At 69.6% G+C, this 57,479-nt stretch carries 52 protein-coding genes and 9 tRNA genes (1 of these 61 running past the window's edge); 36 read left to right on the top strand and 25 right to left on the bottom strand.

What is annotated here, in order from left to right; genetic code table 11:
- From Plo01_RS08770 to trxA, 7 genes are all read left to right on the top strand, one after another.
- On the top strand, positions 1-1,914 hold the 3' portion of the coding sequence (locus Plo01_RS08770) for a DUF6049 family protein (RefSeq protein WP_203890014.1). The gene continues 309 nt to the left of window position 1, outside the view; 1,914 of the gene's 2,223 nt are visible here — the last part of the coding sequence; its start codon lies beyond the left edge, outside the window; it ends in the stop codon at positions 1,912-1,914.
- A 75-nt stretch (positions 1,915-1,989) separates the two neighbouring features.
- Complete coding sequence (murJ, locus tag Plo01_RS08765; RefSeq protein WP_203890013.1) at positions 1,990-3,597, top strand: murein biosynthesis integral membrane protein MurJ; 1,608 nt, start codon at positions 1,990-1,992, stop codon at positions 3,595-3,597.
- Between the two features lie 195 nt (positions 3,598-3,792).
- Positions 3,793-5,334: a protein kinase family protein gene (locus Plo01_RS08760; RefSeq protein WP_203890012.1), complete on the top strand. Its 1,542-nt coding sequence runs from the start codon at positions 3,793-3,795 to the stop codon at positions 5,332-5,334.
- 126 nt (positions 5,335-5,460) lie between these two features.
- Positions 5,461-6,108, top strand: coding sequence for an RNA polymerase sigma factor SigM (sigM, locus tag Plo01_RS08755; RefSeq protein ID WP_203890011.1), 648 nt, complete (start codon positions 5,461-5,463; stop codon positions 6,106-6,108).
- A complete protein-coding gene (locus Plo01_RS08750; RefSeq protein WP_203890010.1) occupies positions 6,098-6,997 on the top strand; it encodes an anti-sigma factor family protein in 900 nt (299 codons plus the stop codon). Before sigM ends, Plo01_RS08750 begins: the two co-directional genes overlap by 11 nt.
- Before the next feature lie 175 nt (positions 6,998-7,172).
- Entirely contained in the window at positions 7,173-8,108 is a 936-nt protein-coding gene (gene trxB / locus Plo01_RS08745) for a thioredoxin-disulfide reductase (protein ID WP_203890009.1), read from the top strand.
- A gap of 49 nt (positions 8,109-8,157) precedes the next feature.
- Complete coding sequence (gene trxA / locus Plo01_RS08740; RefSeq protein ID WP_203890008.1) at positions 8,158-8,481, top strand: thioredoxin; 324 nt, start codon at positions 8,158-8,160, stop codon at positions 8,479-8,481.
- A 303-nt stretch (positions 8,482-8,784) separates the two neighbouring features.
- Here the strand turns inward: trxA and Plo01_RS08735 are convergent, their stop codons facing one another.
- On the bottom strand, positions 8,785-9,405 hold the full coding sequence (locus tag Plo01_RS08735; protein ID WP_203890007.1) for a GNAT family N-acetyltransferase: 621 nt from the start codon (positions 9,403-9,405) through the stop codon (positions 8,785-8,787).
- A 284-nt stretch (positions 9,406-9,689) separates the two neighbouring features.
- Between Plo01_RS08735 and Plo01_RS08730 the strand changes: the two genes are divergently transcribed.
- The 3 genes from Plo01_RS08730 to Plo01_RS08720 all read left to right on the top strand — a co-directional run bounded on the left by Plo01_RS08730 (position 9,690) and on the right by Plo01_RS08720 (position 13,398).
- Positions 9,690-10,922 (top strand): aminotransferase-like domain-containing protein, encoded by a 1,233-nt coding sequence (locus tag Plo01_RS08730; protein WP_239316084.1) that lies wholly within the window; start codon positions 9,690-9,692, stop codon positions 10,920-10,922.
- A gap of 269 nt (positions 10,923-11,191) precedes the next feature.
- The gene (locus Plo01_RS08725) at positions 11,192-12,148 is read left to right on the top strand and encodes a D-alanine--D-alanine ligase family protein (RefSeq protein WP_203890005.1); all 957 of its coding nucleotides are present in this window, start codon (positions 11,192-11,194) and stop codon (positions 12,146-12,148) included.
- 197 nt (positions 12,149-12,345) lie between these two features.
- Positions 12,346-13,398 carry a threonine aldolase family protein gene (locus Plo01_RS08720; protein WP_203890004.1) on the top strand — a complete coding sequence of 351 codons (1,053 nt, stop codon included), beginning with the start codon at positions 12,346-12,348 and terminating at the stop codon, positions 13,396-13,398.
- Positions 13,399-13,502: 104 nt separating this feature from the next.
- Here the strand turns inward: Plo01_RS08720 and Plo01_RS08715 are convergent, their stop codons facing one another.
- Complete coding sequence (locus Plo01_RS08715; RefSeq protein WP_203890003.1) at positions 13,503-14,459, bottom strand: ornithine cyclodeaminase family protein; 957 nt, start codon at positions 14,457-14,459, stop codon at positions 13,503-13,505.
- Entirely contained in the window at positions 14,456-15,475 is a 1,020-nt protein-coding gene (locus Plo01_RS08710; protein WP_203890002.1) for a proline racemase family protein, read from the bottom strand. The genes Plo01_RS08715 and Plo01_RS08710 overlap by 4 nt, the downstream gene beginning before the upstream one ends.
- 220 nt (positions 15,476-15,695) lie before the next feature.
- On the opposite strand from Plo01_RS08710, the gene Plo01_RS08705 reads away from it, so the two are divergent.
- Positions 15,696-16,172 carry a hypothetical protein gene (locus Plo01_RS08705; protein ID WP_203890001.1) on the top strand — a complete coding sequence of 159 codons (477 nt, stop codon included), beginning with the start codon at positions 15,696-15,698 and terminating at the stop codon, positions 16,170-16,172.
- A 73-nt stretch (positions 16,173-16,245) separates the two neighbouring features.
- Here Plo01_RS08705 and Plo01_RS08700 read toward each other — a convergent pair whose 3' ends face one another.
- The 9 genes from Plo01_RS08700 to rpmH all read right to left on the bottom strand — a co-directional run bounded on the left by Plo01_RS08700 (position 16,246) and on the right by rpmH (position 23,042).
- Entirely contained in the window at positions 16,246-16,830 is a 585-nt protein-coding gene (locus Plo01_RS08700) for a dihydrofolate reductase family protein (RefSeq protein ID WP_203890000.1), read from the bottom strand.
- A gap of 335 nt (positions 16,831-17,165) precedes the next feature.
- Positions 17,166-18,176: a ParB/RepB/Spo0J family partition protein gene (locus Plo01_RS08695; RefSeq protein WP_203889999.1), complete on the bottom strand. Its 1,011-nt coding sequence runs from the start codon at positions 18,174-18,176 to the stop codon at positions 17,166-17,168.
- A 91-nt stretch (positions 18,177-18,267) separates the two neighbouring features.
- Complete coding sequence (locus Plo01_RS08690; RefSeq protein ID WP_239316035.1) at positions 18,268-19,203, bottom strand: ParA family protein; 936 nt, start codon at positions 19,201-19,203, stop codon at positions 18,268-18,270.
- Positions 19,204-19,466: 263 nt separating this feature from the next.
- On the bottom strand, positions 19,467-20,180 hold the full coding sequence (rsmG, locus tag Plo01_RS08685; protein WP_203889998.1) for a 16S rRNA (guanine(527)-N(7))-methyltransferase RsmG: 714 nt from the start codon (positions 20,178-20,180) through the stop codon (positions 19,467-19,469).
- 450 nt (positions 20,181-20,630) lie between these two features.
- On the bottom strand, positions 20,631-21,131 hold the full coding sequence (locus tag Plo01_RS08680) for a Jag family protein (protein ID WP_373871672.1): 501 nt from the start codon (positions 21,129-21,131) through the stop codon (positions 20,631-20,633).
- A gap of 35 nt (positions 21,132-21,166) precedes the next feature.
- The gene (gene yidC, locus Plo01_RS08675; protein WP_203889997.1) at positions 21,167-22,123 is read right to left on the bottom strand and encodes a membrane protein insertase YidC; all 957 of its coding nucleotides are present in this window, start codon (positions 22,121-22,123) and stop codon (positions 21,167-21,169) included.
- Positions 22,124-22,127: 4 nt separating this feature from the next.
- The gene (gene yidD / locus Plo01_RS08670) at positions 22,128-22,406 is read right to left on the bottom strand and encodes a membrane protein insertion efficiency factor YidD (RefSeq protein WP_203889996.1); all 279 of its coding nucleotides are present in this window, start codon (positions 22,404-22,406) and stop codon (positions 22,128-22,130) included.
- Positions 22,403-22,789 carry a ribonuclease P protein component gene (rnpA, locus tag Plo01_RS08665; protein ID WP_203889995.1) on the bottom strand — a complete coding sequence of 129 codons (387 nt, stop codon included), beginning with the start codon at positions 22,787-22,789 and terminating at the stop codon, positions 22,403-22,405. The genes yidD and rnpA overlap by 4 nt, the downstream gene beginning before the upstream one ends.
- A gap of 115 nt (positions 22,790-22,904) precedes the next feature.
- Positions 22,905-23,042, bottom strand: coding sequence for a 50S ribosomal protein L34 (gene rpmH / locus Plo01_RS08660; protein WP_010849920.1), 138 nt, complete (start codon positions 23,040-23,042; stop codon positions 22,905-22,907).
- A gap of 538 nt (positions 23,043-23,580) precedes the next feature.
- On the opposite strand from rpmH, the gene dnaA reads away from it, so the two are divergent.
- From dnaA to Plo01_RS08605, 11 genes are all read left to right on the top strand, one after another.
- The gene (gene dnaA, locus Plo01_RS08655; RefSeq protein ID WP_203890221.1) at positions 23,581-25,371 is read left to right on the top strand and encodes a chromosomal replication initiator protein DnaA; all 1,791 of its coding nucleotides are present in this window, start codon (positions 23,581-23,583) and stop codon (positions 25,369-25,371) included.
- A gap of 590 nt (positions 25,372-25,961) precedes the next feature.
- A complete protein-coding gene (gene dnaN, locus Plo01_RS08650; RefSeq protein ID WP_203889994.1) occupies positions 25,962-27,101 on the top strand; it encodes a DNA polymerase III subunit beta in 1,140 nt (379 codons plus the stop codon).
- A gap of 95 nt (positions 27,102-27,196) precedes the next feature.
- Entirely contained in the window at positions 27,197-27,937 is a 741-nt protein-coding gene (locus tag Plo01_RS08645) for a 3-keto-5-aminohexanoate cleavage protein (RefSeq protein WP_203889993.1), read from the top strand.
- Between the two features lie 25 nt (positions 27,938-27,962).
- Positions 27,963-28,907 carry a phosphogluconate dehydrogenase (NAD(+)-dependent, decarboxylating) gene (gnd, locus tag Plo01_RS08640; RefSeq protein WP_203889992.1) on the top strand — a complete coding sequence of 315 codons (945 nt, stop codon included), beginning with the start codon at positions 27,963-27,965 and terminating at the stop codon, positions 28,905-28,907.
- Positions 28,908-29,166: 259 nt separating this feature from the next.
- Complete coding sequence (locus Plo01_RS08635; protein WP_203889991.1) at positions 29,167-30,672, top strand: DNA replication/repair protein RecF; 1,506 nt, start codon at positions 29,167-29,169, stop codon at positions 30,670-30,672.
- A 58-nt stretch (positions 30,673-30,730) separates the two neighbouring features.
- The gene (locus Plo01_RS08630) at positions 30,731-31,315 is read left to right on the top strand and encodes a DciA family protein (protein WP_239316033.1); all 585 of its coding nucleotides are present in this window, start codon (positions 30,731-30,733) and stop codon (positions 31,313-31,315) included.
- A 605-nt stretch (positions 31,316-31,920) separates the two neighbouring features.
- Complete coding sequence (gene gyrB, locus Plo01_RS08625) at positions 31,921-33,864, top strand: DNA topoisomerase (ATP-hydrolyzing) subunit B (RefSeq protein WP_203889990.1); 1,944 nt, start codon at positions 31,921-31,923, stop codon at positions 33,862-33,864.
- A gap of 48 nt (positions 33,865-33,912) precedes the next feature.
- Positions 33,913-36,399: a DNA gyrase subunit A gene (gyrA, locus tag Plo01_RS08620; RefSeq protein ID WP_203889989.1), complete on the top strand. Its 2,487-nt coding sequence runs from the start codon at positions 33,913-33,915 to the stop codon at positions 36,397-36,399.
- 72 nt (positions 36,400-36,471) lie between these two features.
- Positions 36,472-37,188 (top strand): DUF3566 domain-containing protein, encoded by a 717-nt coding sequence (locus Plo01_RS08615; protein ID WP_203889988.1) that lies wholly within the window; start codon positions 36,472-36,474, stop codon positions 37,186-37,188.
- Positions 37,189-37,337: 149 nt separating this feature from the next.
- A tRNA-Ile gene (locus Plo01_RS08610) sits at positions 37,338-37,411 on the top strand.
- Between the two features lie 182 nt (positions 37,412-37,593).
- Complete coding sequence (locus Plo01_RS08605; RefSeq protein WP_203889987.1) at positions 37,594-39,462, top strand: acyltransferase family protein; 1,869 nt, start codon at positions 37,594-37,596, stop codon at positions 39,460-39,462.
- Between the two features lie 19 nt (positions 39,463-39,481).
- On the opposite strand, the gene Plo01_RS08600 is transcribed toward Plo01_RS08605, so the two are convergent.
- Positions 39,482-39,685: a hypothetical protein gene (locus Plo01_RS08600; protein WP_203889986.1), complete on the bottom strand. Its 204-nt coding sequence runs from the start codon at positions 39,683-39,685 to the stop codon at positions 39,482-39,484.
- 305 nt (positions 39,686-39,990) lie between these two features.
- Between Plo01_RS08600 and Plo01_RS08595 the strand changes: the two genes are divergently transcribed.
- Positions 39,991-40,911: an AEC family transporter gene (locus Plo01_RS08595; protein ID WP_203889985.1), complete on the top strand. Its 921-nt coding sequence runs from the start codon at positions 39,991-39,993 to the stop codon at positions 40,909-40,911.
- Positions 40,912-40,948: 37 nt separating this feature from the next.
- Here Plo01_RS08595 and Plo01_RS08590 read toward each other — a convergent pair.
- The 8 genes from Plo01_RS08590 to Plo01_RS08555 all read right to left on the bottom strand — a co-directional run bounded on the left by Plo01_RS08590 (position 40,949) and on the right by Plo01_RS08555 (position 43,248).
- Positions 40,949-41,024 (bottom strand) — tRNA-Glu (locus Plo01_RS08590).
- A gap of 5 nt (positions 41,025-41,029) precedes the next feature.
- A tRNA-Ser gene (locus tag Plo01_RS08585) sits at positions 41,030-41,118 on the bottom strand.
- 47 nt (positions 41,119-41,165) lie between these two features.
- Positions 41,166-41,239: transfer RNA gene (locus Plo01_RS08580), tRNA-Leu, on the bottom strand.
- A 1-nt stretch (position 41,240) separates the two neighbouring features.
- A tRNA-Gly gene (locus Plo01_RS08575) sits at positions 41,241-41,312 on the bottom strand.
- Positions 41,313-41,320: 8 nt separating this feature from the next.
- Positions 41,321-41,395: transfer RNA gene (locus Plo01_RS08570), tRNA-Gln, on the bottom strand.
- Positions 41,396-41,566: 171 nt separating this feature from the next.
- Positions 41,567-41,638, bottom strand: a tRNA-Gly gene (locus Plo01_RS08565).
- Positions 41,639-41,662: 24 nt separating this feature from the next.
- A tRNA-Ala gene (locus Plo01_RS08560) sits at positions 41,663-41,733 on the bottom strand.
- A gap of 651 nt (positions 41,734-42,384) precedes the next feature.
- The gene (locus Plo01_RS08555) at positions 42,385-43,248 is read right to left on the bottom strand and encodes an SDR family oxidoreductase (protein ID WP_203889984.1); all 864 of its coding nucleotides are present in this window, start codon (positions 43,246-43,248) and stop codon (positions 42,385-42,387) included.
- 88 nt (positions 43,249-43,336) lie between these two features.
- On the opposite strand from Plo01_RS08555, the gene Plo01_RS08550 reads away from it, so the two are divergent.
- The 9 genes from Plo01_RS08550 (at position 43,337) to Plo01_RS08515 (ending at position 50,889) form a co-directional block, all read left to right on the top strand.
- The gene (locus Plo01_RS08550; RefSeq protein WP_203889983.1) at positions 43,337-44,293 is read left to right on the top strand and encodes a helix-turn-helix transcriptional regulator; all 957 of its coding nucleotides are present in this window, start codon (positions 43,337-43,339) and stop codon (positions 44,291-44,293) included.
- Positions 44,294-44,430: 137 nt separating this feature from the next.
- Complete coding sequence (locus tag Plo01_RS08545; RefSeq protein WP_203889982.1) at positions 44,431-45,723, top strand: MFS transporter; 1,293 nt, start codon at positions 44,431-44,433, stop codon at positions 45,721-45,723.
- 256 nt (positions 45,724-45,979) lie between these two features.
- Complete coding sequence (locus Plo01_RS08540; protein WP_203889981.1) at positions 45,980-46,873, top strand: sulfotransferase family protein; 894 nt, start codon at positions 45,980-45,982, stop codon at positions 46,871-46,873.
- Positions 46,870-48,027: a glycosyltransferase family 4 protein gene (locus Plo01_RS08535; protein ID WP_203889980.1), complete on the top strand. Its 1,158-nt coding sequence runs from the start codon at positions 46,870-46,872 to the stop codon at positions 48,025-48,027. Before Plo01_RS08540 ends, Plo01_RS08535 begins: the two co-directional genes overlap by 4 nt.
- A 67-nt stretch (positions 48,028-48,094) precedes the next feature.
- On the top strand, positions 48,095-48,379 hold the full coding sequence (locus tag Plo01_RS08530) for a GNAT family N-acetyltransferase (protein ID WP_203889979.1): 285 nt from the start codon (positions 48,095-48,097) through the stop codon (positions 48,377-48,379).
- A 59-nt stretch (positions 48,380-48,438) separates the two neighbouring features.
- On the top strand, positions 48,439-49,542 hold the full coding sequence (locus Plo01_RS08525) for a pentapeptide repeat-containing protein (protein ID WP_203889978.1): 1,104 nt from the start codon (positions 48,439-48,441) through the stop codon (positions 49,540-49,542).
- 262 nt (positions 49,543-49,804) lie between these two features.
- Positions 49,805-49,924 (top strand): DLW-39 family protein, encoded by a 120-nt coding sequence (locus Plo01_RS40110; RefSeq protein WP_239316032.1) that lies wholly within the window; start codon positions 49,805-49,807, stop codon positions 49,922-49,924.
- Positions 49,925-49,977: 53 nt separating this feature from the next.
- The gene (locus Plo01_RS08520) at positions 49,978-50,694 is read left to right on the top strand and encodes an HAD-IA family hydrolase (protein WP_239316031.1); all 717 of its coding nucleotides are present in this window, start codon (positions 49,978-49,980) and stop codon (positions 50,692-50,694) included.
- Positions 50,695-50,816: 122 nt separating this feature from the next.
- A tRNA-Ala gene (locus Plo01_RS08515) sits at positions 50,817-50,889 on the top strand.
- 61 nt (positions 50,890-50,950) lie between these two features.
- Here the strand turns inward: Plo01_RS08515 and Plo01_RS08510 are convergent.
- Positions 50,951-51,664, bottom strand: a complete 714-nt coding sequence (locus Plo01_RS08510; RefSeq protein ID WP_203889976.1) for a tyrosine-type recombinase/integrase — start codon at positions 51,662-51,664, stop codon at positions 50,951-50,953.
- 80 nt (positions 51,665-51,744) lie between these two features.
- On the opposite strand from Plo01_RS08510, the gene Plo01_RS08505 reads away from it, so the two are divergent.
- On the top strand, positions 51,745-52,107 hold the full coding sequence (locus Plo01_RS08505; protein WP_203889975.1) for a hypothetical protein: 363 nt from the start codon (positions 51,745-51,747) through the stop codon (positions 52,105-52,107).
- Between the two features lie 1,250 nt (positions 52,108-53,357).
- Here the strand turns inward: Plo01_RS08505 and Plo01_RS08500 are convergent.
- On the bottom strand, positions 53,358-53,705 hold the full coding sequence (locus Plo01_RS08500; protein ID WP_203889974.1) for a hypothetical protein: 348 nt from the start codon (positions 53,703-53,705) through the stop codon (positions 53,358-53,360).
- Between the two features lie 328 nt (positions 53,706-54,033).
- Here Plo01_RS08500 and Plo01_RS08495 point away from each other — a divergent pair, with 328 nt between their 5' ends.
- Both Plo01_RS08495 and Plo01_RS08490 read left to right on the top strand, forming a co-directional pair.
- Positions 54,034-54,300, top strand: coding sequence for a hypothetical protein (locus tag Plo01_RS08495; protein ID WP_203889973.1), 267 nt, complete (start codon positions 54,034-54,036; stop codon positions 54,298-54,300).
- Positions 54,301-54,435: 135 nt separating this feature from the next.
- Positions 54,436-54,792, top strand: coding sequence for a helix-turn-helix domain-containing protein (locus Plo01_RS08490; RefSeq protein WP_203889972.1), 357 nt, complete (start codon positions 54,436-54,438; stop codon positions 54,790-54,792).
- Positions 54,793-54,819: 27 nt separating this feature from the next.
- Here the strand turns inward: Plo01_RS08490 and Plo01_RS08485 are convergent, their stop codons facing one another.
- Both Plo01_RS08485 and Plo01_RS08480 read right to left on the bottom strand, forming a co-directional pair.
- The gene (locus Plo01_RS08485) at positions 54,820-55,410 is read right to left on the bottom strand and encodes a ClpP family protease (protein WP_203889971.1); all 591 of its coding nucleotides are present in this window, start codon (positions 55,408-55,410) and stop codon (positions 54,820-54,822) included.
- A complete protein-coding gene (locus Plo01_RS08480) occupies positions 55,407-56,033 on the bottom strand; it encodes a ClpP family protease (RefSeq protein WP_203889970.1) in 627 nt (208 codons plus the stop codon). Before Plo01_RS08480 ends, Plo01_RS08485 begins: the two co-directional genes overlap by 4 nt.
- A 557-nt stretch (positions 56,034-56,590) precedes the next feature.
- On the opposite strand from Plo01_RS08480, the gene Plo01_RS08475 reads away from it, so the two are divergent.
- On the top strand, positions 56,591-57,316 hold the full coding sequence (locus Plo01_RS08475; protein ID WP_239316030.1) for a peptidoglycan-binding domain-containing protein: 726 nt from the start codon (positions 56,591-56,593) through the stop codon (positions 57,314-57,316).
- Positions 57,317-57,479: the final 163 nt, after the last annotated feature.

Here is a 57,479-nt window from a genome sequence, read left to right as displayed (position 1 = left end):
GGCCAGGAGGGGTACCAGCCGGCCCCGTGGCTGGTGGAGAACTACCAGCAGCCGATCGCGCCGTCGGGCAAGGTCGCGTGGGAGTTCGCCTTCACCCCGCAGAGGCTGGGCATCTCGCGCTTCGGCGTCTACCCGGTGATGATCCAGGTGCGTGACGGCCTCGGCCAGCAGGTCGCCGTCCAGCGCACCTTCATCACCTACCTGCCGCAGGACGTCAAGGCGCCGCGCACGCGGCTCGCCGTGGTGCTGCCGATCGTCGACCAGCCCCGCCGGGCCGACGACGGCACCTTCATCGACGAGGGCCTGCCCGCCGCCATGGCCTCGGGCAAGCGCCTGGGCAACCTGCTGAAGATCGCCCAGGACACCTCCTCGGTCGAGGGCCTCACCTGGGTGGTCGACCCCGCGCTGCTCGACGACGCGCGGGTCGCGGGCGGCGCCCACTGGAGCAGGTCGGAGGGCAGGACCGCGCGCCGGCCCGGAAACCCCGCCGCGACCACGTGGCTCGGCGACCTCAGGACGGCCCTGACCGATCCCCCGGTGGTGGCCACCCCCTACGCCGACCCCGACGTGACCGCCCTGGCCCACAACGGCCTCGACGACGTCACCGCGACGGGCGTCGAGACGGGCGCGAAGGTCGCCGCGGAGATCCTGGGCCGCGAGGTCCGCACCGACATCGCCTGGCCGGTCGGCGGGATGATCGACTACGACGGGCTGGATCTCCTGGCGACCTCCGGGGTCGGCACCGTGCTGCTGAACTCGATGAACCTGCCGCTCGCGACCACCGTGGCCGCCCCGGCCACCCCTGAGGGCGCCGACGCCTCCGCCCCGCCGCCCGTCACCCCGGACGCCGTGGGCTCCCTGTCCAGCGTGAGCGGCCCGGTCCAGGCGCTGGTCGCCGACTCCGTGCTGAGCGACACCCTCGGCGCGGCGGCGACCTCCGCCCCGGGCGCCGCCCTGCTGAACCGGCAGCGCTTCATCGCCGAGACCGCGATGATCAGCGCCGAGAGCGCCGTCGCCCCCGGTGCCGAGACCGCTCCCGGCGCCACGGCCGCCGCCTCCCCCCGGACCGTGCTCGTCGTCCCGCCCCGGCGCTGGTCCCCCGACCCGGCCTACGTGACCGACCTGGTGGAGACGGCCGCGTCCCTGCCCTGGGTGACGCCCGCGACGCTCGACTCGGTGAAGCCGGCCAAGACTCCGGCGGCCCGCGCCGACCTCGCCTACACCGGCCAGGACCGGCAGGGAGAGCTCGACAAGGCCTACATGGGGAGCGTCCGCCGGGTCGACGCGCGGGCCGACCTGACCGCCGCCGTCACCACGGCCTCGGACGTCGCCACGTTCGACCGGGCGCTGCTCCGCCTCTCCTCCTCCGCCTGGCGGGGCCGGACCGACGACGCGGCGCCGTACGTCGAGCGGGTGCGGGAGACGATCGACGCCCGGATCGCCAAGGTCTCGATCACCGGCAACGAGCTCTCCCAGATCCGCACCCTGGCCGGACAGGACGGCGAGGTGCCGATCAGCGTCCGCAACGGCCTGGAGAGCACCGTCAAGGTCCGGGTCAAGGTCACCTCGGAGAGGCCCAAGCTGCTGAAGATCGAGCCCTACGAGGACTCCATGGTCATCTCCAGCGGCCAGACCGAGACCATCCGGGTCCCGATGATCCCCAACGGCAGCGGCCAGACCTCGGTGACGGTCCAGCTCACCACCGACGACGAGCGCAAGTACGGCGAGCGGGTCAAACTGACCGTGCGGACGACCGGCTACACCGGGATCGCCCTGGTGATCGTGGGCGGCGCCCTCGTGGTGATGCTCGCCGCCGTGGTGATGCGGATCCTGCGCCGCCGCGGAGCCCGTCGCGCCGCGGCCGCCAAACCCCCGGCCCGGCAGCCCGCCGTGCCCGCCGGGAACGAGTCCTGAGCCCGGAGCCCCCGAGAACCTTGGAAGTCGTGAAGCAGTGAAACCAGCGAGCGTCCGGCGGGCGGAGAAGAGCGCATGAGCAGGATCCTGCGAGCCAGCGCGATCATGGCGGCGGGAACGATGGTCTCCCGCGTCACGGGGTTCGCCCGCTCGGCGGTGCTCGTGGCGGCGCTGGGCAGCGCCTACATGGGCGACGCCTACACCATCGCCAACGCGATCCCGTTCATCCTGTTCGACTATCTCATCGGCGGGGTGCTGAGCAGCGTCATCGTCCCGATGATCGTCCGGCACCAGAAGCACGACCCCGACGGCGGCCGGGCCTACGAGCAGCGGCTGATGACGATCGGGACGATCGCCCTGACGGTGCTCACCGTGGTCGCCGTGCTGCTCGCCCACCCGCTGATCAGCCTCTACACCGATGACAGCTGGAGTCCCCGGCGCATCGAGGTCGCGGTCGTCCTGACGCAGTTCGTCCTTCCCCAGATCGCCTTCCTCGGCATCGGGGCCATCGCCGGGGCGATCCTCAACACCCGCGACCGGTTCGCCGCGCCGATGTGGGCGCCGGTGCTGAACAACATCGTGATGATCGGCGTCCTGGCCCTCTACTTCGTGACGGCCGGCGCGGCGGGCTCGGACGTCGATCGGGTGAGCGACGCCGACCTCGCCCTGCTCGGACTGGGCACGACCGCCGGGATCGTGGCCCAGTGCCTGGTGCTGATGGTCTCGCTGCACCGGGCGGGCTTCCGCTTCCGCCCCCGGTTCGGCCTGCGGGAGGCCGGGCTGGGCGAGATGGCCAGGGCCGGCTCCTGGACGATCGTCTACGTGACCATCACCCAACTCGGCTTCCTGGTCACCACCAACATCGCCTCCGGCGCGGGCGACGCGGTCGAGGGCGCGGGCAACACGGCCTACGCCCAGGCGTACCAGCTCTTCCAGCTGCCGTACGGGATCATCGCGGTCTCGGTGATCACCGCGATGCTGCCCCGGATGAGCCGGTCGGCCGGGGAGGGCGACCTGGTCTCGATCCGCGAGGAGTTCGCCTCGGGCGTGCGGCTGGTCTCGGTGCTGCTCGTGCCCGCCGGACTGCTGCTGATGGTGCTGGGCCCGGCCGTGACCGTGCTGATCTACTCCTGGGGCAACAACGACCTGGACAACGCCGTCTACATCGGCAACGTGCTCCAGGTCTTCGGACTGGCGCTGGTGCCGTTCTCGATCTATCAGCTCCTCCTGCGCGTCTTCTACGCCTTCGGCGACACCCGCACCCCGGTCTTCATCGGGGCGGGCAACACGGCGGTGAGCATCGCCCTCAGCGTGCTGTTCGCGGCCGTCCTCCCGCCGCGGTACGTGGTGATGGGCCTGGCCTGCGCCTTCACCGCCGCCTACGTGGTGGGCACCGTGGTCGCCTGGAACCTCGCCGCCCGCCGCGCGGGGGGCCTGAACGGGCGGGCGGTGGCGGCCGGGCTGTCGCGGATGTACACGGCCGCCGTCCCGGGCGCCCTGGTCGCGCTGGGCGTGTTGTGGCTCACGCAGGAGCTGGCGGGCCTGGACCCCCTCAGCGCGGCCGTCATGCTCGCCGCCGGGGGCGGGCTCGGCATGGTGCTCTATCTGGTCATCGCTCACCGCATGCGCATCCCGGAGGTGAGCTCGGTCGTTGGAATGGTGACAGGACGGGTACGGCGGTAACCCAGAGATTCCGCCCACTCGTCTAAAGAGGAGAACCCGGGTGGAACCACTGCGGCACTACCATGGTGCGACGCGTGTGGCGACATGCGGCTAACGGAAGCAGGAGGGCGTGGGCGGATCCACCCGGCATCATGCGAGGCGTTCTCTCGTGTCCACGGGGCACGAGACTGACCTGTCTCCCATTTCGGAGGACTCATGAGCACCTCCGCGATCGAGCCCGGAACGAAACTGGCCGAGCGGTTCCGGCTTGAGGATCGCGTCCACGAGTCCGGTGGAGCCACGCTCTGGAAGGCCGTCGACGAGGTGCTCGCCCGCCCCGTCGCCGTCCACACCTTCGCTCCCGACTTCCCGCGCATCAACGAGGTCGTGACGGCCGCCCGCGCGGCCAGCCGCCTCACCGACCCCCGGCTGACCCAGGTCTTCGACGCCACCGAGGACGACGGCCGCTCCTACGTGGTCAGCGAGTGGGTGAGCGGGGAGAGCCTGACCGACCTGGTCGCCACCGGGTCGCTGGAGCCCGAGCGGGCGGCCGGGCTGGTCGCGGAGCTCGCCGAGGCGCTGGCCCACGCCCACGAGGCCGGCATCCCGCACCTGTGCCTGACCCCCGACCACCTGGTGTGGACGGCCGGCGGCACGGTCAAGCTGCTCGGCCTCGGCATCGACGCCGTCCTGGCCGACGTGGCGGACGACAACATGCGGGTCGACGACGCCGCCCGCGCCGACGCCGAAGGGCTCGGCCGCCTGCTGTACGCCGGGCTGACCGGCCACTGGCCGGGCGAGCCGGACAAGTGCGATCTTCCCGTCGCGCCCACGGACGACGGGCGTTTCTGCACACCGCGCCAGGTCACCGCCGGGGTCCCCAACTACCTCGACACGGTCACCTGCCGGGTGATCCTTCCGGACAGCAGGCGCGGCCTGACCCCGCTGACGACTCCCGCGGAGGTCGCCGAGGCCCTGGAGTCCGTGCCGCGGCCCGTCCCGATGCCCATCCCGACCGCGGCGCCGCCGCCTCCCGTGACGGCCTCCCGCTCGGAGGGCCTGGAGCCCGCGCCCCAGCAGCACCGGCCCACCCAGGCGTCCCCGTCCCAGCACTACGTCCCCCAGCAGTACGCCCCTGCGCCCTCCTCCGGCGGCGGAGGGCTGGTCGGCAAGGTCGTCATGGGCCTGGTCGTCCTGCTGGTGATGGCCGCCGTCGGTCTCGGCGCCTGGACGCTGGGCCGCAACATCGGCAACGGCGGGGTTCCGTCGGCGGACGCCACCTCCAAGCCCTCCACCACCGCGCCGGCCACGGCCACCCGCGAGGTGAAGTCCATGTCGGCCTCGGGCTTCGACCCGCTGGGCGACCAGGAGGAGCAGAGCAAGCGCGCGGCCGCCGCGGTGGACGGCAAGCCCTCCACCGACTGGCACTCCGAGTCGTACGACTCCGCCGACTTCGGCCGGTTGAAGACCGGCGTGGGCCTCCTCCTCGACCTGAAGGACAGCGTGCCGGTCAAGGAGGTGACGATCGACTTCGGCGGCACGTCCGGAGCGAACGTGGAGCTGCGGGCGGGCGACTCCAAGAGCCTGGACGGCCTCGGTGTGATCGCGAAATCCTCCGATGTCGGCGGGAAGACGACCTTCACCGTCGACTCCCCGAAGAAGGGGCGCTACCTCCTGGTCTGGTTCCGGGAACTCCCTCCCCACCAGGGGAGATTCCGGGGGCAGGTGAACGAGGTGAAGGTTCTGGCGGTCAAGTGACGCACTCGGCCATACCAGTGCGATTTGCTCTAGTTCACCCGTCTTCTTGCCGATCATGGGAGATTTCGTGGCACCATCTATCCCGTAGTGGTGTTGTCCCCGGACCGGTATAGCAGGACCTTCCTTGTGAATTCCCCACCCGAGACCCCGCCAGCGGCGGATCAGCAGGCGGCGCGGCCCACCGTGTCCGACGCCGACCTGTTGAACCGGCACATCGCCGGGGATCCGCACGCTTTCAGTGAAATAGTCAAGCGTCACCGAGACCGCATGTGGGCGGTCGCCCTGCGCACGCTGGGCGATCCCGACGAGGCGGCCGACGCCGTACAGGACGCCTTCGTGTCCGCCTACCGCAAGGCCGAGAGTTTCCGCGGCGAGGCGGCGGTCACCACGTGGCTGCACCGCATCGTGGTGAACGCCTGCCTGGACCGCATGCGCAGGAAGTCGGTGCGTCCCGTCGCCGACGACGAGCTGATCGAGGCCGCCGAGCGCGACACCCCGGTCCCCGACCAGACGGCCGAGCGCGAGGTCTCCATGGAGGTCTCCTCCGCGCTCAAGCTGCTGCCGGCGGACCAGCGGGCGGCCCTGGTGCTCGTGGACATGATGGGCTACTCCGTCGAGGACGCGGCCCATGTCCTGCAGGTTCCGAGCGGAACCGTGAAGAGTCGGTGCGCGCGCGGTCGCGCCAAGCTTGTCCCAATTCTTTCGCATCTGCGGAACCGATCTGACCTATCTCGCGTCTCATCGGCGAAGGGAGCAGAACTTCGTGACGGGTGATACGCACTACGACCTGGAGATCCTGGCCGAACTGGCCGAGGGTCTCCTTGACGCCGCCACGGCGCTGCAGGTTCGTGAACATCTCGCGATCTGCGATCCCTGTGGTGAGAACCTCGCCGATCTCGCAGCTGTCCGCGAGGTGCTCGCGGCGACGCCCACCCCGGCGATGCCGATGGGGGTCGCGCTCCGGATCGACCGAGCGCTGGCCGCCGAGGCCGAGAGCTTCCGTGGAGGTGGTGTCGGGCTGGTGGAAGCACCGGCGTGGGATGACATGATGCGCGACGCGCCGTGGGAGACGCGGAGCGCGCGGAGCTCGGAGTCGCCGGCCTTCCGCGAGCTCCGTGAGCCGGAGGCCGAGCCGGTCACGCGACTGGGGGTCGTCGGCGACGACGGCGTCGTCGTCCCGGTGACGCCGTCCAGGCGGCGCAGGGCCGGAGCCCGGCGCCGGTGGGCCCTGCCCGCCGCCGCGGCGGGAGTGGCCGCGGCCGTGATCGGCGCGACCGTGGTGACGACCGGCATGCTCTCCGCGTCCGGCGGTCCGGTCCCGAACTACCAGGCCGCCCCGGAACCGGCCGGGCCCGAGACGTACCAGGTCACCGACAGCAACTGGAACTACACCGACCAGGAGCTCCGCGGCTCGCTGATGACGTACATCGCTCCGGCGACCATCGTCAACGGCAGCGGCAACTCCGAGCTCACCCGCTGCGTGCAGCAGGTGTCGACGCAGGCCGGCAAGACCCCGTTCGCCGTCGACCAGGGCTTCTACAACGGCCAGGAGGCCAAGATCGTGCTCTTCTGGCACAACAAGGCCAAGAACCAGGTGCGCGTGCACGTGGTCGGCCCCGAGTGCGAGAACGTGCGCAAGCCCGCCCTGGCGTCCTGGAACTAGGGAGAGCCCCCGGGACGGCGGGCCGAATGACCCGTTCGTCCCGGTCTCAAACCCCGGTAATCCGCGTAGGCCCGGTACGGATCCGTCCGTGCCGGGCCTTCTCGCGCCGAGCGGGAATCAGTGGAGCCTAGGATCTGTTGACGCGACTGCAACGACAGAGGGAAAGGCGCAACGCGTGATGGACGTCCGCAATGTGATCATCATCGGATCGGGTCCCGCCGGTTACACGGCGGCGGTTTACTCCGCACGCGCCGACCTCAACCCGCTGGTCTTCGAGGGGTCGGTCACCGCCGGCGGTGCGCTGATGAACACCACCGAGGTGGAGAACTTCCCCGGCTTCCCCGACGGCATCATGGGCCCCGACCTCATGGACGGGCTGCGCAAGCAGGCCGAGCGGTTCGGCGCCGAGCTGGTCGCCGACGACGTGGTCGAGGTCGACCTGACCGTCACCCCCAAGGTCGTCAAGACCGCCGAGGGCACCTTCCACGCCCAGGCCGTCATCCTGGCCACCGGCTCGGGCTACCGCGAGCTGGGCGTGCCCAACGAGAAGCGCCTGTCCGGCCACGGCGTGTCCTGGTGCGCCACCTGTGACGGCTTCTTCTTCCGCGGCCAGGACATCGTGGTCGTCGGCGGCGGCGACACCGCCATGGAGGAGGCCACCTTCCTGACCCGGTTCGCCAGCTCGGTGACCGTCGTGCACCGCCGGGACGAGCTGCGCGCCAGCAAGATCATGCAGGATCGCGCGTTCGCCAACGAGAAGATCCGTTTCGTCTGGGACAGCGAGGTCGTCGACGTCCTGGGCGAGGAGAAGGTCTCCGGAGTACGGCTGCGCAACCTCAAGACCGGCGAGAAGACCGAGCTCGCCGCCACCGGCCTGTTCATCGCCATCGGCCACGACCCCCGCACGGAGCTGGTCAAGGGTCAGGTGGAGCTGGACGACGAGGGCTACATCAAGGTCGACGCCCCCTCCACGCGCACCAACCTGGACGGCGTCTTCGCCGCCGGCGACGTGGTCGACCACACCTACCGGCAGGCGATCACCGCCGCGGGCACCGGCTGTTCCGCGTCCCTGGACGCCGAGCGCTGGCTGGCCGACCGCGCCGACGCCTGAGAACAACAGCACGACGGGAAAAGACCCAGGAAAGAGGGAGTTAAGAACCGTGGGCGCCATCAAGAACGTGACCGAGGCCAGCTTCGAGAGCGACGTCCTGAAGAGCGACAAGCCCGTGCTCGTCGACTTCTGGGCCGAGTGGTGCGGCCCGTGCCGCCAGGTCGCGCCGGTCCTGGAGGAGATCGCCAAGGAGCAGGGCGAGAAGCTGGAGATCGTCAAGCTCAACGTCGACGAAAACCAGGCAATTGCCCAGAAGTACGGCGTACTCCAGATCCCGACCCTGAACGTCTATAAGAACGGAGAGGTTGTGAAGCAGATCATCGGCGCCAAGCCGAAGGCCATGCTGCTTCGCGAGCTCGAGGGCATCATCTAGGACGCCTCCCGTCGGGGTCGTTCCGGAGGGCCCCCTGCGGCCGGCCGCACCCCACGGCGGCTTCCGGCCGTACCACCCGCTTCCGAGCGGCACACCCACCGGTGAAAGCCCTCTCGCCCCTCGCGAGGGGGCTTTCGCATGCGCTCCGGGCACCGCACACGGACCGCCGGAGACCGCACACGGATATCCGGAGACTGCATACGGGCGGCCGAAGACTGCTCACGGGCGTCCCGGGCACCGCTCAGGGGCGGCCGGACATCGCCCGCGGGCGGCCGGACGCGGCTGGGCGCTCCTGAGAGGGGCTCAGACGGGCCGCAGCGCCCGTTCCGGGCTCATGGAACCCAGCAGCCTCTCCAACGCCACCTCGACGTCCTCACGCCACGAGACGGCGTTCTTGAGCTCCAGGCGGAGGCGGGGGAAGCGCAGGTGCGGCCGTACGGTCTTGAACCCCACGGAGAGCAGATACTCGGCGGGCATCAGGCACGCCCCCGGCTGCTCCCACTTCAGGTCGCCGAACGCCTCGATCGCCCGCACCCCGCGCCGGGTCAGGTCCTTGGCCACGCCCTGCACGAGCATCCGGCCGAGCCCCCCGCCGGAGAACTCCGGGATGATGTGCGCGGTCATCAGCAGCACGGCGTCGGCGCTGACGGGCGAGGTGGGGAAGGCCACCGAGCGCGGCACGTAGAGCGGGGGCGCGTAGAGCACGAACCCGGCGGGCACCCCGTCCACGTATGCGATCTTCCCGCAGCTCCCCCACTCCAGGAGGGTGGCCGAGATCCAGGCCTCTTTCTCCAGCTCCGGATCGCCCGCCTCGATCGCCCGCTCCCCCGTGACGGGGTCGAGCTCCCAGAAGACGCACCGACGGCAGCGGCGCGGCAGGTCGTCAAGGTTGTCGAGAGTGACGTTAGCCAGCCGACGCGACACCTGTTGGCCCCAATCCTGGCAAGACGAGTGCGAAATACACGCGTAAACGACGTCCCCAGCTGGCATCGTAGCCCAGCGAGGGTCTCCGTTTCAGGGTGTACGGTCCCGCACGCGGGTAGCCGGAATCACTGACGTACCCTTGTTTATCTAGTTTGAGCACATGTGCTCTCATACGACCTAGGAGGTGGACCGTGTCCCAGGAGCCGGATCACGGTCGGACCGTCGCGGCCCACGGGTCGCGTATCGACGCCTACGTCGACCGGTACGCCGCGCGAGCTACCGGGATGGTCGCCTCCGAGGTCCGAGCTCTTTTCGCCGTCGCGTCGAGGCCCGAGGTGGTCTCGCTGGCCGGCGGCATGCCGTACGTCACCGCCCTCCCCCTGGACGTGGTGGGAGAGCTGGTCTCCGACCTGGTGGCCCGGCGCGGCCCGGTCGCGCTCCAGTACGGCTCCGGCCAGGGTGACCCGCACCTGCGCGAGCAGATCTGCGACGTCATGCGCCTGGAGGGGATCGAAGGCAACGCCGACGACGTCGTGGTGACGGTCGGCTCGCAGCAGGCCCTCGACCTGATCACCCGCATCTTCATCGACCCCGGCGACGTCATCCTCGCCGAGGGCCCGTCCTACGTGGGCGCGCTGGGCACCTTCGCCGCCTACCAAGCCAAGGTCGTGCACATCGCGATGGACGACGAGGGCATCATCCCCGAGTCCCTCGCGCAGACCGTCTACGCCCTGCAGACCGCGGGCAGCCGGATCAAGTTCCTCTACACGATCCCCACCTTCCAGAACCCCGCGGGCGTGACGCTCAACGCCGAGCGCCGGGGGCAGGTGCTGGAGATCTGCCAGCGCGCGGGCGTGCTGATCGTCGAGGACAATCCGTACGGCCTGCTCGGCTTCGACGGCGATCCCATGCGGGCGCTGCGCGCCGACAACCCCGACGGCGTCGTCTACCTCGGCTCGTTCTCCAAGACGCTGGCCCCCGGTTTCCGGGTCGGCTGGGCCCTCGCCCCGCACGCCGTCCGCGACAAGCTGGTGCTGGCGATGGAGTCCGCGGTCCTGTCGCACTCCACCTTCACCCAGCTCGCCGTCGGCGAATACCTGGCGACCCAGCCGTGGCGCGAGCAGATCAAGACCTTCCGCGAGCTCTACCGCGAGCGGCGGGACACGATGCTCTCCTCGCTGGAGGCGTTGATGCCGGCCGGCTGCACCTGGACGCGCCCCCGCGGCGGGTTCTTCGTCTGGGCGACCCTCCCCGAGGGACTCGACTCCAAGGTGCTCCTGCCGCGCGCGGTCGCCGAGCGGGTGGCGTTCGTCCCGGGCACGGGCTTCTACGCCGACGGCAGCGGGGCCCGCTTCATGCGGCTGTCCTACTGCTACCCGGAGCCCGAGCGCATCCGCGAGGGGGTCCGCCGCCTGGCCGGGGTGGTCGAGCAGGAGCTCCAGCTCCGCGACACGTTCGGCACCGGCGCCTACCCCGACCACATCGGCGTCGACACCCCGGGTCCCGACCTCGCCTGACCCGCCGTCGGGCCGGGCCGCCGCCTCCGGGTCCCGGCCTGGCCTGCCCGGCGACCGGGGCCGGGCTGACGTTCTCGGCGCCGGTACGGCGAGCCGGTGCCGTCGGTGCGGCGAGCCGGTGCGGCGCGCGGCCCGGGGGAACCTCCGTGGTCACCTGCGCCGGAGTACCGTACGGTGACTTCCGGTGTCGTCATGCGACGATCATTCGGGTGTTGGGAAAGCGGCCCGGAGGTCCCGGAGAGGGACCGGGGGCCTGAGGAGGTATTCGGATGAGCGATCTCGGCCACGTACTCGTCCTGGCGGGCGGGCTGTCCTACGAGCGGGAGGTGTCCCTCCGCTCGGGACGCCGGGTGAGCGAGGTGCTGCGCGCCGCGGGCGTCTCCGTCGAGACGCGCGACACCGACGCGTCACTGGTCCCCTCGGTGCTGGCCGACCCGCCGAGCGCGGTCTTCGTCACCCTGCACGGCGGAGCCGGCGAGGACGGCGCCATCCGCTCGGTGCTCGACCTGCTCTCCGTTGCCTACGTGGGGGCCGGATCCGACGCCTGCCGCATCGCCTTCGACAAGCCCACGGCGAAGACGATGGTCCGATCCGTCGGCCTGCGCACCCCCGATTCGGTGACGCTCCCCAAGGAGACCTTCCACGACCTGGGCGCGTCCGCGGTCCTGGGCCGCATCGTGGAACGCCTCGGCCTGCCGCTGTTCGTCAAGCCGTCCCGCGGCGGCTCCGCGCTCGGCGCCTCGATCGTCCGCAGCGCCGAGGACCTCCCCTCGGCCATGGTCGGCTGCTTCGCCTACGGGGACACGGCTCTGATCGAGCGCTACATCGAGGGCGTCGAGGTCGCCGTCTCCGTGGTCGATCTGGGCGAGGGCCCCGTCGCCCTGCCGCCCGTGGAGATCGTCCCCGTGGACGGCGTCTACGACTACGCCGCCCGGTACACCGCGGGCCGCACGGAGTTCTTCGCCCCGGCCCGCCTGTCCCCCGAGGTCTCCGCCGCCTGCGCCGAGATGGCCGTGACCGCGCACACCGCCCTGGGCTTGCGGGACATCTCCCGCACCGACCTCATCGTCGATGCCGAGGGCCGTCCCCACTTCCTCGAAGTCAACGTCGCCCCCGGCATGACCGAGACCTCCCTCCTCCCGATGGCCGCCGAGGCCGCCGGAGAGGACCTCGGCTCCCTGTGCCGCATCCTCCTGGAGCAGGCCGCCGCCCGCGGCTCCGCCTGACCGGCATCCCGCATCCCGCGTCCTCCGTCTCCGTCTCCGCCTCCGCCTCCGGCGCTCGCCGCAGCGCCGGTGCGGCGAGGCCCGGCGGCTCCGCCGTACGGTGGGAGCCGGGCGACCGCGCGGACGCCTCCCTCACCTACCCTCGTACGGCGGAGCCGGGCGACCACGCGGACGCCCCCCTCACCTACGCTGGCCCTGTGCTGACCACCACGCTTTTCCCCAAGAGCTTCGCCAGTGACAACCACGCGGGCGTGCATCCGAAGATCCTCTCCGCTGTCATGGAGGCCAACGTCGGGGACGCCCCGGCCTACGGCTCGGATCCGTGGACCGAGGCGATGCAGGACGCCTTCCGCGCCGAGTTCGGCTCCCAGGCGACGGCGTACGCGATGTTCAACGGCACCGGCGCCAACGTGGTGGGACTGGGCCTGCTCCTGCGCCTCTACGACTCCGTCCTCTGCCCGGCCACGGCCCACATCAACACCCACGAGGGCGGGGCGGCCGAGCGCGTCCTGGGCGCCAAGCTCGTACCGCTCCCCACCGACGACGGGAAGGTCGCGCCCGACGACATCCGCGACCACCTCTCGGTCCTCGGCAACACGCAGTACGCCCAGCCCCGGGTCATCTCCATCTCTCAGGTGACCGAGTGCGGCACCGCCTACACCGCCGACGAGATCTCGGAGCTCGCGGAGTTCGCCCACTCCCGGGGGCTCTTCCTCCACATGGACGGGGCGCGCCTGGCCAACGCGGCGGCCGAGCTCGGCTGCTCGATGCGCACCCTCACCACCGACGCCGGTGTGGACGTGCTCAGCTTCGGCGGCACCAAGAACGGCGCCATGGGAGCCGAGGCGCTCGTCATCCTCAACCCCGAGCTGGACTCCTCGGCGCTGTTCCTCCGCAAGCAGGGCATGCAGCTCGCCTCGAAGATGCGCTACGTCTCCGTCCAGCTGACCGCGCTCCTCGCCGACAACCTCTGGCACGACAACGCCGCCCACGCCAACGCGATGGCCCACCGCATCGCCGACGGCATCAGCGATCTGCCGGGGGTTTCCCTGCGCTGGCCCGTCCAGTCCAACGCGGTCTTCCCCCGGCTCCCGGAGAAGGCCGTCACCGAACTCCAGCAGCGCTACCTCTTCCACATGTGGGACGCCGCGGAGAACGTGGTCCGTCTGGTGACAGCCTTCGACACCACCCCGGAACAGGTGGACACCTTCGTCTCCGACATCCGCACGGCGGTCGCCTCCCACTCATGAAGAGGGCGATGTTTCACGTGAAACATCGCCCCTCCCCTGTGGTGTTCGCCGCATCGGTCGTCCACGACGTACGGCCGAACGTGTCTCAGTGATGGGGCGGGAACTCAGGAATCCTTCTCCAGTCGGGAGACGATCGCCTCGGCGACGACGAGATCCTCCCAGGACATGCCCGAACTCTTGAACAGGACAGGCCGGTCCGCGGCGAGCTCCACCTCGCCGCGGACGGTTGAACGCATCGCGACCAGGTGCTGCGGGGTGACGGCGTTCTCCGCGACGGCCATCACGATGTCGCCGCACTCGCGCAGCGCCGTCTTCACGTCTTCGACGATGACCTGCGCACGCCGGAACAGAGCCGCGTCGATCTCCCGGGCGTCGGGCTCGTGCGAACCCACGGCGATCACCACCGCGTCATCGCGTACGAGCGTCGAGTCGAAGAGAGGGACGCGCGAGTCCGTGGCGCACACCACCACGGCCGCATCGCGAACCGCCTCTGCGGCCTCGTCGCCGCCGGTGCTCACGATCGCGACGTCAGGACGCCGGAGCCGGGCGTACGCCTCCGGATGCCGCACGACGTAGGTCACGCCGGCGATCTCCCGCTTCCCGGCCAGCACCGATCGCAGCGTGTCGGCGTGCCCCGTCCCCTGGGGTCCGGCGCCGAAGACGACGACACCGGCGGGCTCGGTCGTTCGCGTCAGGGCGGGTCCGACCGCCGCGACCGAGACGGCCGGGGTGCGCAACGCGGTCAGCACGGGGCCGTCGAGCAGGGTCTTGGGAGCGAGGGTCACGGCGTCGAACAGCACGTACAGCCCTTGGATCCGGGGCAGGCCGGCGCCGCTGTCGCGCGGGGCGACAGTAGCGATCTTCACTCCGGCGCTCCTGGCGAGTTCGCTGGGCATGAGGAGGAACTGCCCGTGCCGGATGCCGACCTGGCTTCGCACGGGATCGTCGGCGGGGTCGAATCCGTCGCGCAACACCGCCTCGACGGCCTGGACGGCCTCACGCGGTGACAGCAGCGCGGCGATCTGCTCGGGGCCGATGTACGGCAAGGACGCTGGAGTCACCGGAGCACGAACCCCTCTCCCAGAGAATCCTCCGGATCGATCTCGAAGATGTGCCGGCCGGTCCGGAAGGCCATGCCGGTGATCTCGGGGACGACGGCCCGACGGCCGGCCACCGTCAGCTCCCCCGCGATCCGCGCGTGGAACCGGGTTCCCACGATGGAGTCGTGGACGAGCTCCCGCCCGGGCCACAGGACGCCGTCTGCGGCGAGAACGGCCACCCGCGAGCAGGTCCCCGATCCGCACGGCGAACGATCGACCTCACCGTCGGCGAAGACGGTGACGTTGCGCTGATGAAGATTCCCCTCGGCGTCGGTTCCGAGGTCTTCGAACAGGATGGTGCCGTAGACGCCGCTGAGCCGGTCGTCGAGCGGGTGGACGGCGTACGCGGTGTCGTCGAGGAGCCACTTGATCTCACGGCCGACGGCGATCAGCTCGGTGTAGTTCTCCGGAGCGACGCCGAGGCCGATGCCGGAGGCGTCCAGATGTGCGTACGTCGCCCCGCCGAAGCCGATGTCGACGACGACCTCGCCGCGTGAGGTCGTCACCTCGACCTTCCGGTGGAGGGGGTAACTGGGAACGCTGACGAAGTCGACCCCGGTGAACCGCTCCCCGTCGGTGCGGACCCGCGCGGTCACCCGTCCGGACGGCACGTCGATGCGCACCTCCGCGACACCCGACGGGTCGGGTTCCACCAGCCCGCTGTGCACCGCCCACACGCCCAGCGCGATGGTCCCGTGGCCGCACGCCGTGGAGAAGCCGTCCTTGTGCCAGAACAGGACGCCGACATGCGCGCCGTCGTCGTCGGGCTCGACGAGGAACCCGCCGTACATGTCCGCGTGCCCGCGCGGTTCGAAGCACAACAACCGGCGAAGACGGTCGACGTGCGGGTCGCCGATCGCGAACATGCGCTTCTCCGCCACCGTCGCGCCCTCGATGGCGACCGGCGGATCGCTGACGATCCGGAACGGCTCACCGGCGGTGTGGTAGTCCGTGGTCGAGATCTCTCGGATCCTCATGCTGCCCTGCCCGGGAACGGCGCTACGGAGGAGTCGCGGTGCTGTCGGATCACCTCGATCAACGTACCAGCCGAACATGCCACCGGCCTGCCACGCGGCCCAGGGCTCTCCGGTTCCGGGACGGCTGTGCCCGGCCGGGTCGGCAGGCGCGTCAGGACGGCGTCTGAATTCCCGCAATGCTCTTGCGCCGCCGACTATCCGTCAGGGAACCTTGACGACTATGACGCTGAAGTTCGCCGAGCTTCCCGACCATGAGGGCTTCGTCGCACCCGTGCTTCCCAATGGGGAGCCGGCGCCGTCCGCCAGTGCCTTCACCAAGACCTTCGTCGGTTATCAGGCCGCATGTTCCTGCGGGTGGACCGACCGGCGCCGGTTTCCGGCCACTCCGGAGGGCTCCAAAGAGGCGGAGTACCGATGGTGGAGCAGGCATGCCCCACCACTGCTCGCCGCCGCGCCCCCGAGCTGGCTGGTGACCAAGTCGAACCTGCTGTGCGAGCAGATCGTCAGCCTTGCGGCCGAGCGTCCTCTCGCCGCCCTCACTCTGCTGTCGCAGATAGAGAGCTGGCAGCGCACCCTGCTCGATCAGGCCGTCTCCCGGGCCCGGGAGACCGGGGCCTCCTGGGCGGAAGTGGGAGAGGCGATGGGCGTCTCCAAGCAGGCCGCCCACGAGCGGTTCAGGGCCCACGTGAGCACCTGAGCGGCTTCAGGCGAGGCGCACCCCGCTCCGCTCGGGTGCGCCGCCGCCGCACCGGTGCCAGGCTTGATCAGCTTCAGGCGGACCGGTAAGTCGCGATGATCACACCGGTGCCGGTCGTGGTGGACCCCGCCAGATGAAGAGCGGGCAGATCCGGGCCGGAGCCGGGGAACAGCCTGCGGCCCTCTCCCAGGACCAGGGGGTGGATCAGGAGGACGAACTCGTCGACGAGGCCGTACGGGAGCAGCGACCGGACGAGCACCCCGCTGCCGAACACCACCAGATTCTCCGCCACCTCCTCCTTGAGTCCCGCCACGGCGGCTGCGGCGTCGCCCTTGAGGAGGGTGGAGTTCTGCCAGGGCAGCGGCTCGGTCAGCGTGGTCGACGCCACGTACTTCTGCGCGCGGTCGAGCGCCTCGGTGAACGGATTCGGCGCCTGCCTGGGCCAGTAGTCCGCGAAGCGCTCGTATGTCGTACGGCCGGCCAGCAGCGACCAGGAGCTCGACATGGAGGCGCCCATGACCTCCTGCATGACCGGGTCGTGGTTCCTGGTCGCCCATCCCCCGTGCCGGAAGCCGTCGCGCGGATCCTCCTCCGGGTGCCCCGGCGCCTGCATGACGCCGTCAAGCGTCAGATGCTCGATCACGACGACCTTGCCCATGAGATGCCTCCTGCGGTGCCGGTGCCGGTGCCGTACGCCGGGGCCGTCCCCGGCATGTCTCCACCCCCTACACGAACGGCAGACCGCCGGATCGACAGCGCGGAGCCGTCTGTCCGCCTCGATGAGCACGGCTACGGCGGGCACCCCTGAAGCTCCTCAGGAGAGATATCGGGTGGCCCCTCACGGACAGGCTCGATTCTGACGGCACCGGTAGTTCTGGTGGCGCCGACAGAAGAGGCGATGCTCTTCTCACCACGGCGGGGGCCGCGCTCTCCTCAACACGCCGAGGGCCGCGATGTTTCACGTGAAACATCGCGGCCCTCGGCGTACGGCGACTACAGATCCTCTGAGCGCAGCGACTCGGGAGACATCGTGGCGATGATTCGCTCAAGGTCGTCGATGGTCGCGAACTCGACCACGATCCGGCCCTTACGCCGCCCGAAGTCCACCTTCACCCGCGTCTCGAAATGGTCGGACAGCCGGTCCGCCAGCCGACGGAGCGACGGGTCCTCTTCGGGCTTCACCCGGGGGGCGCGGGGCTCGGCGGGAGCAGCCGCAGCGGACGCATCGCCCACGGCCACGATCTCCTCGACCGCCCGCACCGAGAGCAGCTCCGCCACGATCCGGTCGGCCAGGCGCTCCTGCGCCGCCGGGTCGTCCATGGCCAGCAGCGCCCGCGCGTGTCCTGCGGAGAGCACGCCCGCCGCGACGCGCTTCTGGATCTTCGGTGGGAGATTGAGAAGGCGCAGGGTGTTCGTCACATGCGCACGGGAACGACCGACCCGGGTGGCGAGCTGCTCGTGGGTCGCGCCGAAGTCGTCCAGGAGCTGCCGGTAGGCGGCCGCCTCTTCGATCGCGTTCAGCTGCTCGCGCTGGAGGTTCTCGATCAGCGCGTCGAGGAGGAGCTTGTCCTCCGCCGTCTCCCGGACGATCGCGGGGATCACATCGAGCTCGGCCAGCTGGGACGCCCGCCAGCGGCGCTCCCCCATGATGAGCTCGTAGCGGCCCTCGCCCACCGGACGCACCACGACCGGCTGCAGGAGGCCGACCTCCTTGATGGACGCGGCCAGCTCCTCCAGAGCCCCTTCGTCGAAGACCTCACGTGGCTGCCGGGGGTTCGGGGAGATGACCTTGAGCGAGAGCTCGGCGAAGTAGGCTCCGGCGACCGGCTTGAGGTCCGGCCCCGGCTCTCCCCCCGAGATGCTTCCCAGGCCCCTCCGGATCGGGCTCACCGGTTCCGGTGCGATCGCCGTCGTGGTCGCTCCCGACGTCACGGGCTCGGCGGGTGGAGGCGCCGTCGGGATGAGTGCTCCCAGACCTCGGCCCAATCCCCTGGGCTTGCTCACTGCCCCTCCCCCGGCGTCGTGGTTCCGCTCTCAGTAGTGTGCATGACCCCAGCAGTGTTCATGACGAGGCCCGCCACGACGTTCTCACCGTTCACACCGCCGCGCCGCGGTATGCGATCTCACGGGCGGCGTCCATGTAGGCCATCGCGCCGCTGGAGCCCGGGTCGTAGGTCATGACCGACTGGCCGTAGCTCGGGGCCTCGGAGACACGCACGCTCCGGGGGATCAGCGTGCTCAGGACCCGGTCGCCGAAGTGGGACCGTACCTCGTCTGCGACCTGGGAGGCGAGGCGGGTACGGCCGTCGTACATCGTCAGGAGGATGGTGGACAGGTCGAGCGTGGGGTTCAGGTGGGCCTTCACCAGATCCACGTTCCGCAGCAGCTGGCCCAGGCCCTCCAGCGCGTAGTACTCGCACTGGATCGGGATGAGCAGTTCGTTCGCGGCCATCAGGGCGTTGACCGTCAGGAGGCCGAGCGAGGGCGGACAGTCGATGAGGATGTAGTCGAGCTCGATGGCGTCGTAGGCCGCCAGGGCGCGCTGGAGCCGTGCTTCACGGGCGACCATGGAGACCAGCTCGATCTCGGCTCCGGCCAGGTCGATGGTGGCGGGAGCGCAGTAGAGCCCGGGCATCTCCGGGACTTCCTTCACCGCCTCGATGAGCGGCATGTCCTCCACGAGCACCTTGTACATGTCCGGCACGTCGCCGCGGTGCTCGATGGACAGCGCCGTGGAGGCGTTGCCCTGCGGGTCGAGGTCCACCACCAGGACGCGCTGGCCGTGCATGGACAGCGCTGCGGCCAGGTTCACCGATGTGGTGGTCTTGCCCACGCCGCCCTTCTGGTTGGCGACGGTGAAGATGCGAGTCCGAGGCGGTCGCGGCCACTCGCCGTTCCGGCTCCCCGGGGAGTCACCGGACGGGACCGTAGTCGTCTGGGTCGATGTTTCACGTGAAACCACTGAACTGAGTGCCTCTCGTACCAGCGGCGAGTCGCCGGGGTTAAGGGGGGTCTGGGTCACGGTCGTCATCCTTCCGGTCGGTACGGCCATGCTGGCCGGCCCGGCACTGTCAACCGGCCTCACCTCGGTGACCGGTTTCCCTGCCTCGACCGTTCTCGCCGGCTCCGCCGGACTCGCGCTCCCGGAAGGAGCCGGCAGCGGCCAGCCCAGACCGGAGGAGCGTCCAGGCCGCCGGGAGACGGGGCTCCGAGGCCAGCCGAGACCGCTCATCATGCTGACGATCGCACTCTCACGGTCATCCACTGGCCTCTACTCGCTTTGCTCGGTCTGTCTTACTGGCCTCGTGCCCGCTTCGACCGCGAGGCCCGGTCTGTCCGGCGAGAGGCCTGCGACGCTTTCATGGGGGCCCGACCGGCGACCACCCTGACGAGAGTTGCAGGCGGCTCGACCTTACCGTGCCCGACCGAAACAAGCTCGGCTGTCCGCACTCCACTGGAGCGCAATTGCGTGTCGGCGGCCGCGAGTTCCTCCGCCGCGCGCTCCCCCTTCATCGCCAGCAGCTCTCCCCCTTCACGCAGAAGCGGCAGCGCCCACGTCAGCAGCCGGTCCAGGGGCGCCACCGCGCGCGCGGAGGCCACGTCGAACTCGCGCCTGCCCGCGAACTCCTCCGCCCGCCCGCGGAGCACCTCGACGTTCTCGAGTTTCAGCGTCTCCACACACTCTTCCAGGAAGACCGTCCTGCGCAGGAGCGGTTCCAGGAGCGTGACCGAGATGTCCGGCCGGACGATCGCGAGCACCAGGCCGGGCAGGCCCGCGCCGGACCCGATGTCGACCAGCCGTACGTCGGCGGGGATCGCCTCGGCGACCACCGCGCAGTTGAGCAGGTGGCGGTCCCAGATCCGGGGGATCTCACGCGGACCGAGCAGTCCGCGCACGACGCCGGGACCGGCCAGCAACTCCGCGAACGCCTCCGCGCGGGACCAGGCCTCACCGGTGAACACCTCGTGAGCGACCTCGGGCGGCTCGGGCAACTGCTGGTCGGTCACTGAACGATCACTCTTTCCTCAGAATCCACACGCCGACCCAGAGGGTCTGTGGCCGACAGGTCACCGGCTAACACATGTCAGGGTTCCCGCCGCCCAGCCGGGAGCGAGAACCCCTGGGGAATGCACTGACAGCGCGAGCGTACCTGAAGTACGGCAGTCGAACTGGCTAGCGGATAGGGCGGGCACAGGCGGGACGAAGAGCGATCCGGGAAAGCGGGGATATATCGCCGGAAGTGTGGCGCCACGGATCCCGCCGACCACCGGCCACCGCCCAGCCGCCGACCGACCACCACCAACCGGCGACTGCCAACCGCCAACCGCCGGCCGCCACCCGGCCGCCACCCGGCCGCCGGTGAGCGACGGCCGCCCGGAGAAGGCTCCGCATGGAAAAGCCGCCGTTCCCGACGGGTCGGGAACGGCGGCCGGTCCGCTCGCCGTACGGCGTCGCCGCTACGCGGGGAGGACGACCACGAAGCGGCGGGGCTCCTCGCCCTCGGACTCGCTCCGCAGGCCCGCGGCCGCGACGGCGTCGTGCACGATCTTGCGCTCGAAGGGGGTCATCGGACGCAGCGCCTTGGGCTCGCCGGAGCGCTTGACGTCCGCGGCCACCTTGGCGCCGAGCTCCTTGAGCTCGGTCCGGCGGCGCTCGCGGTAGCCGGCGATGTCGAGCATGAGGCGGGAGCGCTCACCCGTCTGGCGGTGGACGGCGAGACGGGTGAGCTCCTGGAGGGCCTCCAGGACCTCGCCGTTGGCGCCCACCAGGTCGACGCCCTTGACGTCGACCACCGACACGACGGCGCGGTCGCCCTCGACGTCCATGTCGATGTCGCCGTCGATGTCGGCGATGTCGAGCAGACCCTCGAGGTAGTCCGCTGCGATCTCACCCTCCTGCTCCAGGGCTGAGAGATCGGGAGCCGTCTTGGTCGCGGTCTCCTGCTGGGCCTCGGACACGTCCAGCCACTCCTTCGTGCTGTCGGGATGGGAATTCAGGGCTTCTTTCCGCCCGGGCGCTTGCTGCGGGGCTGGCGGGCCAGGTGGTCCTGCCGGCGGACGACCTTGGGTCCCGGCGGCTCGGGCGGAGCCTCAGGCTCGGGAGCGGTCTTCTTCAGCTTGCTCATCAGGCCGGGCTTGGGCGCGGGAGTGACCACGTTGCCCTTGGCGTCGACCACCGGCGCGGGGTTGCGGCTGTAGAACCAGTGCTGCTGGCCGAGCGTCCACAGGTTGGTGGTGACCCAGTAGAGGACGAGACCGAGAGGGAAGTTGAGCGAGAAGATCGCGAACAGCGGCGAGATGTACATCAGGATCTTCTGCTGCTGCGCCATCGGGTTGTCCGGCATCTGCGCCATCGAGCGGGTCACGCTCTGCCGGACGGTGAGGAAGGTGGTCAGCGAGCTGACCGCCACGAAGATCCCGATGACGACTTTGGCCAGGACCGCGTCGGCGCCGAGCTCGACGATGTCGGCCGAGCTGGTGAAGAACGTCGCCGGAAGCGGGGCGCCGAAGATGTGCGCCGCCCGGGCGTCGTTCACCAGGTCCTGGGACATGCCGAACTTCGGCTGGCCGGCCGCCATCGCCTGCAGCACGGTGAACATCGAGATGAAGATCGGGAACTGCGCCAGGATCGGCAGACAGCCGCCGAGCGGGTTGGCCCCCGCCCCCTGGTACAGCGCCATGACCTCCTGGTTCATGCGCTGCTTGTCGTTCTTGTAGCGCTTGCGCAGCTCCTGCACCTTGGGCGCGAGCTCCTGCATCTTCTTCGACGAGCGCATCTGCTTGAGGAAGAGCGGGAAGATCAGGATTCGCATCAGCACGGTCAGCGTGATGATGGTCAGCGCCCAGTTGAGCCCGCTGTCTCGCGGGATGAAAGTGCTGTATCCCGCATGAATCCAGGTGATGACTTGCGCAACGGCCGTATAGAGCCAGTTGAGCCAGGACAGCTCCACCGAGCTAGCTCCCTTGCGTTTCGTGGGACCGGACCGGGCGTGGGGGCACCGGGTCTAAACCTCCGGGATGGAATGGGTGGCAACGCCCGATTCTCCGGATCGTCAGCCATATGCCGCGCAGCGCGCCGTGGACGGCGATCGCCTCAAGGCCGTAGGCGCTGCACGAGGGGTGGAAACGGCAACGGGGGCCCAGCAGGGGGCTCACGAACGCCCGGTAGAACCGGATGGGAGCCATCAGGGCCCTGGCTGCCGGGGAGCTCCCGGCGGTCTGCTGCGCCGTCATCGTCGTCCGTCCATGCGAGTCTTGGGGGACTCTCGCCGCCTGAGTAAACGATCCAGCGCGACGTCGAGTTCGGCGGCAAGGCGCTCGCTTCGCGCGGACGCGGCCGGTGGATTGGCGCGTACAACCAGCAGGCTACCCCGCGGAAGCCGATCAAGGCGTTCCCGCATCAGGTGTCTCAGCCGGCGTTTGACCTGATTGCGGATCACCGCGCCGCCGACGGCACGGCTCACGACGAATCCCACCAGGGGCGGGTCGTCCGTCACAGCAGGTTCTGCGGGCACGCGAAGGTGCGCGACCAGGGTGGGACGGCCGGCGCGACCGCCCTTCCTGACCGCGTCGGCGAAATCCTCGCCCCGGCGCATGCGGGATCCGGACGGCAGCACGAGAGGACCTTCCGACCCTGGGCAGGTACGGCTTTCGCCCGCCGACAGCGTGGCCGACGGGCGAAGGGACGCCGCTGCCCGGCCCGGCACGGGGCCGGGCACGGTGGATGACGCGTCAGGCGGAGAGCTCGGCGCGGCCCTTGCGACGACGGGCGGCCAGGATGGCGCGGCCGGCGCGGGTGCGCATACGCAGCCGGAAGCCGTGGGTCTTCGCGCGGCGGCGGTTGTTCGGCTGGAAAGTACGCTTGCTCACGAGTGGCTCCAGGCTTGAGGCTCATCCCCAGCACATGGGGACGCTCGACAGTGGCTGACTTGCCGGATGCGAGGCATGCGAAATAGCCGTCGCGTGGCAAGCCGACCGTCGTACGTTACGGGGAGGACGCGTCCCAGGTCAAACCGGGAACCGCGGCACTCAGGTTATCCACTGTTCCACAGGGCGGTTATCCACCGCGTAACTTTGTCCACAGGATGTGCGCCCAGCCCCCCTCGCACTGCCACTAGGCTGTGGACAACGTCTTGTACACAGCTGTGGACACGGGCTACTGTCGGCGCTTCGAACCATCTCTCCACTGCCGGAACAAGGACTTGGCGGTCAGTACGGGGCTGTGTACAGCCTGTGGATCCGATGTGGATTTCGAGGCCGGTGCCAGTGGCCTCGCGCCCGGCACCGATCTGTGGACAACGAGAGAGTCCGATGCGCTCGGCGGCCATCGGTGTGGATAAGTGCGAAGGCAGCGCGGTGAGCTTGTACGGGGGCCCCGCCGGGAGGAGGAAGCCGAGCCGTGGATGAGATGGATCTCGGCGCGGTCTGGGCACGGGTGCTGGAGAACTCCCTCAATGAGGGTGTTCCGCCGGTTCACCGCGCCTGGCTCGGTATGACCCGGCCCTTCGGGTTGATGAACGACACCATCGTGCTGGCCGCTCCGAGCGATTTCGCCAGGGATGTCCTGGACAACAAGCTCCGTCCCCTGGTGACCCATGCGCTCTCCCAGGAGCTCGGCCGTCCCATCCGGTTCGCGGTGATGGTGGATCCTTCGGCGGCCCGTTCCGAGCAGGGGGGGACCCCCAGGTCGAAGCCTTATCCACAGGCTTCTCCACAGGCTCCGCAGCCGAATTATCCCCAGACCCCGCCGCTTCCCCAGGTGGATTATCCACAGGGCGACGGAGCCCAGCAGGGCTATGGCCAGCAGGGAATTCCCCAATCCCCCGGTGCTTCCGGCATCCCGTCGGGCTATCCCCACCCCGCTCCCGCGGGCCCTCCGTCCACCGAATATCCACAGCGCCAGTCACAGGGCCAGCAGTTCGCCTATCCTTACCCCCGCGCCGAGGAGCCCGGGCAGCCGTACCTCCCGGCGGAGTCCCCCGCGGGTCAGTCCCCGGCCGAGCAGAACCCCGGCTACGGCCGGAGCGGATACACCCCTCAGCCCCCTCCGCCCCGTCCCGAGAACGACGGCTTCGACCGTCCGGCGCCGAGCCCGGCCCCCGCGCCCCCGCAGAACAGGTGGGACTCCCGCCCGAGCGGCGGCGGCCGTACGGCGAAGGAGCCCGGGCGGCTGAATCCGAAGTACACCTTCGAGACGTTCGTCATCGGCTCCAGCAACCGCTTCGCGCACGCCGCCGCGGTCGCGGTGGCCGAGGCGCCGGCCAAGGCGTACAACCCGCTGTTCATCTACGGCGACTCCGGCCTGGGCAAGACGCACCTGCTGCACGCGATCGGCCACTACGCGCAGAGCCTCTACGACGGCGCGCGGGTGAGATACGTCAGCTCGGAGGAGTTCACCAACGACTTCATCAACTCCATCCGCGACCACAAGGCCGACAACTTCCGGGGCCGCTACCGGGCTGTGGACATCCTGCTGGTGGACGACATCCAGTTCCTGGAGGGCAAGGAGCAGACGCAGGAGGAGTTCTTCCACACCTTCAACACGCTGCACAACGCCAACAAGCAGATCGTCATCTCCAGCGACCGGGCGCCCAAGCAGCTGATCACCCTGGAGGACCGGCTGCGCAACCGGTTCGAGTGGGGCCTGATCACCGACGTCCAGCCGCCCGAGCTGGAGACGCGCATCGCGATCCTGCGCAAGAAGGCGATCCAGGAGGGGCTGGCCGCCCCGCCCGAGGTGCTGGAGTACATCGCCAGCCGCATCTCCACCAACATCCGCGAGCTGGAGGGCGCGCTGATCCGGGTGACGGCGTTCGCCAGCCTGAACCGGCAGTCGGTGGACCTGCAGCTGACCGAGGTCGTGCTGAAGGACCTGATCACCGAGGACGCCGACTCGGAGATCACCATCGCGAGCATCATGGCCTCGACGGCGACCTACTTCGGCCTGTCGATCGAGGACCTGTGCGGCACCTCCCGCTCGCGGGTCCTGGTCACCGCCCGGCAGATCGCGATGTATCTGTGCCGGGAGCTCACCGACATGTCGCTGCCGAAGATCGGCCAGCAGTTCGGCGGCCGCGACCACACCACGGTCATGCACGCCGACCGGAAGATCCGGTCGCTCATGGCCGAGCGTCGCTCGATCTACAACCAGGTCAACGAGCTGACGACCAGGATCAAGCAGCAGTCACGCGGCGGATGAGCCTTTTCCTCAGACGATGCACAGCCTGTGGAAAACCTTGTGGATCAATCGCGGGGGCGTGATAAGAGGTCTGTCGGGCCCCGATCATGATCAAAAACGCGATCGGGGAACGTGAAGGGTTTTCAGCAGATGTGGACAAGTCTGGGGAGAACCTGGGGAGAACCTGTTAGTAACTCGTGGACAACTTGTGGACGCCCTGTGCGCACAGTTTTCCCCAGGCACAAAACGGACTCCTACCCCGTGGATAAGCTGTGGAAACATCGTGGATAACCACCGGGAAGCTGGGGACGGCAGACCCAAGATCTGGGGACGGCCTGTGGGTACAGTTCCGTCATCCCCAGGCGCACGGGTTACCCACATCCTTCGCCCACAACCCCGGTGGATGAAAAAACAGCAACTGAACTGCGGAAACAGCGGTCCTCCACAGTTTCCACACCCCCTACTGTGATGACCCCACTTATCTCTCAAGGGAAAACTCAAACCCCATAGAAGGGTTCCGGGGGAGCGCATGTGCGGGACAGTGAACACTTGAACCCAAGGCACCGAAGGCACCGAGCGGACAGCGCTCGACACACAGGAGGCAGATCCACGTGATGTTCCGGGTCGACCGAGACGTACTCGCAGAGGCGGTCGCATGGACGGCACGCAGCCTGCCGGCGCGTCCCTCCGTGCCGGTGCTGGCCGGCATGCGACTGGAGGTCACGGAGAGCGGTCAGCTCAAGCTCTCCGGTTTCGACTACGAGGTCTCCGCGGAGGTGACCCTCGAACCGCAGACGGGTGAGGCGGGCGTGACGCTCGTCTCCGGCAAGCTCCTCGCCGAGATCACCCGGGCGCTCCCCGCACAGCCTGTGGATTTCGTGGTGGAGGGGGCCCGCGCCATCGTCACCTGCGGCAGCGCCCGGTTCACTCTCCCCATCATGCCTGTGGAGGACTATCCCTCCCTGCCGGCGATGCCCCCGGCCGCGGGGAAGGTCGGCAGCGACGTGTTCGCCTCGGCGGTCGGCCAGGTCGCGGTCGCCGCGGGCAAGGACGACACCCTCCCCATGCTCACCGGCGTGCGCATGGAGATCGAGGGCGACACCGTGACCCTCGCCGCCACCGACCGCTACCGCCTGGCCGTACGGGAGCTGAAGTGGCAGCCGGAGCAGGCGGACATCTCGGCGATCGCCATGATCCCCGGCAAGACCCTCGCCGACGCCGCGAAGGCCATGGGCGCGACCGGCGCCGAGGTCGAGATCGCGCTGAGCTCCGTCGGCGGCACCGGTGAGGGGATGATCGGCTTCTCCAGCGCCGGGCGGCGCACCACCACCCGGCTGCTCGACCCCGAGTTCCCCAAGTACCGCTCGCTGCTGCCCACCGAGTTCTCCGCCCGCGCGGACCTGCCCGTGGGCAGCTTCGTCGAGGCGGTCAAGCGCGTGGCCCTGGTCGCCGAGCGCAACACCCCGGTCCGGCTGGCGTTCCGCGACGGCGAGGTCGTCCTGGAGGCCGGCAGCGGCGACGAGGCACAGGCTGTGGAAGTCCTGCCGGTGGACTTCGAGGGCGACGACATCAACATCGCCTTCAACCACCAGTTCCTGCTGGAGGGCCTGGGGGCGATCGACTCCGACGTGGCCCGCCTGCAGATGACCACCTCCACCAAGCCCGCCATCCTCACCGGCGGCAAGCCCGCCGAGGACGGCGGCGCCCCCGACTACCGCTACCTGATCATGCCGATCCGGCTGTCGAACTGAAGACGGGCGTCCCCGGGGCGGTGAGCCGCCGGGGACGCCGACAGAGCCCCCTGAGACCATGATCCCCGTCGGTCCTCGCGGAGACGGGAGCGGACATGATCTTGATCAAGGCGTGCCTCAACGGGAGCAGGGAACCGGGTGAGCATCCCGCGCTCCCTCTGACGCCCCTGGAGCTCGCTGAGGCGGCCCGTGAGGCGCGTGAGGCCGGTGCGGGAGCCGTGCACATCCATCCGCGCGACGAGGCGGGCAGGGAGTCCCTCAGCGCGGCCCGCATCGGGGCCGCCGTCGGCGCGGTACGGCGGGCCGCGCCGGGGCTTCCCGTCGGAGTGAGCACAGGGCTGTGGATAACCGGCGGGGATGTGCAGGCGCGGCGCCGGGAGGTGCGCGGCTGGGCCGTCCTGCCTGCGGAGGAGCGGCCGGACTTCGCCTCGGTCAACCTCTCGGAACCGGACTTCCCCGGCATGTGGGAAGATCTTCGGCGGCTCGGCGTGGGGGTCGAGGCCGGAGTCTGGTCCGTGACGGACGCCGAGGCGCTGGCCGCGACCGGCCTGGAGTGCGTCCGGGTGCTCGTGGAGATCATCGGCGGCGCGGAGGAGACCGCCGTGGCCCGCGCGCACGCCGTGCTCGACCGGCTCGACGAGCTGGCCGTTCCCGGTCCACGGCTGCTTCATGGTGAGCACGCCCCGACATGGGTACTTGTGGATGAGGCCGGACGGCTGGGGCTGGCCACGCGCATCGGGCTGGAGGACGTCCTCCACAGCCCTGTGGGCGGCCCCGTAGCGGGGAACGCCGAGCTGGTGAGGCTCGCGCGGGCCCGGCTGGCACCGGGTGGATGATGGAAACCCTGAAGGGGGTGCTCGAATGCAGATCGGCATGGTCGGGCTGGGCAAGATGGGCGGCAACATGGCCGAGCGCCTGCGCCGCGGCGGCCACGACGTCGTGGGCTACGACCGGGACCCGGCGGTCAGCGACGTCGCGAGCCTGAAGGAACTGGTGGAGCGGCTCGAGGCGCCGCGCGCGGTGTGGGTCATGGTCCCCGCCGGCGCGCCGACCCAGGCGACCGTCGAGGAGCTCGGGCAGCTGCTGTCCGACGGGGACATCGTGATCGACGGCGGCAACTCGCACTATGTGGACGACCAGAAGCACGGCGCGGAGCTCGCCGCCCGTGGCATCGGCTTCGTCGACTGCGGCGTGAGCGGCGGCGTCTGGGGACTGGAGAACGGCTACGCGCTGATGGTCGGCGGCAACGACGCCGACATCCAGCGGCTCATGCCGATCTTCCAGACCCTCAAGCCCGAGGGCGAGGACGGTTTCGTCCACGCGGGCCAGATCGGCGCGGGCCACTTCGCCAAGATGGTCCACAACGGCATCGAGTACGGCATGATGCAGGCCTTCGCCGAGGGCTGGGAGCTGCTCGAGGCCTCCGACGTCGTGACCGACGTGGCCGGGGCGTTCAAGAGCTGGCGGCACGGCACGGTGATCCGCTCCTGGCTGCTGGACCTGATGGTCCGCGCGCTGGAGGAAGACCCCGACCTGTCGGAGCTGCGCGGCTACGCTCAGGACTCGGGCGAGGGCCGGTGGACCGTGCAGGCGGCGGTGGACCACGCGGTCCCGCTGCCGGTCATCACCGCCGCGCTGTACGCCCGGTTCGCCTCGCGCCAGGACGACTCGCCGGCCATGAAGGTCGTGGCGGCCCTGCGCAACCAGTTCGGCGGGCACGCCATCGCCTCCAAGGCGGGAGAGGTGGAGAAGGGCGCCGACTCCCCGGGCGCGGACGTCGTCCCGCCGGTCGAGGCCGCCCAGTAACCCGCGTCGAGACCGCCGGGACCGCCGAGCCGTCCTCGCACGGGGCGGTCCTCGCAGCGGGTCCTCGCCGCGGTCCCCGTACGGTCCGGGCCCGCGCGTCGTCCACAGGCGCGGGCCGTACGGACACGGCCCCTCCACAGGCTGTGCGCACAACCCGCCCCGCGCCGGCTCCCCCGCGCGAGCTCCGGAGACTGTCCACGGGGTGGGGAGGGACGGCTTCGACCGCCCCGGATGCGCGGGAAGGTAATAACGTAACGGGGTGCATGTAGCCCATCTCTCGCTCACCGACTTCCGGTCATACGACACCGTCGACCTCGGCCTGGAGCCGGGCGTCACGGCCTTCGTGGGGCCCAACGGGCAGGGCAAGACCAATCTGGTCGAGGCGCTGGGCTACGTGGCGACGCAGTCGAGCCACCGCGTCGCCACCGACGCCCCGCTGGTACGGCACGGCGCGTCGCGGGCCATCGTGCGCTCGGTGGTCGTGCGCGACGACCGCCGGGCCCTGGTCGAGCTGGAGATCAACCCCGGCAGGGCCAACCGGGCCAGGCTGAACCGCTCGCCGATGTCCCGGCCGCGTGACGTCATCGGGCTCCTGCGCACCGTGCTGTTCGCCCCCGAGGACCTCGCCCTGGTCAAGGGCGACCCCTCCGAGCGGCGCCGCTTCCTGGACGACCTGCTGGTGGCCAGGGCCCCCAGGTTCGCCGGGGTCCGCGCCGACTACGACCGGGTGCTCAAGCAGCGCGGCGCCCTGCTGCGCACGGCCGCCCAGGCCCGGCGGGGAAGCCGGAGCGGGCGGCGGGCGGAGAACGACGCGGGGTTCGCCGCGGCCGGAGCCGGAGACGTGCTGAGCACGCTGGAGGTGTGGGACGCCCACCTGGCCAGGCAGGGCGCGGAGTTGCTGGCGGCCCGGCTGGAGCTGGTCGAGGCGCTGCGCCCGCTGGTCGCCGCGGCCTACGCCTCGCTCGCGCCCGGCTCGGCCCCGGCGAGCCTCGAATACCGCGGCACGTTGTCCACAGGCGGGGACGGCGTCTCCCCGGAGGGCGTCTCCCCGGACGACGTCCCTCCGGCTCCTGGTTCCACAGCCGGTGTTTCCACAGCCGGTGGACAGGCGACGGAGGAGCAGCCCGCCCGCGGCCCGGTCGGCGAGAGCGCGAACGGGCGCGACGCCGGCGCCCGGAGCGTCATGGCGGAGCACGGAACCGCGGGGCGGGGCACGACCGCGCGGCCCGCGGCGGCTCAGGGCACGGCGGCTCACAAGGCGCATCCCGCGGCGGACCGGGACACGCAATCCGCGGCCGGTCAGAGCGCGCATCCCGCGGTGGGCCAGGACGCGCATCCCGCGGCCGGTCAGAGCGTGGTCGACCGCGGCGCGATCGAGCAGGCGCTGCGGGCGGCCCTGCTGGAGGTCAGGAGCGCCGAGCTGGAGCGAGGCGTCACCCTCGTCGGCCCGCACCGCGACGACCTCTTCCTCGGCCTGGGGGAGCTGCCCGCCCGGGGCTACGCCAGCCACGGCGAGTCGTGGTCGTTCGCCCTGGCGCTCCGGCTGGCCGCCTACGAGCTGCTCCGGGCCGACGGCGGCGATCCGGTGCTGATCCTCGACGACGTCTTCGCGGAGCTGGACACCCAGCGCCGCCGCCGCCTCGCCGAGTTCGTCTCCTCCGCCGAGCAGGTGCTGATCACCGCCGCGGTCCCCGGCGATGTTCCGACGGAGCTGGCCGGGGCATGGTTCGACGTGGCAGAGGGGAGCGTGACCCGTGTCCGATGACCGACCCCCCAGAGCGGGACCGGCCCGGGGCTCCGCGCCCGCAAGCGCGGACGCCGCTGTGAACAAGACCATGCACAAGGCTGTGGACAATGCGGCGGGCAAGGCCGTGGACAAGTCCGCGGGCGATGCTGCGGACAAGTCCGCGGGCGGCGCCGCCGGTACGGCGGCCAAGGGAGCCGCCCTGGCCAGGGAGAAGCTGGCCCAGGCCAAGGCGGACGCCGCCAAGCGCGGCCAGCTCCCCCGCCGTGAGCCGCGGCGGAAGGCCGCCGGGGTGCTCAGGTCCTCGGGAGACCCCCAGCTGCTCGGCCGCGCCATCGCCGATCTGCTCGCCGACCGGGGGTGGGAGAAACCGGCGGCGGTGGGCGGGGTGTTCGGCCGCTGGCACGAGATCGTCGGCCTCGAGATGGCCGCGCACACCCGGCCGGAGAGCTTCACGGACGGCGAGGTCGTGGTGGCCGCCGACTCCACTGCCTGGGCGACCCAGGTGCGGTTGCTGGCCCGAACCCTGATCAAGCGCCTGAACGAGGAGCTGGGCGAGGGAACGGTGCGGCGGGTGAACGTGCAGGGCCCGCAGAACGCTCCCCGGTCCAGCGGAGGACTGCGGGTGACCGGGAGCCGGGGTCCCGGCGACACCTACGGCTGATCTCGGGCGATCCCGCGCCCGGCTCCAGGTCACCGTCGGCTGATCTCGGGCGATCCCGCGCCCGGCTCCGAGCCACCGTCGGCTGATCTCACGCGGCCCCGCGCCCGGCTCCGAGCCACCGTCGGCTGATCTCGGGCGATCCCGCGCCGGGTTCCGGGTCACCACCGGCCGATCTCGCGCCACCCTGTGTCCGGTTCCGGGCCATCTACGGCGGCCGGTTTCGGACCGTCGCTTAGACCGGTAACGGCCCGTCAACGGCCGCCGTTATCACCCGGTTACGGTCCGTCGAACGACAGCCGCCCGGCGGTCGGCCGCTCGCGCCGGAGCGGATCAGCGGCCCCTCTGACGCGACGACCCCCCTCCCCGTAGGGGGATGCTGGAAACGATGATCGACGCGCGAGAGAGGCTTTCAGGGCCCTTCAATGCCACATCACGCCCTCCGAACCGCTAGAATGGACTCGGATTCCGGACACGTCCGTTTGCGTGTCACCCCCCGGCAAGCGAGCCGATTCCCCTGGGTGAACGCATCGGGGCATTCACGACGGTGACGGACGGCGGGGCTGAGCGTTCTCCCGCCGCGTGTCCTCGGCAGGAGGATTTCACAGTTGTCCTACGACGCTAGCTCAATCACCGTTCTCGAGGGGCTTGAGGCGGTCCGCAAGCGCCCCGGCATGTACATCGGCTCGACCGGGGAGCGCGGCCTCCACCACCTCGTCTACGAGATCGTCGACAATGCGGTGGACGAGGCCCTCGCCGGGCACGCCGACCGCATCGACGTCACGCTGCTCGCCGACAACGGCGTGCGGGTCGTCGACAACGGCCGTGGCATCCCGACGGGCATCCACCCGGTCGAGAAGCGCTCCGCCGTCGAGGTCGTCCTGACCACCTTGCACGCCGGCGGCAAGTTCGACAGCAAGTCGTACGCCGTCTCCGGCGGTCTGCACGGCGTCGGCTCGGCCGTCGTCAACGCGCTGTCCACCGCCATGGATGTGGAGGTCAAGCAGAACGGCCACTACTGGCGGCAGCGCTACGAGGCGTCCAAGCCGACCGCGCCGCTGGCCAAGGGCGAGGAGACCGACGAGACCGGCACCTCGATCACCTTCTGGGCCGATCCGGAGATCTTCGAGACCACGGCGTGGAACTTCGAGACGCTCTCGCGCCGCTTCCAGGAGATGGCCTTCCTCAACAAGGGCCTGACGATCACGCTGTGCGACGAGCGGCCCGACCACGTCAACGGCGAGTCCGTGAAGGTCGAATACCACTACGAGGGCGGCCTGTCCGACTTCGTCACGCACCTCAACTCCAAGAAGGATCCGGCGCACGCGTCGGTCATCGACTTCGAGGAGCACGGCGACGGCATCTCGGTCGAGATCGCGATGCAGTGGAACAACTCCTACAGCGAGTCGGTCTACACCTTCGCCAACACGATCAACACGGCCGAGGGCGGCACCCACGAGGAGGGCTTCCGCTCGGCGCTGACGTCGATCGTCAACCGCTACGCGCGCGAGCAGAAGTTCCTCAAGGAGGGCAAGGACGACAACCTCTCCGGCGAGGACGTCCGCGAGGGTCTCACCGCGATCATCTCGGTGAAGCTGGCCGACCCGCAGTTCGAGGGCCAGACCAAGACCAAGCTGGGCAACACCGAGGCCAAGTCGTTCGTCCAGAAGGCCTGCAACGACCACCTGCGCGACTGGTTCGAGCGCAACCCCGGCGAGGCCAAGGACGTCATCAACAAGTCCCTGCAGGCCGCCCGCGCCCGCCTCGCGGCCCGCCAGGCCCGCGACCTCACCCGACGCAAGTCGCTGCTGGAGTCCGGCTCCGGCCTGCCCGGCAAGCTGGCCGACTGCCAGTGGAGCGACCCGGAGAAGTGCGAGCTGTTCATCGTCGAGGGCGACTCGGCCGGCGGCTCGGCCAAGGGCGGCCGCGACTCCAAGTACCAGGCGATCCTCCCCATCCGCGGCAAGATCCTGAATGTGGAGAAGGCCCGGATCGACAAGGTCCTGAAGAACACCGAGGTCCAGGCGCTGATCACCGCCATGGGCACCGGCGTCCACGACGAGTTCGACATCTCCAAGCTCCGCTACCACAAGCTGATCCTGATGGCCGACGCCGACGTCGACGGCCAGCACATCAACACGCTGCTGCTGACGCTGCTGTTCCGCTTCATGCGGCCGCTGATCGAGGCCGGGCACGTCTACCTGTCCCAGCCCCCGCTCTACAAGATCAAGTGGGACCGCCGGGGCGAGGACGCCTCCTACGCCTACTCCGACTCCGAGCGCGACGCGATCATCGAGGAGGGCATGGCCCGGGGCAAGCGCGACCCGCGCCTGCACGACGGCATCCAGCGGTTCAAGGGTCTGGGCGAGATGAACGCCTCCCAGCTCTGGGAGACCACGATGAACCCCGAGACGCGGCTCCTGCGCCTGGTCACCCTCGACGACGCGGCCCAGGCCGACGACCTGTTCAGCGTTCTCATGGGCGAGGACGTCGAGGCCCGCCGCTCCTTCATCATCAGGAACGCCCGGGACGTGCGCTTCCTCGATGTGTAGCGGCAGCCGTACAGCCTCCTGTCCGACTCTGAAAAGGATCCACACCCCGTGACGGAACTGAACACTCCGCCCGCAGAGCGCATCGAGCCGGTCGACATCCAGTCGGAGATGCAGCGCAGCTACATGGACTACGCGATGTCCGTCATCGTGTCCCGCGCGCTGCCCGACGTCCGCGACGGGCTCAAGCCGGTGCACCGCCGGGTGCTCTACGCCATGTACGACGGCGGCTACCGCCCCGACCGCGGTTATTTCAAGTGCTCCCGCGTCGTCGGCGACGTCATGGGCTCCTACCACCCGCACGGCGACTCCTCGATCTACGGCACCGTGGTACGGCTGGCGCAGCCCTGGGCGCTGCGCTATCCCCTGGTCGACGGCCAGGGCAACTTCGGATCGCCCGGCAACGACATGCCGGCCGCCATGCGGTACACCGAGTGCAAGCTCGCGCCGATCGCCATGGAGATGATCCGTGACATCGACAAGGACACCGTCGACTTCCAGCCGAACTACGACGGGCGCTCCCAGGAGCCGCTGGTCCTGCCGTCGCGGTTCCCGAACCTGCTGGTCAACGGGTCGGCCGGCATCGCGGTCGGCATGGCGACCAACATCCCCCCGCACAACCTGCGCGAGGTGGCCGACGGCGTCAAGTGGGCCCTGCAGAACCCCGACGCCACCGACGACGAGCTCCTCGAGGCGCTGATCGAGCGGATCAAGGGTCCCGACTTCCCCACCGGCGCGCTCATCGTCGGCCGCCGCGGCATCGACGACGCCTACCGGACCGGACGCGGCTCGATCACCATGCGGGCGATCGTCGAGGTCGAGGAGGACGCCAAGGGCCGCCAGTGCCTGGTCGTCACCGAGCTGCCGTACATGGTCAACCCGGACAACCTCGCGCTGTCGATCGCCGAGTCGGTCAAGGACGGCCGGATCAGCGGCATCGCCGACGTCCGCGACGAGAGCTCCTCCCGGGTCGGACAGCGCCTGGTGATCGTGCTCAAGCGCGACGCGGTCGCCAAGGTCGTGCTGAACAACCTCTACAAGCACACCCAGATCCAGACCACCTTCGGCGCGAACATGCTGGCCCTGGTGGACGGCGTGCCGCGGACGCTCCGGCTCGACCAGTTCGTCCGCCACTACATCGCCCACCAGATCGAGGTCGTGGTCCGCCGGACCCGCTACCTGCTGCGCAAGGCCGAGGAGCGGGCCCACATCCTGCGCGCGCTGCTCAAGGCGCTCGACCGGATGGACGAGGTCATCGCCCTCATCCGGCGCTCGCCGTCGGCGGCCGAGGCGCAGGGCGGCCTGATGACCCTCCTGGAGATCGACCAGGTCCAGGCGCAGGCCATCCTCGACATGCAGCTGCGCAAGCTGGCCGCCCTGGAGCGCCAGCAGATCACCGACGAGTACGACTCGCTGATGGCCCAGATCACCGAGTACCAGGCCATCCTGGCCTCGCCGGAGCGGCAGCGCACGATCGTCTTCGAGGAGCTGTCGGACGTCACGGCCAAGTACGGCGACGAGCGCAAGACGGAGATCATCGCCTACGAGGCCGACATGTCCATCGAGGACCTGCTGGCCGAGGAGGACATGGTCGTCACGATCACCCGTGGCGGCTACGCCAAGCGCACCAACACCGACCTCTACCGCGCCCAGAAGCGCGGCGGCAAGGGCGTGCGCGGGGCGCAGCTGCGCCAGGACGACATCGTCGACCACTTCTTCGTCACCACGACCCACCACTGGCTGCTGTTCTTCACGAACAAGGGCCGGGTCTACCGGGTCAAGGCCTACGAGCTGCCCGACGCCGGCCGCGACGCCCGCGGCCAGCACCTGGCGAACCTGCTGGCCATGCAGCCGGACGAGATCGTCATGGAGGTCCTGGACCTGCGTGACTACGCCGTCGCGCCGTACCTCGTGCTGGCCACCAAGAGCGGCCTGGTGAAGAAGACACGCCTGGCGGAATACGACTCGCCGCGCTCAGGTGGCCTCATCGCCATCAATCTGCGCGAAGATGACGAGGTGATCGCAGCACGGCTGGTGTCGGAGGAGGACGACCTCCTGCTGATCTCCCGCGGTGCCCAGGCCATCCGCTTCACCGCCTCCGACGAGGCCCTGAGGCCGATGGGACGGGCGACCAGCGGTGTGATCGGCATGCGTTTCCTCGAAGGGGACGAACTTCTCGCGATGAACCGGATCGCCGACGGTGACGACGTCCTGGTCGCCACCGAGGGCGGTTACGCCAAGCGCACTCCCGCCGATCAGTACCCTGTGCAGGGACGAGGCGGCAGGGGAGTGCTGACGGCGAAGATCGTCAGCGCTCGGGGCAGGCTGGTCGGCGCGGTCATGGTCAGGCCGGAGGACGAGGTCTTCGCGATCACGTCCGTCGGAGGGGTCATCCGGACCAGCGCCGGTGAGATCAAGCAGTCGGGCCGCCAGACGATGGGGGTGCGGCTGATGAATCTCTCCGAAGGGGATAGCGTCGTGGCTCTCGCCCGCAACGCCGAGGCGTTGGAGACCGAGGAAAACGGGGAAGGGGAGTAGCTCGTGAGCGCTCAGGCCGGATCGAGTCCGCGAGCGGCCTCCCCATCGACACGCGAGCAGGTGACGGAGAAGATGGACAAGACCACTGAAGCGGATGTCGTCGAGGTGGTCGAGTCACCGGACGACGGTAACGCGCCCGCGCCGGCGACCGACGACTCGGCGACCGACGAGTTCAAGGGCAGGGCCAAGGTGAAGGCCATCGAGGACGACCAGCCGAGTGACTCCACGATCCGGATCCGCCCCGCGGCCACCGAGGCCGCCAAGCCCTGGGCTCCCGGTCCGGTGTCCTCTCCCCCGCCCCCGTACCCGCCGCAGCCGTCCGTCGACGGGGCCGGGCCGATGGGCCTGTCGGCTCCTCCCGCCTCGGAGACGGCTCCCAAGAAGCCCCAGGACGCCGCGGCGTCGCGGACGCCGCGCAAGGCCCATCTGGTCCTGCGCCGGATCGAGCCCTGGTCGGCCATGAAGTTCAGCTTCGTGCTGTCGCTGGTGTGCTTCGTGGTGCTGTTCGTCGCCGTCGCGGTGCTCTACATGGTGCTGAGCGGCCTCGGCGTCTTCGACTCGATCATCAGCTCGGTGAACCAGTTCACCCAGGGCGAGGGCCAGGGAGCCGAGATCTCCTTCGACATCGCCTCCTGGTTCGAGCCGGTCCGCATCCTCGGCTACACCGCCCTGATCGGCGCGGTCAACGTGGTGCTCATCACGGCCCTGTCGACCATCGGCGCGGTCATCTACAACGTCGCCTCCGACCTGGTGGGCGGCATCGAGGTCACCTTCAGCGAGGCCGAGTAACCGCCGTGACCCCGCCCGCCGCCACGTCCCCGGCCATTCCGGCCCGGGGACGTGGCGCGAGCAGGTGCCGGAACGCGGTAAGCTTTTCCCAGTTCGAGCGAACGGATTCGCCACCGCCTCGCGGATGCGATACCGTTCTCGCACGATGAGGGGCTATAGCTCAGTCGGTTAGAGCGCTTCCCTGATAAGGAAGAGGTCCCAGGTTCAAGTCCTGGTAGCCCCACCCAGTTCAGAGGCCATTTCCCACAACGGGAAGTGGCCTTTTTCGATCTCCCGGGTGACTGGCGGCCCGTGGGTGCTCCTCGGCGAGGCCGGCGGGGTCGGTGAGAATGGCGCTTATCGAAATGGTCTCTGAACCGACGGAAGTTTGTCCGGTTAGTTAAAAGAGTCATATTCTGTGGCGTCATGTCAGTCGCCCGCCACGCCCTCCAGCGCCCCCGGACCGGCAGGTCCGAGCGCAGGCTGGAAATCGACGGGTTACGTGCGGTAGCCGTACTCCTGGTGGTGATCTACCACATCTGGCCGCGCCGGGTCTCGGGCGGAGTCGACGTCTTCCTGATGCTCACCGGCTTCCTGATCACCGGCTCGCTCCTGCGTGACGAGCACGTCAAGCTCTGGGCCTTCGCCAGGCGGCTGGTGCTCAGGCTCCTGCCGGCCGCCGGGCTGACGCTGCTCGGCGTGCTGATCGGCATGGTGCTGATCCTGCCGAAGACGCGCTGGGACGGCACGGTCGCCGAGGTCGTCGCCTCGGCCCTGTACTACGAGAACTGGCAGCTGGCCTTCTCGGCGGTGGACTACCTGTCCGCGGGCAACGCGGTGAGCCCGGTGCAGCACTTCTGGTCGCTGGCGATCCAGGGCCAGTTCTACGTGGTCTGGCCGGTGCTCCTGCTCATGGCCCGGCGGAAGCTCCAGGTCTTCGTGGGGCTGATGGCCGCGGTCTTCGTGCTCTCCCTGGCGTACTCGATCTTCCGTACGGCCACCGATCAGGCCTGGGCCTACTTCGACACCGGCGCGAGGTTGTGGGAGCTGGCGCTGGGCGGGCTGCTCGCCGTGGCCCTGCCGTTCCTGAAGGTGCCGAAACCCGTGCGGGTGGTGCTCGGCTGGCTCGGGCTGGCGGCACTGGTCGCGTGCGGGCTGGTGCTGCAGGTCTCGACGAGCTTCCCGGGGTACGTCGCGCTGTGGCCGACGCTGGCCGCCGCGGCGGTCATCGTGGCCGGCGCGGCCGGCGGCGCGGACCGGCTGCTGACGCTCCGCCCGCTGCTGTACGTCGGCCGCATCTCCTACGCGCTCTACCTGTGGCACTGGCCGATCTTCGTCTTCTACCTCACGGCCACGGACCGGACCGCGGCGAGCTGGAAGGGCATCCTGCTGATCCTGGCCGCCAGCTTCGCACTGGCCGCGGTGACGACCGAGCTGACGGACCGGACGGGCGGCTGGGGACCGCTCCTGCTGGCGCCCGCGCTCGTCGGGTCCATGCTGGTGACCTTCCTGCCCCAGCAGGGCAGCGCGATCACGCCCGCTCCGGAGCTGGCGGCCGAGGACCGGCCCAGGTCGTACGCGGACGGGTGCGCGCAGCACCTCAAGGAAGCGGAAGTCCTCATATGCCGCTACGGATCGAAAAATCCGGACAAGGTGATCGCCCTGGTCGGCAACTCCCACGCCGCCCACTGGCTGCCCGCCCTCGAAGTGCTCGGCGAGGAGAACGGCTGGCAGATCGTCAACATCACCAAGGGCGCCTGCACCCTGTCCACGACCGTGCAGCTCTACAAGGGCAAACCCCAGCCCATGTGCGATCAGTGGCAGGAGGGCGTGCTCGCCGAGCTCCCCAAACTCGACCCGGACCTGCTGATCACCACCGCGACCGAGTCCAGCGAGTGGGAACGCGGCGAGAACATGCCCCGCGGGTACCCGGAGCGGTGGCGTCAGCTCGACGCCATGGGCATCGACGTCCTGGCCATCCGCGACACGCCGCGGATGGGCTTCGATCCGCCCGAGTGCGTGGAGACCAAGGGCGCCGCCGCCTGCGTCGCGCCTCGCAGCCGCAGCCTGGCCGAGCGCATGCCGACAGCCGGGCCGATACCCGCCAACGTGACGGTCGCCGACTTCAACGCCACCTTCTGTCCGGACGACCGCTGCCCGGCGGTGATCGGCAACACGCTGGTCTACTCCGACAACGGTCACATCACGGCGACGTTCATGCGCTCTCTCGCCCCCGCGCTGGAGAAAGAGGTGCTGCGGGCGCTCGCGGGCCGGCGGGCGGACTCCCGGGGATAGCCGGGAACGCGGGCTCGCACTACGGCGAGGCCGCCTCCCGCCGATCCGCCGTCGCGGCCGTACGGCGCTGTTCGGTCTCCCGCCGGCGCGCGGCCGCGACGTCACTCATCCGAGCCACGAGATCCTGGAGCGCCGCCACCTGCTCGTGGGCGCGCGCCGCCTGCAGATGAGCCCGTCCCGCCTGCTCCCTGGCCGCGGCGCAGTTTCGCGTCGCCTCTCCCACGGGTTTTTCGCTGTGAACCGCCTCACCGGCCGGAGAGGCGTGGCCCCGTTCCAGCGCATCGGCCCGGCTCGCGGCCACGACAGCCCGTTCCTCCGCGGCCCGAGCCCGAGCCCGCGCCGCTTCCGCCCGCTCACGGTACTCACCACCGTCCATTACTGCATCGTCACACGGATCCCGGCCCGCCGGAACAGCTCACGCCGGCTCCGCCGCGGGTCCTGCCGACCGGGGCGGCGCCGGCCGGTTCGGGCGGGTGGGGCAGACTGTCGAAGGTCGCGGTCGGTCGGATTCGAGCGGAGTCCTTGGGGATGTCGGAGGTTGTCGGGGCCTTCGCCGTACTGGTGGCGGTCGCGGTTCTCGGCTACCTGGCCGGTGTGGGCGGCGCGCTGCGCCCCCAGGACGAGCTGGTCCTCTCCCGGCTGGCCTTCCTCATCGCCACGCCCGCCCTGCTGTTCACCACGGTCGCCACCGCGGACCTGAAGTCGATCTTCTCGCCGGTGTTCGTGACGAACGTCGCCGGCGTGCTGTCCGTCCAGGCGGTGTTCCTCGCCGTGGCGGGCCCGATCTGGCGGCGGGGGCGGTCGGAGCTGGTCATCGGGGCGCTCTCCACCTCCTACGTCAACGCCGGCAACCTCGGCATCCCCGTCTGCATCTACGTGCTCGGCGACGGCGCCCTCATCGCGCCGATCCTGCTGTCCCAGCTCCTGGTGATGGCCCCGATCGCGTTCCTGCTCCTGGACCGGGACACCTCGGGCGGGACATCCGCCTGGAAGGTCCTGGCCCGCCCGCTGCGCAACCCGCTCACCGTCGCCACGCTGCTCGGGCTGGTGATCGCGCTCACCGGTGTCAGGCTGCCGGTGATGCTCACACGCCCGATCGAGCTGGTGGCGGCGGCCGCGGTGCCGGTCGCGCTGATCGCGTACGGCCTGAGCCTGAGCGGCGCCCGGCAGGCCGAGGAGAACGGCCACGGCCGTGACGTCGCCCTGGCCGTCGTCCTCAAGTGCCTCGCGCAACCGGCGGTGGCCTACCTCGTCGGCCGTTTCGCCCTCGGGCTCGACGGCGAGCTCCTGTTCGCGGCGACGCTCCTGGCGGCCCTGCCCACCGCGCAGAACATCTACGTCTTCGCGGTGCACTACGGCACGGCGAAGCCGCTCGCCCGCCGCGCCGTGCTCATCACCACCCTGGTCTCCATCCCGGTGATGACCACGATCAGCGGCCTGCTCGGCTGAGGGTCGAACCCGGCCGGCGGAACCGCCCGGTGCTCGGTAGCTCGTATCGGATTCGAACCGATGTCCTCCTGGGTGAGAACCAGGTGTCCTGGACCTGCCTAGACCAACGAGCCATGCGCGGAAGGCCCGGGATTCGAACCCGGCCGCGACGTCACCGCCGCGTACACCGCTTCCAACGGTGCTCCTCGACCTGACCGGACGCCTTCCATCGTCTTCGGTGTCCTCCGACGTCCTCGGACGTCTTCCGACCGTCGTGCCGCTCCCGGGATTCGAACCCGGAACCTCCGCGCTCTGAACGCGGCGCCTCTCCCGGTTGGGCCAGAGCGGCGAGTGGGCGGCGGGACTCGAACCCGCCCTGCGACCTCGGCACGGTCGTGTGCTTCCGCTGACACTTCACCCACGGGTCGTGTGGCTGCCGGAGAAGGGATCGAACCTCCGTTCCCCGATCCAGAGTCGGGTGTCCTGCCGATTGGACGATCCGGCACCGCACGTATTCGTATTCGTATCGATCATCGGATTCCTGTGCTGACCAGCTGTGACCGCGCGTCCGGTCCGGGTGGCGTGGGCCGTACGGACGCGTGTGGGACGTCGACCGGGCGGGGGTCGCCACTCCCGCCGCCGAGTCTCGGACCCGTGCCCTCTCCTTTCAGGGCAGAGCCGCAGCGGGGACTCGAACCCCGTCCTGCTGGGTGGAAGCCAGCCGCCTTACCGGTTCGGCCTCTGCGGCGCGGGCGCCGTACGGGGCGCCCCGTGGACAGACAGGGAATCGAACCCTGAACTCCTGCTTGCAAGGCAGGCGTGATGCCGTTTCACCATCAGCCCGGAGATAAAACACGCGCATTTCGCTGTTGAATTGTCGTAGGGGAATGACCGGTTATTCCGCGTGCGGGCGCGGAAAGGCATTCACGTGGGCGGTGGGATCGAATTCGAATACGCCGGTCCCGGAGACCGATCGCCGCCCGTGGCGCGCACCCGTGTCGATCCCGCACGTTCCCGGATTGCGCCCCGGAACGACGAAGCCGCCCGTCGGGTGGTCTTCCCCGGGGCGGCTACCGTGCAAGGATGGTCACACGGGCGCCTCGGGGGGTGCGAGACCGCCGGCACCGGGAACGCGGCGCAGGCCGGATCCGCACCACTGCAGTGCGGCGGCTTCATACGCGTTCATGGTCGGCCCTTCTCGCTGTCGTCCGGTTCCTGTATTAAAGAGAGTAGATTGCCCCGGCCGGGATGCCAAGTGTTTTTTCGATGAATCATCTTTCTGCGCCCGCCCCGACGGCGGAGTTGTTTTGTCCGTCGGCTCGCGCGCGGGCGTGACCGTGGAGAAGGCCCCGCACGGCATGTCGTACGGGGCCTTTCATCGGTGCTCCGGTCAGGCCTCGCAACCGACCTTGGTGTTGGCGCGGGCCGTCGCCTCCGGTCCGACGAACCGGCAGATCGCCGGACGCCCCGGCCGGCCCGGCGATCGGGGCGTCGTCAGCGGAAGTCCTCGATGTGGTCGCGGGCCCATTCCGCGTAGGTGCGGGCGGGCCGGCCGGTGACCTTCTCCACGTCGGGCCAGGGCCGCATCAGCACCGACCAGTCCTGGTCGGAGTAGCCGTCCTCGCCCGAGGCCGCCTCGCCGCCGTAGTCGGTGAAGCCCAGCATCAGGTCGGCGCTCTCGGCGGCGAAGCCGCCCTGGGCCTTCATGAGCTCCCGGGCCCGCTCGCGGGTGACCTCCTCGTAGCGGACCTCCTCGCCCAGGGCCTCGCCGATGGCCCGGACCTGCTCGCGCACCGTGACCAGCGCCGGCCCGGTGAGCGTGTACGCCGCGCCGTGGTGGCCGTCCTCCAGCAGGGCGGCGACGGCGACGGCGGCGATGTCGGCCTCGTGGATGAGGTTCATCGGATCGTCCGCGAAGGGGTAGCGCACGACGCGCTCGGCGCGGACGGAGGGCGCCCAGATCTGCAGCATGTTGGCCATGAACCCGCAGGGCCGCACGTGCGTCCACTGCAGTCCCGACTCCTCCACGGCCTGCTCCACCGGGTTGGTGTGCAGGCCGGCGGTGACGGACGCGGCCGACAGGTCCACGATCCGCCGTACCCCGGCCTGCCCGGCCAGCGCGACGACCTCGCGCGCGGTCTCCTCGACGGGGAAGAGGTACATCGCGGTGACGCCCTCCAGCGCGGGGGCGACCGTCGAGAGGTCGGTCAGATCGCCTCGCACGACCTCCACCGTCTCGGGCAGGTTCGCCTTCGCCGGGTTCCGGGTCAGCGCGCGGACCTCCACTCCCGCCTGGAGAAGCTGCGTGACCACGTTCCGGCCGACGAACCCCGTCGCCCCGGTGACCAGGATCTTCATGTGTCTTCCTCCTTCACGGTGGCTGCGAGAACAACGCTAGGCTTGATTCCGGTCACTTTCTGGCCTGAAAAGGATCGAATCTGAATCCATGGCGAACACGAGCGCGCGGACCTTGCAGCTGCTGTCCCTTCTGCAGACGCACCGTTACTGGCCGGGGGCGGAACTGGCCACCCGGCTGGAGGTGAGCGAGCGCACCCTGCGCCGTGACATCGACCGGCTGCGCGAGCTGGGCTACCCGGTCGCCGCCAGCCGCGGCGTCGCGGGCGGCTACCAGCTGCGTTCCGGTACGGCCATGCCGCCGCTGCTGCTCGACGACGAGGAGGCGGTGGCCATCGCGATCGGCCTGCGGGCGGCGGCCGACGGCGCCGTGGAGGGCATCGAGGAGACGTCGGTGCACGCGCTGGCGAAGATCGTCCAGGTCATGCCGCCCCGGTTGCGCCGCCGCGTCGACGCGCTCCACTCCGCCACCTCCCGCCCGCTCCCCCGGAGCGGGCCGAAGGTCGGCGCGGCGGTGCTGACGGTGATCGCGCAGGCCTGCCGGGACAACGAGCGCCTGCGGTTCTCCTACACCGACCGGGAGGGCGCGCCGACCACCCGGCTGGTCGATCCGCACCGCCTCGTCTCGCTCTGGCGCCGCTGGTACCTCCTCGCCTGGGACGCCGAGCAGCACGGCTGGCGGGCCTTCCGGGTCGACCGGCTGGACGGTCCGGCCGTCACCGGAGCACGGTTCCGGCCCCGGGAGATTCCCGGCGGCGACGCGGCCGAGTTCGTCCGCTCCCGGATCGCCGCGCAGACGCGGCAGCGCGAGGTCGTGGTGGACGTGCGGGCGGACGTCGCCGACGTGGAGAAGGTCGTGGCCGTCACGGGCGGGACGGTCGAGGCGGCCGACGGCCGGACGTGCCGGCTCCGGATCGGCGCCGACGACTTCGACTGGCCGGTCCTGGTCCTCGGGGCGCTGGGCGCGGAGTTCGAGGTCGTCCAGCCGCCCGAGTTCCGCGACCACCTGCGCGCGACGGGGGAGCTCTTCCTGCGGGCCTCCGGCTGACCGGACCTGCGGTTGAACGGGCTTCCGGTCGGCCGGGCCTGCGGCTCCGTGCTGCCCGCCACGGTTTATTGACGCGACATTCAGGTGGGAAATCGGCAGGATAGTCCTCTTCGCGAGTCATTCGAAGGAGCCATCCGGTGCACAGCTACCGCCGCGACCTCGCCATGTTCCGCGACAGGAGCTTCACCCTGCTGATGGCCGCCCGGACCGTCTCGACGCTGGGCATCTCCTTCGCCCCCGTGGCCCTGGCCTTCGGCGTCCTCGGGCTGCCCGGGGCGACGGCCACGACGTTGTCGGTGGTCCTCGCCGCCGAGGCGCTGCCCACGGTGGCCTTCATGCTCGTCGGCGGGGTGATCGCGGACCGCATGCCCAGGAACCGGGTGATGATGGGCGGTGAGGCGCTGAACGCGGCGGCGTTCTTCAGCCTGGCCGTGATGCTGCTCACCGGATGGACCCCCCTGCCCGCCCTGGCGGTGGCCGCGGCGGCCGCCGGCATCGCGACGGCTGTCCTCTATCCCACGCTGACCGGCATCATCCCCGACGTCGTCCCGGCCGACCGCCTGCAGACCGCCAACGCCCTGCTGCGGCTGGGGGAGAACTTCTCGCGCATCACGGGGCTCGTCGCGGGCGGCGCCACGGTGGTCCTGATCGGCGGCGGCTGGGCTCTGATCGTCAGCGGAGTCATGTTCACCGTGGCGGCGGTCCTCGTGGCGGCGATGCGCCTCACCCAGGTGGAGGGCTCCCCACCGGGGAAGGACGGCGGTTCCCCGCTGGGGAAGGGAAACGCCCCGGGGCGCCACTCGGTCCTGGCCGACCTGCGCGAGGGCTGGCGGGAGTTCATCTCCCGGCAGTGGCTCTGGGTGATCGTCGCCCAGTTCTCCGTGCTGGTGATGGCCGTGCAGGCCGCCCACGGCGTGCTCGGGCCCCTGGTGGCCAAGGAGAATCTGGGCGGGGCGGGCGCCTGGACGGCGATCCTGGCGGGCGAGGCGGTCGGCATGATCGCCGGTGTCTTCGTCGCGCTGCGGATCCGGCCCCGGCGCCCCATCCTGGTCGCCACGCTCTTCCTGATCCCGTCGGCTCTGCCGTACCTGCTGCTCGGGCTGAACGCGCCGCTGTGGATGATCGTCGCCGGGGCGGCCGTGCTGGGCGTCTGCTTCGACATCTTCGGCATCCTGTGGAGCACCACCATGCAGCGGGAGATACCGGCCGAGGCTTTGTCGCGGGTGAGCTCCTACGACGCGCTGGGATCGCTGATGTTCGGGCCGATCGGGCTCCTGGTGGCGGGCCCGCTCGCGATCGTGATCGGCCCGGAGAACGCGCTGATCGGCTGTGCCGCGATCGTGCTGCTGTCCTGCTTCGCCGCGCTACTCTCCCCGGGGGTGCGGGGGCTGCGCACTCCTGAGCCCGCGCGGGAGACGGTGCACTCCTGACGCGCTCCCGGCTTCTCTCAGCCTGACGCGCTCCCGGCTTCCCGCGGCTTGACGCGCTCCCGGCTTCCCGCGGTGAACTCCCGAGGCGCGTTCCGGGCGTTCCGGGCGTTCCCAGGGTTTCCTGACCTCCCTTTCCGATATTTCGGGCATCGGCTCTCATGCTTTCTTCGGCAGGGCCGTACATGGGCGTTTCCTGTGAGTCGGCTGGTATGAACCTTCAGTGAACTGCCAGGAAAGCCGGGTAGCGTGCCACGGCATGAACTGGCAGCGGACAGTCAACGACGCTCTGGTCAGGTTCACCGGATTCCGGGTCATCCGGGCGAAGACGCCGGCGGGAGAAGCGCGGGCGACGCCAGAGGGAACGCGGACGCCCGCCGCCACCGCGGGCGCGGAACTCGTCCGGCCGCCCGCGGACCCGCAGGCCGACCGGCTGCTGCGAGCGCCGATCTTCATCCTCTCGCCCGTCAGGTCCGGCTCCACCCTCCTGCGGGCGATGATGAACGCCCACTCCCTCCTGCACGCCCCCCACGAGCTGCACGTGCGCCGGCTGACCGTGGGCTTCGGCACCACGCTGTCGCGCAGGGCCATGGAGGCGCTCGGCCACAACCAGGCCGACCTGGAACACCTCCTGTGGGACCGGGTGCTCCACCGGGAGCTGGTCCGCAGCGGCAAGTCCTTCATCGTGGACAAGACCCCGGCCAACGCCTTCGCCTTCCGCCGCATCGCCGCCTGCTGGCCCGACGCCCGCTTCGTCTTCCTGCTCCGCCACCCGGCCTCCGTCGCGACGTCCTGGCACGAGGCCAGCCCGGACAGGCGCACGCCGGAGGAGGCCGCACTGGACGCCCTGCGCTACATGAAGGCGGTCCAGCGGGCCCGCGAGGCGCTTGCCGGGCTGACCGTCCGCTACGAGGACCTGACCGCCGACCCGGAGACGGAGACCCGCCGCGTGTGCGACTTCCTGGACATCCCGTGGGAGCCCGGCATGATCTCGTACGGTGACCAGGCGGTGATCAGCAAGGGCCTCGGCGACTGGAAGGACAAGATCCGGTCGGGCACCGTGCAGCAGGGCCGGGAGCTCCCCGGACCGGACGAGATCCCCGAGGTGCTGAAACCCATCTGCGGGACGTGGGGATATCTGGCGGCGTCATGAAGATCCGCTACATGCTCCTGCACGCCTACGGCATGGGCGGCACGATCCGCACGGTGATCAACCAGGCCGGGGCGATGGCCGAGGCGGGGCACGAGGTCGAGATCGTCAGCGTGGTACGGCGCCGCGACCGGCCGCGCTTCCCCCTCGACCCGCGCGTCACGATCACCGCCCTGGTGGACCAGCGGGAGGGGGCGCCGCCGGACTCGGCCGTCCGCCGGATCCGCAGGGCGCTCCGGGGACGGATCGTTCCGAGGGGGGAGTTCGCCGCAGGCTACTTCACCGAACGGGTGGAGAAGGCCGTCATCGGCTACGTCTCCACCCTGGACGACGGCATCCTCGTGACCACCCGCCCGGCGCTGAACCTCATCTCCGCCCGCCGTACCCCGCCGTCCGTCGTGCGGATCGCCCAGGAGCACATGAACCTGGCGACCCACCCCGATCCCGTCCGCAGGCAGATCGCCCGCCACTACGGCAAGCTCGACGCGGTCGTCGTGCTGACCTCCACCGACCGCCGGGACTACCAGGAGCTGCTGCCCGGCACCCCGGTCGTGCGGATCCCCAACGCGCTCAACACGATCGACCAGCGCCTGTCCACCCACGACGACCGGCGTGCGGTCGCCGCGGGCCGCCTGGTCGCGCAGAAGGGCTTCGACATGCTCGTCCCCGCGTTCGCGCGGGCCGTACGGGATCATCCGGGTTGGCGGCTGGACATCTACGGCACCGGCCAGAAACGGACCGAGCTGCGGGAGCTCATCGACGAGCACGGCATGGCCGGGGTCATCACGCTGCCCGGCCGCAGCAGCAGGCTGGGCGAGGAACTGGCCGGCGCGTCGCTGTACGTGCTCAGCTCCCGCTTCGAGGGGCTGCCCATGGTGATGATCGAGGCGATGTCCCACGCCCTGCCGGTCGTGGCCTTCGACTGCCCGACGGGCCCCGCCGACGTGCTGACCGACGGGGTCGACGGGCTGCTCGTGCCGCCCGGTGACGTCGACGCGCTCGCCGCGGCCGTCAGCCGGCTCATGGCCGACCGGGAGCTGCGCCGGAGGATGGGCGCGGCGGCGCTGAGGACCGTGCGGGAGTACGCCCCCGACCGGGTGATGCCGCTGTGGGAGAACCTGTTCGCCGAGCTGCTGCGGGGGCATCGAGAGGGCTGAGACAGCCCGGGAATGAACGGCGCGCGCACGCCGCTGATCCGGGCGGCCGGATCGAAAGGGGAGCGGGATGACCGTCAAGGTCACGGAGGTGCCGGGGAAGAACCGCTTCGAGGCGGAGCTGGACGGCGCCCGGGTGGGCCACATCGAGTACGTCCGGAGGGACGGAGTGATCATCTACACCCACACGGAGGTGAACGGCGCGTTCGAGGGCCGGGGGATAGGCGGCGAGCTCGTCCGGGAGGCGCTCGACGCGGCACGGGCCGAGGGCGCGCGAGTGATCCCCCGCTGCTCGTTCGTGAGGTACTGGATCGACAACAATCCCGGCTACGCCGACCTCGTCGGGGAGCCATGATCGCGCCGGCCGGGCGCCGGTAGAATCCGGGAGGACTCGGGGGAGATAGTGAGTGACGCATGTCTGTTCTCCCCCGGCTCCTGGTCACCACGGTGACGGCGGTGACGCTGGCGGCCGTCCCATCGGTGCGGGAGGCTTCTCCGGGCCCTGCCGATCCTTCGGGGCCGATCACTCCTTCGGGCCCGGCCGGGGCTGGATGCGACCCCGGCAGCGGCCCGGACCTGTCGGGCCGTGACCTGACCACCGTGACGGACCTCCCCGCCGACCTGAGCTGCGCGAACCTCACCGGCGTCCGGGCGGACGGGGTCGATCTGGGATCGGTACGGCTCGACCGCGCGATCCTACGCGACGCCTCCCTCAGGGGAACCGCCCTCCGGCAGCTCAGAGGGGCCGACCTCCGGGGAGCCCGGCTGGTCGGCGCGCGGCTCGCCAACGCCGACATCGGCGGTGCGGACCTCCGCGGGGCGGACCTCTCCCGGGCGGAGCTCACCAACGCCGGCCTCCAGGACGCCCTGCTCACCGCCGCCACCCTGCACGATGCCGGGCTGGGCAGCGTCAGGGCCGACCGGGCGGACTTCACCCGGGCCCGGCTGGACCGCGCCGACCTGTCCCACGGGAAGTTCTACGATGCGATCTTCCGCGAGGCGTCGCTGGTCGGGGCCGAGCTCCACTTCTCCGAGCTGCACGGCGCCGCCTTCGAGGACGCCGACGTGACCGACGCCGACACCAGGTTCGCCAGGGGCGCCGACCTGTCGGGCTCGACCAGCCGGATGCCCGTCGGATGGAAGATCTTCCTCGGAATGCTCGGGCTCGTCGCGGCGTGGATCCTCCGGAAGGTCGTCTCGCGGAGGCTGCGGCGCAGGCGGGAGGCCGGGCAGGCCGCGGCGGAGTCGGCGATCCGGTTCGAGGAGTTCAGGAAGGAACTGGAGGAGGACGTCACCCGCTTCGGCGAGGAGATCGACCGCCTCGACGAGGAGGGCGGTGGGAACGCCGACTGGAACAGGGCGCTCGACTGCTACGACACGGCGAAGGAGTCCCTGGCGGCCGCGCGGGAGCACGCCGACCTGAAGTTCGTCGCGCTCGCCCTGGAGCGGGGGCGCAACGCCCTGTCGCGTCCCGCACGGGACGGGCGGGATGATCGCCGTACGGGACGGGCGGGATGATCGCCGTACGGGAACCGCTCGCCGTACGGAAGAGGACCTCGCGTGACGCGCCTCCGTGGCCGGGCTCGTGGCGGATCGTGATCATGTCGGTGCGAGCCGTGCGGGACAGTGACGAAAATCACGAGGGGAACACAGATTCCCTCCTCTCGGATTGTTCGCATACCGGGCCATCGTCCGATCCCTTGCTAGGCTGCAAGGAACCGTTGGAACCGGGCGTTGTCTCACCCCGGCAGGTGAGACCGTCAAGAAGTGGGGTCACACCGTGAAGAAGCTGCTCGTTCTGGCGCTTGTCGCTCTTGGGGGGCTGCTGGTCTGGCGCAAGGTTCAGGCCGGTCGCGCCGAGCTCGACCTGTGGACTGAGGCGACCGGCAGCGAGAACTGACCTGCGCGACTACCGATTCGGGTGCTCTGATGATCCATAGCAAGGTTGGGGGAATGACACCCATCAAACTTGCCTGTCTGGATCTGGCAGGCACCACCGTCGGTGACGTCGCCATGGTCGAGCGGGCGTTCGCCGAGGCGATCGCCACGCAGGGAATCGTGCCCGGGACCGGGGCATACGCACGCGCCATGGTGCACGTGCACCGGTCCCGGGGATGCCCCAAGATCGACATCTTTCGCGGTATCTTCCCCGACAACGAGGCGCAGGCCCAGGCGGCCAACCTGACCTTCGAGCGCTCCTACGAGGGTGTGATCGAACGCTCCGGCCTCCTCCCCCTGCCGGGGACCATCGAGGCGCTGGAGAAGCTCCGCGGCGCCGACGTCAAGATCTGCCTGGTCACCGGTTTCAGCCGGGCCACCCTCGGCCGCGTGCTGACGGCCCTGAGCTGGTCCGACAAGATCGACCTCGCCCTGTCCCCGGAAGACGCCGGCCGGGGCCGTCCCATGCCCGACATGATCCTCACCGCGGTGATGCGTCTGGGCGTCGAGGACGTCCGGCAGGTCGCGGTCGCCGGAGACTCGGAGAGCGACATGCTCGCCGGCCGCCGGGCCGGAGCCTCGGTGGTGGCCGGCATCATGACCGGGGTCCACAGCAAGGACCGCCTCATCAAGGGCGGCGCCACCCACATCGTGGAATCCATCGCCGACCTCCCCGGACTGGTCCTCGGCGTCGACCTCCCGGAGTCCTCGATCATCGGCTCCACCCGCTGACCGCACCCGGCATTCCGCACACGCGAAGCGACCGCGAGTGGCGGGAACGCCCGAGCTGTTGCTACGGTGTACGACTGAAGCAAGCCGTTCTGCCCGTCCACGCAGGTCATCGGCTTGGTCTCGGGGCCTTAGCTCAGTTGGCAGAGCGCCTGCTTTGCAAGCAGGATGTCAGGAGTTCGAATCTCCTAGGCTCCACCGCTCTCACGACATGAAGAAGCCCAGGTCAGGCATGGTCGCCTCACCTGGGTTTTGATCTTCATTCGGCCTCGTCCGGCTCCCGTGCCCGTTGCGTGCCCGATCGCTCCCCGAGTGCCCCACGGGCGAGGCCGTCGAGCTTGCGGGCGACCTCTCGTTGCCGCTCGTCCGTCGAGTGCTGATAGATCATCGCGGCGCGCGTGCTGGAGTGGCCCATGCGCTCCATCAGCTCCCGGATCGACGCCCCGGCGCTCGCGGCGAGGGTGTTGCCGGTGTGCCGGAGGTCGTGAAAGTGGATCTTCGGAAGGCCGGTGTCCTGGAGAGCCTGCGTCCAGACGCGGCGGTTGAAGTTGGTGTTGCGGAGTGGACCGTCATCCGGGCCGGCGAAGATCAGTCCCTTGTCCCCGTCCTGGGTGAAGTCCTTCACGTGCTCCCGCAGGTCCTCGATGATCAGTTCGGGGATCACCACCGTTCGCCTGCCTGCCGCGGACTTGGGTTCGGTGAAGACGAGGCCCTTGCCGGTGATCTGCATCAACTGGCGTTGCACCCGCACGGTTCCGGCGTCCAGGTCGAGGTCTCGGCGCTGGAGGCCGGCCAGCTCGCCCCACCGCAGACTGCCGAAGGTCGCCAGGAGTACCAGTGCCCGGTAACGCGGTTCGATCGCGTCGGCGATCTTGTAGACCTCGGCGACCGTGAGCACCGGACGCTCCGGTGACTTCTTCTGACCAGCACCCTTGATCCGGCAGGGGTTCCGCTTGGTGAGCTGGTCATCCACAACGGTCAAGGGTGGCGGCGCGTCGCGCCGCCACCCGCACGGTCGCTCCGACCACCGGCCCCGACCGCTACGCGGCGCCTATGGCGTCCTTCGGGTCGGCGCCGGCCGTTGTGCTGACCACCTATGAAGCTCTATCGCCCCTCACGCCGGGGTTCCTAAGATCAATCGCCATGGATCGCTTCAGGTTCCTCCCCTACGGTGGCTTCTTTTTTATGGCCCTCAGCATGATGTACATGGCGATGAACGTTCCCGGAGAGACAGCACCAACAGCGGCAGTGATCCGCTGGGCAGGGATGGGGATCGCCATAGCCCTGTGCGGGGTCATCGGAACGCTTTCCCTCATCGCAGCTGTACTGATCGAGCGGTTCAAGAACGAAGGCTCTGCCTCCGGCGGGGATGCTCGGCTCCGAGATGATCGCTCGAACGAATATGTAGAGCCGTAAGCAGATCAGCAGGCCGAGCGTCCAAGTCTTCCGAACCGGTGGACGGCGACCGTGTGACGGTCGCCTTCTAGACTGCGGAAATGATCGAACTGGGTTCGCGAGAGCGTACGCAGCCGCCGCCCCCTCGTATCGTGTGGGAGAGTCTGACCGACCCGCGGCGACCTGGTGGACGGCAGTGGCTGGACCTGCGCCCCGATGAAGTCGAGCCGCGCGTCCTCCGGGCGGTGGAGCCGGAACTCGTGGTCTGGTCGTCCCTGTGGCCCGAAAGGCCCGATGACGAGATCCGGTTCGACATCCGGCTGTCCGGGGATGGCGGAAGCTGGCGGACGCGTACTGCGACAGAAACGGATGGGAAGACCGGGCGGGGAAAAGTCAAGGCAGATGAGTGGTTTTGTTCATTAGATCCACCATGAGATTCTCTCCAGCGTGACTGAGCCTACAGAGACCCCGCCTCCCTACATTCCTGGCCCCGAGCCCGACGACCACGTTGTATTTGTCCGCACTCTGGGCTCTACTGCATTGGTCGGCGGCATGGTTCTGTCCTTCGGCATCCTGCTCTTCGACGGTGACTTCCCGTCGTGGCCATGGCTCGTGGGCCTGTGGTTCACAGCGCTGATCGGACTTGGATTACGCCTGGAGGTGGCGCTTCGCGAGCAGGGACAACGCCGCTAAGCTTCACGCCGTCGCCCTTGATCTCCAAGTTGATACCAGGCGCCGGGAAGATCATCGGGTTCGTAGGGCACAGAGTCCTTCTAACCGACAGAGTGATGAGGCTCTTATGGCAGCAGTGGGCGCCTTGCGATCGTTGGGTCATTAGAGGGCCGTTATGGGCGGTCAAAAGCGGTCAGTCACGGTCACCCGCGGGGAGTCCTCCGCCCAGCTCGCGGTCCGTACGGTCCAAGATCGAATCGGTTTGCAAGCAGGGTGTCAGGAGTTCGGATCTTCTAGACCCCATCGCCCTCAGGAGATGAAAAGCCCAGGTCAGGAACGGTAGCCTCACCTGGACTTTGGTCTTCATTCGGCCTCGTCCGGCTTCCGTGCCCGTTGCGGGATCGATCGCTTCCCGAGTGCCCACAGGCGAGGTCGCCGAGCTTGCGGGCAACCTCTGGCTGTCGATCGTGGGTGGAGTGCTGATAGATCACCGCCACTTGTCTGCGTCGTACCCGATCAACCCGCCGCATCGAAGTCCGCGACGCTGCCCGCACAGCCGCTCCGCCAACGGCTTCGACCGCTCCCCGCAGCCGGAGCTCTCATGACGTCTCTTCCGACTCGAACACCCGGCGCTCCGTCCACTGCCACCCCAACCAGTGGGAGGCGGTCGTCCATGTCTCGGGAGCCGTCACCGCTTGAGTGATCCAGCTGCGCAACTCTGGCAGGACGTCCTTGCGCAGCGCCTCCCGGATCTCAGCTCGGTCCGCTGAACGGACGGGATGAACCGACAGGGCGATTCCGTAGACCTGCGGATGCATGCCGCCCGCGCGCCCCGGACGCCATCTGACCGCCAGGACCCAGTCCTGCGGCACCCCGCCCGAGAACTCCAGCTCCCGCACATGCTGGAAGTCCTCCCCGAGAGCCTCACCCAGATCCGTCCGGGTCAACGGCCAGGACGCTCCGCGCGCCAACCGGCGATCACGAGCAGACACATCCGCCCCGCATGACTCGTTCCCGCTCAATCTTGCGAGCGTACCCTCCGCTTCCTCCTCGAAGGGGACCTCGCAGCCGGTTGCGCCCTTGCGTCACCTCAGCCAGCGAAGGTGTTCTTCCTGCTGGTGGCGGGTGCAAGGGGGAGCCCGGATGGGCTGAACTGGCGGTTTACAAGCACCGTTGTGACTACCGTCCCAAAGCTTCCCGATCCCTGCGTGGGGAGCCGACTACAGCCTGCACTGGTGTGGCTTCAGATTGATCTAACAGAACGGAAGCGACCATATGAGCGCAGCGACGCTGTACCTGGTCTCCCTGACCCTCGGCGGGTTGATCTTCGTGGGTCTCTTCCTGGCGCTACGCCGCACGCGACGCTCCTACTACCTGTTGCTGCCAGCCGCGGCTTGGCTTCTCGCCGCCTTCGATCAGTGGTACATCATGACCTACCTGCCCCACATGAACATCCGCGTGGATGCGTTGCTCTGTCTGGCATTGATGGCGATTACGACACCGGTCGGCATTCTGCTGACCATCATGCATCGACGGTCGTGATCGCCGTACACCCGGCAGGTGATCCGAAAGGCTCTCATCTGACCGGGCAAGGCGGCGCACCACGACAGCCGGTGGGCGATTCCGCTCTGCGCGGATCCGACTGAACTCGAACGCGCCGTCTACCTAAAGTGAAGCATGGCCTCTTCTCGCCCGCCGCTACGTCCAGCGATCGATCGGACCGGCCCCAAGTCGTCTCCGGCTCGCGAGCCGCTGTGGCGGCACGCGCTCGGTGAGTGTCTCAGAGACCTTCGTCACGAGCGGGGCGAGAAGCTGACCGAGACGGCGCGGCGCGCCGGAGTCTCGCCGCAGTATCTCTCCGAGATGGAACGGGGCGTCAAGGAGCCGTCGAGCGAAATGATCGCCGCGGTCGCCGGCGCGCTGGATGTGACCCTGGTCGATCTGACCCTTGCCGTCGCCGAGAGCTTGAGGTCCGCTCAGAGCAGCGCGTCGAGAGGCGCCACCTGCTCGGCGGCGTATGCTCTGGCCGCGTAGCGCGGCTTGCGGGGATCATCCACTGGCCTATGAACGCTCCTCGATGATCTGATCGAGGAGTCCGTACTCCAAGGCCGCGGTCGCGGTGAACACGCGATCGTGATCGGTGTCGGCGCGTAGAGTCTCGACCGTCTGGCCGGTGTGCCGTGACAGGATGCGCTCGATGTCTGCTCGGACACGCACGACCTCGTCGGCTTGCAAGATGAGATCGGGGATCGTTCCGCGTCCCTGAGCAGCTGGTTGATGCAGGATCACTCGTGCGTGCGGGAGAGCGGCACGCTTTCCTTCGGCACCCGCGGCGAGAAGGACGGCGCCCACCGCGACGGCCTGTCCGACGCAGGTCGTCGAAACCCGCGGGCGGATGTAGCGCATGGTGTCATATATCGCGAGCATCGCACTCGGATCCCCGCCTTCACAGTTGATGTAGAACTGTATTTCGGCCTCGGGGTTGTCCGACTCCAGAAAAATCAGCTGCGCGATGAGCGCGTTCGCGACGCCCGCGTCGATCGCGGTGCCCAGATAGATGATCCGCTCGGTGAGAAGGTGCGAGTAGACATCCATGATCCGCTCGCCGCGGGAATTCTGAGTGATGACATTCGGAATCGTATATGTGCTCACTGGTCGGCTCCTTCGGTGATGCCGAATCCGAGCCGCGGGCGGTTGCGCGGCGCGATTTCGTCGAAATTTTGCACGATTGCATCTATGAAGCCGTAGTCCAGTGCCTCTCGTGCCGTGTACCAGCGATCGTGCAGGGAGTCCTCGAATATGCGCTCGACGGGCTGCCCCGTGTCCTCGGCGATGAGGCCGAGCACCGTGTCGCGAGTATGCCGGAGGTCGCCGGCCTGCAGTTCGATGTCGACTGCGGTGCCGGCGATCCCCGCCGAGCCCTGGTGCATCAGGACACGTGCGTGCGGCAGGGCGCGGCGTTTCCCTCGGGCCCCCGATGACAGCAGGAATTGTCCGGCGCTGTAAGCGATGCCCAGCACGAGGGTCGACACGTCACAGGGAATGAGTCGAATGATGTCGCGGATCGCGAGCATCGAGGGAACCGACCCGCCCGGCGAGTGAATCCACAATGCGATGTCCGTCGACGCGTCCTGCGTGGCGAGTGCCATGAGCTGCGTGGCCAGAAGTGTCCCGTTGTCGTCATCGAGAGGGCCGTCGAGAACGAGGACACGCTGGTCGTAGAGCTCGCGCCTCACCCGCTCATTGAACAGTGGAATATTTGATTCTCCGCTCATACGCCCATCATGTGAGGCGATCCGGACCGGCGTCGACACGATCTGCCTGGGGCAGATCTGCTCTGAGCAGATGGAACTCGGTTTCCGGCCCGGTTCGCAGCATTGCGGCGGTGACCGGGGACCAGGAGAGCCAAGGTGCGGAAGCGCCGGCCATGGACGCGGCCGGCTCGGTGATGCCGGTCTGTCAGAACGCCACCCGTACGGTCGCGGCCTGTGCGAACGCCGCCTGTACGGTCGCGCCTGTCAGAACGCCGCCCGTGTAGTCGTGGCCTGTGCGTCTCGTTCGCCGTCGGACGACCTGTAAGACGGCGTGTCCGCCTGTAAGGAAGCCCGCTGAACAGGCTGACAACAGGATTTTCTTGCGGACGCATGAACAAACCCGGAAGCGTGAACCCCGCTGCAGGAACCACTCACAGCATCCGAAAGCGGGAGAAACGATGAAGCCGGCCTCATGCGCAACTGGCCTCACAGCGGCCGCTCTGGTCGCTTGCCTGACCGGAGCGTCCGGGATGTCGGCGGCACAGGCGTCCGACGCGAGGGCCCTTCCGACCGTGAACATGGAAGCCACCGTCAAGGCGGCCCAGATCGACCCGCGGCGGTCTGACGAGACGCTGACCCCGGGCGCCGAGGCCAGCGTGCTCCTCGTCGAGCAGGCGCTGCGTGACCGGCGCCTGCTCGACGCGAAGTGGGTCGACGGTTACTTCGGCAGCACGACGGTCACCGCCTACGCGAAGTTCCAGAAGTCGCTCGGCTACACCAGGTCCGCCGCCAACGGCCTGCCGGGCAAGGCATCGCTCACCAAGCTCGGAGCCGGCCGCTTCAGGGTCACCCGCATCATCACCCCGGGCGCCCGGGTGTCCACCGGGGGCGTCGTCGTCAACACCCGCACGCGGAGCATGCTGGCCGAGGCGAAGCGGCTGCTCGGCCGGAACCTCGTGCTGTTGCAGGGGTCGTACAACCCCGGCGGCGATCCCACGTCCGCAGGCACCCATGACGGCGGGGGCGTCGTCGACATCTCGGTCGAGGGGATGAACCCCGCCACCCGCGCCGCGGCCGTCCGCGCGTTGCGAAGCGTCGGCTTCGCGGCATGGACGCGTAACCCCCGTCAGGGCGACTGGCCATGGCACATCCACGCCGCCGCCATCAGCGACACCGACCTCTCCAGCCAGGCCCAGCACCAGGTCGGTGACTACTACCTCGGTCTGAACGGGCTCGCCGGCCGCGGCCCGGACGACGGCCCGAAGGTGACCATCCGCACCTGGGAGGAGTACCGGCTCCGCTGACCATCCGAGACCCAGGCCGTACAGATAGAAGGAGAACACCATGAGAACGCTTAACAAGATCTTCACCGCGGCGGTCGCCGCGACGGCGCTCGGTGGATCGGTGCTCGCCACCGCCTCGCCCGCTTCGGCGGCCAACCGCGACGGCGTGTGCCAGAGCGGCGAG

It is taken from the genome of Planobispora longispora (assembly GCF_016863135.1).
Lineage (GTDB): Bacteria > Actinomycetota > Actinomycetes > Streptosporangiales > Streptosporangiaceae > Planobispora > Planobispora longispora.
The sequence above is the reverse complement of the archived record's forward strand: the minus strand, read 5'-3'. Positions and strand labels throughout refer to the sequence as shown.

Excerpts from the sequence above, each read along its gene's own strand:
- Plo01_RS08710 (WP_203890002.1), bottom strand. The coding sequence starts at position 15,475 with ATGAGGATCCGAGAGATCTCGACCACGGACTACCACACCGCCGGTGAG.
- Plo01_RS08595 (WP_203889985.1), top strand. The coding sequence starts at position 39,991 with ATGTCGGAGGTTGTCGGGGCCTTCGCCGTACTGGTGGCGGTCGCGGTT.
- Plo01_RS08725 (WP_203890005.1), top strand. The coding sequence starts at position 11,192 with ATGAGCGATCTCGGCCACGTACTCGTCCTGGCGGGCGGGCTGTCCTAC.
- gnd (WP_203889992.1), top strand. The coding sequence starts at position 27,963 with ATGCAGATCGGCATGGTCGGGCTGGGCAAGATGGGCGGCAACATGGCC.
- Plo01_RS08605 (WP_203889987.1), top strand. The coding sequence starts at position 37,594 with ATGTCAGTCGCCCGCCACGCCCTCCAGCGCCCCCGGACCGGCAGGTCC.
- Plo01_RS08480 (WP_203889970.1), bottom strand. The coding sequence starts at position 56,033 with ATGAGCGGAGAATCAAATATTCCACTGTTCAATGAGCGGGTGAGGCGC.
- Plo01_RS08520 (WP_239316031.1), top strand. The coding sequence starts at position 49,978 with ATGACACCCATCAAACTTGCCTGTCTGGATCTGGCAGGCACCACCGTC.
- dnaA (WP_203890221.1), top strand. The coding sequence starts at position 23,581 with ATGGATCTCGGCGCGGTCTGGGCACGGGTGCTGGAGAACTCCCTCAAT.
- yidD (WP_203889996.1), bottom strand. The coding sequence starts at position 22,406 with ATGACGGCGCAGCAGACCGCCGGGAGCTCCCCGGCAGCCAGGGCCCTG.
- Plo01_RS08690 (WP_239316035.1), bottom strand. The coding sequence starts at position 19,203 with ATGACGACCGTGACCCAGACCCCCCTTAACCCCGGCGACTCGCCGCTG.
- Plo01_RS08760 (WP_203890012.1), top strand. The coding sequence starts at position 3,793 with ATGAGCACCTCCGCGATCGAGCCCGGAACGAAACTGGCCGAGCGGTTC.
- Plo01_RS08475 (WP_239316030.1), top strand. The coding sequence starts at position 56,591 with ATGGAAGCCACCGTCAAGGCGGCCCAGATCGACCCGCGGCGGTCTGAC.
- Plo01_RS08535 (WP_203889980.1), top strand. The coding sequence starts at position 46,870 with ATGAAGATCCGCTACATGCTCCTGCACGCCTACGGCATGGGCGGCACG.
- Plo01_RS08530 (WP_203889979.1), top strand. The coding sequence starts at position 48,095 with ATGACCGTCAAGGTCACGGAGGTGCCGGGGAAGAACCGCTTCGAGGCG.
- Plo01_RS08615 (WP_203889988.1), top strand. The coding sequence starts at position 36,472 with ATGGACAAGACCACTGAAGCGGATGTCGTCGAGGTGGTCGAGTCACCG.
- Plo01_RS08540 (WP_203889981.1), top strand. The coding sequence starts at position 45,980 with ATGAACTGGCAGCGGACAGTCAACGACGCTCTGGTCAGGTTCACCGGA.
- Plo01_RS08525 (WP_203889978.1), top strand. The coding sequence starts at position 48,439 with ATGTCTGTTCTCCCCCGGCTCCTGGTCACCACGGTGACGGCGGTGACG.
- Plo01_RS08730 (WP_239316084.1), top strand. The coding sequence starts at position 9,690 with ATGGTCGCCTCCGAGGTCCGAGCTCTTTTCGCCGTCGCGTCGAGGCCC.
- Plo01_RS08550 (WP_203889983.1), top strand. The coding sequence starts at position 43,337 with ATGGCGAACACGAGCGCGCGGACCTTGCAGCTGCTGTCCCTTCTGCAG.
- Plo01_RS08705 (WP_203890001.1), top strand. The coding sequence starts at position 15,696 with ATGACGCTGAAGTTCGCCGAGCTTCCCGACCATGAGGGCTTCGTCGCA.
- Plo01_RS08645 (WP_203889993.1), top strand. The coding sequence starts at position 27,197 with ATGATCTTGATCAAGGCGTGCCTCAACGGGAGCAGGGAACCGGGTGAG.
- Plo01_RS08495 (WP_203889973.1), top strand. The coding sequence starts at position 54,034 with ATGAGCGCAGCGACGCTGTACCTGGTCTCCCTGACCCTCGGCGGGTTG.
- Plo01_RS08490 (WP_203889972.1), top strand. The coding sequence starts at position 54,436 with ATGGCCTCTTCTCGCCCGCCGCTACGTCCAGCGATCGATCGGACCGGC.
- murJ (WP_203890013.1), top strand. The coding sequence starts at position 1,990 with ATGAGCAGGATCCTGCGAGCCAGCGCGATCATGGCGGCGGGAACGATG.
- Plo01_RS08555 (WP_203889984.1), bottom strand. The coding sequence starts at position 43,248 with ATGAAGATCCTGGTCACCGGGGCGACGGGGTTCGTCGGCCGGAACGTG.
- Plo01_RS08505 (WP_203889975.1), top strand. The coding sequence starts at position 51,745 with ATGGCGTCCTTCGGGTCGGCGCCGGCCGTTGTGCTGACCACCTATGAA.
- Plo01_RS08700 (WP_203890000.1), bottom strand. The coding sequence starts at position 16,830 with ATGGGCAAGGTCGTCGTGATCGAGCATCTGACGCTTGACGGCGTCATG.